At 41.4% G+C, this 48251-nt stretch carries 40 protein-coding genes and 1 other RNA gene (1 of these 41 only partly in view); 25 read left to right on the top strand and 16 right to left on the bottom strand.

Features of this window, described 5'->3' with window-relative positions:
* The first annotated feature begins 518 nt into the window (after positions 1 to 518).
* Positions 519 to 6140, top strand: coding sequence for a PAS domain S-box protein (locus V7K15_RS07130; RefSeq protein ID WP_334904277.1), 5622 nt, complete (start codon positions 519 to 521; stop codon positions 6138 to 6140).
* Positions 6141 to 6403: 263 nt separating this feature from the next.
* On the opposite strand, the gene V7K15_RS07125 is transcribed toward V7K15_RS07130, so the two are convergent.
* Positions 6404 to 7873 (bottom strand): TonB family protein, encoded by a 1470-nt coding sequence (locus V7K15_RS07125; RefSeq protein WP_334904275.1) that lies wholly within the window; start codon positions 7871 to 7873, stop codon positions 6404 to 6406.
* A gap of 367 nt (positions 7874 to 8240) precedes the next feature.
* Here V7K15_RS07125 and V7K15_RS07120 point away from each other — a divergent pair, with 367 nt between their 5' ends.
* The 5 genes from V7K15_RS07120 (at position 8241) to V7K15_RS07100 (ending at position 14682) form a co-directional block, all read left to right on the top strand.
* Positions 8241 to 8426, top strand: a complete 186-nt coding sequence (locus V7K15_RS07120; RefSeq protein WP_334834192.1) for a hypothetical protein — start codon at positions 8241 to 8243, stop codon at positions 8424 to 8426.
* A 289-nt stretch (positions 8427 to 8715) separates the two neighbouring features.
* Positions 8716 to 10608, top strand: a complete 1893-nt coding sequence (locus tag V7K15_RS07115; RefSeq protein WP_334904273.1) for a lipoxygenase family protein — start codon at positions 8716 to 8718, stop codon at positions 10606 to 10608.
* Between the two features lie 112 nt (positions 10609 to 10720).
* A complete protein-coding gene (locus V7K15_RS07110; protein WP_334904271.1) occupies positions 10721 to 12070 on the top strand; it encodes a cytochrome P450 in 1350 nt (449 codons plus the stop codon).
* A gap of 195 nt (positions 12071 to 12265) precedes the next feature.
* Positions 12266 to 12868, top strand: a complete 603-nt coding sequence (locus tag V7K15_RS07105; RefSeq protein WP_334904298.1) for a hypothetical protein — start codon at positions 12266 to 12268, stop codon at positions 12866 to 12868.
* A gap of 140 nt (positions 12869 to 13008) precedes the next feature.
* Positions 13009 to 14682 carry an alpha/beta hydrolase gene (locus V7K15_RS07100; RefSeq protein WP_334904269.1) on the top strand — a complete coding sequence of 558 codons (1674 nt, stop codon included), beginning with the start codon at positions 13009 to 13011 and terminating at the stop codon, positions 14680 to 14682.
* A 394-nt stretch (positions 14683 to 15076) separates the two neighbouring features.
* Here V7K15_RS07100 and V7K15_RS07095 read toward each other — a convergent pair whose 3' ends face one another.
* Positions 15077 to 16771: a peroxidase family protein gene (locus V7K15_RS07095; protein ID WP_334904267.1), complete on the bottom strand. Its 1695-nt coding sequence runs from the start codon at positions 16769 to 16771 to the stop codon at positions 15077 to 15079.
* Between the two features lie 666 nt (positions 16772 to 17437).
* Here V7K15_RS07095 and V7K15_RS07090 point away from each other — a divergent pair.
* A complete protein-coding gene (locus V7K15_RS07090; protein ID WP_334904295.1) occupies positions 17438 to 17731 on the top strand; it encodes a hypothetical protein in 294 nt (97 codons plus the stop codon).
* An 81-nt stretch (positions 17732 to 17812) separates the two neighbouring features.
* Here V7K15_RS07090 and V7K15_RS07085 read toward each other — a convergent pair whose 3' ends face one another.
* Positions 17813 to 17968 carry a hypothetical protein gene (locus V7K15_RS07085; protein WP_334904265.1) on the bottom strand — a complete coding sequence of 52 codons (156 nt, stop codon included), beginning with the start codon at positions 17966 to 17968 and terminating at the stop codon, positions 17813 to 17815.
* A gap of 470 nt (positions 17969 to 18438) precedes the next feature.
* On the opposite strand from V7K15_RS07085, the gene V7K15_RS07080 reads away from it, so the two are divergent.
* Both V7K15_RS07080 and V7K15_RS07075 read left to right on the top strand, forming a co-directional pair.
* Complete coding sequence (locus tag V7K15_RS07080) at positions 18439 to 18924, top strand: molybdenum cofactor biosynthesis protein MoaE (protein WP_292793087.1); 486 nt, start codon at positions 18439 to 18441, stop codon at positions 18922 to 18924.
* A 335-nt stretch (positions 18925 to 19259) separates the two neighbouring features.
* Entirely contained in the window at positions 19260 to 19580 is a 321-nt protein-coding gene (locus V7K15_RS07075; protein ID WP_334904263.1) for a hypothetical protein, read from the top strand.
* A gap of 13 nt (positions 19581 to 19593) precedes the next feature.
* On the opposite strand, the gene V7K15_RS07070 is transcribed toward V7K15_RS07075, so the two are convergent.
* The 5 genes from V7K15_RS07070 to V7K15_RS07050 form a co-directional block, all read right to left on the bottom strand.
* Entirely contained in the window at positions 19594 to 19917 is a 324-nt protein-coding gene (locus V7K15_RS07070; protein ID WP_334904261.1) for a DUF2103 domain-containing protein, read from the bottom strand.
* A gap of 6 nt (positions 19918 to 19923) precedes the next feature.
* On the bottom strand, positions 19924 to 20250 hold the full coding sequence (clpS, locus tag V7K15_RS07065) for an ATP-dependent Clp protease adapter ClpS (protein ID WP_334904259.1): 327 nt from the start codon (positions 20248 to 20250) through the stop codon (positions 19924 to 19926).
* A 120-nt stretch (positions 20251 to 20370) separates the two neighbouring features.
* Entirely contained in the window at positions 20371 to 22425 is a 2055-nt protein-coding gene (locus tag V7K15_RS07060; RefSeq protein ID WP_334904257.1) for an FAD-dependent oxidoreductase, read from the bottom strand.
* Between the two features lie 213 nt (positions 22426 to 22638).
* Complete coding sequence (locus tag V7K15_RS07055; protein ID WP_334904255.1) at positions 22639 to 25611, bottom strand: RNaseH domain-containing protein; 2973 nt, start codon at positions 25609 to 25611, stop codon at positions 22639 to 22641.
* A gap of 24 nt (positions 25612 to 25635) precedes the next feature.
* Positions 25636 to 26748 carry a hypothetical protein gene (locus tag V7K15_RS07050; protein WP_334904253.1) on the bottom strand — a complete coding sequence of 371 codons (1113 nt, stop codon included), beginning with the start codon at positions 26746 to 26748 and terminating at the stop codon, positions 25636 to 25638.
* A 174-nt stretch (positions 26749 to 26922) separates the two neighbouring features.
* Between V7K15_RS07050 and V7K15_RS07045 the strand changes: the two genes are divergently transcribed.
* Genes V7K15_RS07045 through V7K15_RS07035 form a run of 3 tightly spaced genes read left to right on the top strand, consistent with a single transcriptional unit; the run spans position 26923 to position 30393 of the window.
* Positions 26923 to 29634: a helicase-related protein gene (locus tag V7K15_RS07045; protein WP_334904251.1), complete on the top strand. Its 2712-nt coding sequence runs from the start codon at positions 26923 to 26925 to the stop codon at positions 29632 to 29634.
* Positions 29635 to 29672: 38 nt separating this feature from the next.
* On the top strand, positions 29673 to 29843 hold the full coding sequence (locus V7K15_RS07040; RefSeq protein ID WP_334904248.1) for a hypothetical protein: 171 nt from the start codon (positions 29673 to 29675) through the stop codon (positions 29841 to 29843).
* A 4-nt stretch (positions 29844 to 29847) separates the two neighbouring features.
* Positions 29848 to 30393 carry an ImmA/IrrE family metallo-endopeptidase gene (locus V7K15_RS07035; protein WP_334904247.1) on the top strand — a complete coding sequence of 182 codons (546 nt, stop codon included), beginning with the start codon at positions 29848 to 29850 and terminating at the stop codon, positions 30391 to 30393.
* A 162-nt stretch (positions 30394 to 30555) separates the two neighbouring features.
* Here the strand turns inward: V7K15_RS07035 and V7K15_RS07030 are convergent, their stop codons facing one another.
* A complete protein-coding gene (locus V7K15_RS07030; protein WP_334904246.1) occupies positions 30556 to 30879 on the bottom strand; it encodes a hypothetical protein in 324 nt (107 codons plus the stop codon).
* A 647-nt stretch (positions 30880 to 31526) separates the two neighbouring features.
* Here V7K15_RS07030 and V7K15_RS07025 point away from each other — a divergent pair.
* The 3 genes from V7K15_RS07025 to V7K15_RS07015 all read left to right on the top strand — a co-directional run bounded on the left by V7K15_RS07025 (position 31527) and on the right by V7K15_RS07015 (position 33560).
* Positions 31527 to 31679, top strand: coding sequence for a lmo0937 family membrane protein (locus V7K15_RS07025; protein WP_334791890.1), 153 nt, complete (start codon positions 31527 to 31529; stop codon positions 31677 to 31679).
* 238 nt (positions 31680 to 31917) lie between these two features.
* On the top strand, positions 31918 to 32409 hold the full coding sequence (locus V7K15_RS07020) for a pentapeptide repeat-containing protein (RefSeq protein WP_292793061.1): 492 nt from the start codon (positions 31918 to 31920) through the stop codon (positions 32407 to 32409).
* Complete coding sequence (locus V7K15_RS07015; protein ID WP_334904293.1) at positions 32406 to 33560, top strand: 5-(carboxyamino)imidazole ribonucleotide synthase; 1155 nt, start codon at positions 32406 to 32408, stop codon at positions 33558 to 33560. The genes V7K15_RS07020 and V7K15_RS07015 overlap by 4 nt, the downstream gene beginning before the upstream one ends.
* Positions 33561 to 33772: 212 nt before the next feature.
* Here the strand turns inward: V7K15_RS07015 and V7K15_RS07010 are convergent, their stop codons facing one another.
* Both V7K15_RS07010 and V7K15_RS07005 read right to left on the bottom strand, forming a co-directional pair.
* Entirely contained in the window at positions 33773 to 34216 is a 444-nt protein-coding gene (locus V7K15_RS07010) for a type II toxin-antitoxin system PemK/MazF family toxin (RefSeq protein WP_334904243.1), read from the bottom strand.
* A complete protein-coding gene (locus V7K15_RS07005; protein WP_334904241.1) occupies positions 34210 to 34452 on the bottom strand; it encodes an AbrB/MazE/SpoVT family DNA-binding domain-containing protein in 243 nt (80 codons plus the stop codon). Before V7K15_RS07005 ends, V7K15_RS07010 begins: the two co-directional genes overlap by 7 nt.
* A gap of 236 nt (positions 34453 to 34688) precedes the next feature.
* Here V7K15_RS07005 and ssrS point away from each other — a divergent pair.
* The 7 genes from ssrS (at position 34689) to V7K15_RS06970 (ending at position 42823) form a co-directional block, all read left to right on the top strand.
* A non-coding RNA gene (gene ssrS, locus V7K15_RS07000) (6S RNA) lies at positions 34689 to 34871 on the top strand.
* A 259-nt stretch (positions 34872 to 35130) separates the two neighbouring features.
* Positions 35131 to 36372: a M16 family metallopeptidase gene (locus tag V7K15_RS06995; RefSeq protein WP_334904291.1), complete on the top strand. Its 1242-nt coding sequence runs from the start codon at positions 35131 to 35133 to the stop codon at positions 36370 to 36372.
* 59 nt (positions 36373 to 36431) lie between these two features.
* Positions 36432 to 37703, top strand: coding sequence for a M16 family metallopeptidase (locus tag V7K15_RS06990; RefSeq protein ID WP_334904289.1), 1272 nt, complete (start codon positions 36432 to 36434; stop codon positions 37701 to 37703).
* A gap of 493 nt (positions 37704 to 38196) precedes the next feature.
* The gene (locus V7K15_RS06985) at positions 38197 to 38346 is read left to right on the top strand and encodes a hypothetical protein (protein ID WP_334904239.1); all 150 of its coding nucleotides are present in this window, start codon (positions 38197 to 38199) and stop codon (positions 38344 to 38346) included.
* Positions 38347 to 38349: 3 nt separating this feature from the next.
* Positions 38350 to 40272, top strand: a complete 1923-nt coding sequence (locus V7K15_RS06980; protein ID WP_334904237.1) for a bluetail domain-containing putative surface protein — start codon at positions 38350 to 38352, stop codon at positions 40270 to 40272.
* 480 nt (positions 40273 to 40752) lie between these two features.
* Positions 40753 to 41796 (top strand): peptidoglycan-binding protein, encoded by a 1044-nt coding sequence (locus V7K15_RS06975; protein WP_334904235.1) that lies wholly within the window; start codon positions 40753 to 40755, stop codon positions 41794 to 41796.
* Between the two features lie 673 nt (positions 41797 to 42469).
* A complete protein-coding gene (locus V7K15_RS06970) occupies positions 42470 to 42823 on the top strand; it encodes a phage holin family protein (RefSeq protein WP_334904233.1) in 354 nt (117 codons plus the stop codon).
* 4 nt (positions 42824 to 42827) lie between these two features.
* Here the strand turns inward: V7K15_RS06970 and V7K15_RS06965 are convergent, their stop codons facing one another.
* The 3 genes from V7K15_RS06965 to argS all read right to left on the bottom strand — a co-directional run bounded on the left by V7K15_RS06965 (position 42828) and on the right by argS (position 45791).
* Positions 42828 to 43292, bottom strand: a complete 465-nt coding sequence (locus tag V7K15_RS06965) for a cobalamin biosynthesis protein (protein ID WP_334904287.1) — start codon at positions 43290 to 43292, stop codon at positions 42828 to 42830.
* 40 nt (positions 43293 to 43332) lie between these two features.
* Positions 43333 to 43893: a Uma2 family endonuclease gene (locus V7K15_RS06960; RefSeq protein ID WP_334904231.1), complete on the bottom strand. Its 561-nt coding sequence runs from the start codon at positions 43891 to 43893 to the stop codon at positions 43333 to 43335.
* Positions 43894 to 44027: 134 nt separating this feature from the next.
* Positions 44028 to 45791, bottom strand: a complete 1764-nt coding sequence (gene argS, locus V7K15_RS06955) for an arginine--tRNA ligase (RefSeq protein ID WP_334904228.1) — start codon at positions 45789 to 45791, stop codon at positions 44028 to 44030.
* Positions 45792 to 46013: 222 nt separating this feature from the next.
* Here argS and V7K15_RS06950 point away from each other — a divergent pair, with 222 nt between their 5' ends.
* The 3 genes from V7K15_RS06950 to V7K15_RS06940 are packed head-to-tail and all read left to right on the top strand — an operon-like array spanning position 46014 to position 46679.
* On the top strand, positions 46014 to 46238 hold the full coding sequence (locus V7K15_RS06950) for a type II toxin-antitoxin system HicB family antitoxin (protein WP_334904226.1): 225 nt from the start codon (positions 46014 to 46016) through the stop codon (positions 46236 to 46238).
* A gap of 53 nt (positions 46239 to 46291) precedes the next feature.
* Complete coding sequence (locus tag V7K15_RS06945) at positions 46292 to 46477, top strand: type II toxin-antitoxin system HicA family toxin (RefSeq protein ID WP_334904225.1); 186 nt, start codon at positions 46292 to 46294, stop codon at positions 46475 to 46477.
* Positions 46455 to 46679, top strand: coding sequence for a type II toxin-antitoxin system HicB family antitoxin (locus tag V7K15_RS06940; protein ID WP_334904223.1), 225 nt, complete (start codon positions 46455 to 46457; stop codon positions 46677 to 46679). Before V7K15_RS06945 ends, V7K15_RS06940 begins: the two co-directional genes overlap by 23 nt.
* 86 nt (positions 46680 to 46765) lie before the next feature.
* Here V7K15_RS06940 and V7K15_RS06935 read toward each other — a convergent pair whose 3' ends face one another.
* Together V7K15_RS06935 and murD are read right to left on the bottom strand one after the other, a co-directional pair.
* Positions 46766 to 47179: a PAN domain-containing protein gene (locus V7K15_RS06935; RefSeq protein ID WP_334904221.1), complete on the bottom strand. Its 414-nt coding sequence runs from the start codon at positions 47177 to 47179 to the stop codon at positions 46766 to 46768.
* A gap of 342 nt (positions 47180 to 47521) precedes the next feature.
* Positions 47522 to 48251 carry the end of a UDP-N-acetylmuramoyl-L-alanine--D-glutamate ligase gene (gene murD / locus V7K15_RS06930; RefSeq protein WP_334904219.1) on the bottom strand. 758 nt of this gene lie beyond the right edge of the window, so 730 of the gene's 1488 nt are visible here — the last part of the coding sequence; its start codon lies off the right edge, out of view; it ends in the stop codon at positions 47522 to 47524.

Raw genomic sequence — 48251 nt, 5'->3', positions numbered from 1 at the left:
CAATCGAATATGCTGCCATCTCTAAATAATCTGTTTTTTTACATCTTTAAAGTTTACAATCTTTGTGGCTGGTTTGATATCAAATTGCTGTAACTGTAAATTGACAACACTCAGTCCTGAGTGCTGAATGCTGAGTAATTCATAATACTACTAAGCACTTATGTACTTGGTACAAGCCCCGCCCACAAGGGGCTGAATCTTTTTACTGAGAGAAGGTTGATACCCCACCCCTTGTGGGTGGTCTTTTAACTCAGCACTCAGCACTCGAAACTCAGCACTCTTCATTTGTGTTTACACCGTAGCCCTAATAGGGGAGGGGCTGCTCTTGAGATATCACGCAGGAATCACAACTAATTTAGCCAGTTGTCCTGCTTCATCTGCAACTTTTCCCTACACCCAGCGTTGCAGTATGGTGGTATAAGACGAGAATTTTATTTACGATCTTGTAACAGAGTTTTGCTTTCTGATTTCATGTTCAGCTTGATTTAATAATTTATTATTGTAACTTAGTAACTGATATGAATGCTCAAAAAATAAAAATTTTATTAGTTGATGATCAGCTAGATAATTTACATTTTTTATCAGAGATCCTTCAACACCAAGGTTATCAGGTGCAAAATGCCATTTCTGGACAATTAGCAATCAATACGGCGCTGGCTTCTCCCCCTGATTTGATTTTGCTAGACGTTCTCATGTCAGATATGGATGGTTATGAAGTTTGTCAACATTTGAAAGCTAACTATAAAACTCAAGAGATTCCGATAATTTTTTTCGGTGTTTTAGATGAATTATCTGAAAAAATAAATGTCTTTGATTTAGGCGATATTGACTATATTATTCAACCATTCCAAACTAAAGAAGTTTTATTACGCATCCAAAATCAACTCACTATCCAAAGGCTAAAAAAACAGTTAAAAGAACAAAATACCCAACTGCAAGAGGAGATTCAAGAGCGTCAACGGGTTGCTGTTGAGTTAAATCTTCGGAACAAACAAATAGAAGAGATTCTCAAAGAAATTCCTGTTACGATTGGCAAAGCCTCTTGTAGAGAAGTTAACAGCAGCGAACGCTACGCCAAAGCTGCGCCCAAGAATAGTGAAAGTCAGTATCGCCACCTAGTAGAGACATCCCAGGATATGATCTGGTCGGTGGATATTGATGGACTAATTACCTTTGTCAACCCGGTAGTCAAGCAGATTTATGGCTACGAACCCCAGGAAATGATCGGGCGTACCTTGACTGATTTCATCTCGCCTACACAAGTTGCTGAAGATAAAGTAGCCTTTGAGCGGGTTTTTCAGGGAAAGCCGATCTTCCAGCATGAAACTACCTGTGTAGCTAAAGATGGTACTTTACTTTATCTGATGTTTAATGCGATCGCTTTAAATAACCAACAAGGTCTGGTTATAGGCATGACAGGCACTGCTAGTAATATTACACAGCGTCGAGAAGTAGAAAAATTACTCCAAGAAAGCACGATTAAACTCCGCAATCATAACCTGGTGTTAACCCAACTGGCACAAAATCAGACGCTTTATCAGGGTGACTTGAAAGCAGCTTTGAGTAAAATCACAGAAACAGCTGTCAAAAATATTGGGGTGGAACGAACCAGTATCTGGCTGGATGACGAAACAGGCACCAAAATCGAATGTTTTGACCTATTTGAAGCCAGTTGTAATCAACATAGCGCCGGACTTTCCTTGGTAGCGGCAGACTATCCAGCTTATTTTGCAGCTTTGCAGCAAGACCAACCAATCGCCGCAGATGATGCCCATACCGATCCCAGAACTAGAGAATTTTCGGCATTTTACTCAAGATTAAACATTACTTCTATACTCAATACACCCATTAGGCTGGAGGGCAAAACCGTAGGAGTTTTATGTCTAGAGGCAGTGGGAATTACTCATCACTGGACGCTAGAAGACCAAAATTTTGCTCGCTCTCTGGGTAATTTAACATCCTTGGTGTTGGAGGCAAAAGAACGCAAACGCGCAGAAGCGGCGCAACGGGCTTCTGAAGAAAAGTTAGCATCAGCTTTTCGGTCATCTCCTGATCCAATCGCCTTAATTACTGTTAGCAACAAACGCTATGTCGAAGTTAATGACAGCTTTTGTCGGTTTTTTGGTTATTTCCGTTCTCAGGTGATTGATCGCACCCATCAAGAATTGAATATTTGGGCGAATCCAGAAGAATATAATCTTCTCGCTCAAATGCTGCAACAAACAAAAGCCATCCGCAACTACGAAGTTGATGTCTGCACTTCAACTGGAGAAATCAGGACGACACTCTTTAGTGCAGAAATGATCGAGATTGATGGGCAATGGTACGTACTGGGCACAGGGAAAGACATTACTGAACGCAAGCAGGCAGAAAATGAAAGCCGTTTGCTACTGTTGACAACCCAAGCGATCGCTCGCGCTCGTGATGTCAACAGTGCTTTAGCAGTGGTCTTGCGCTTAATTTGTCACACCATTGGCTGGGATTTTGGGGAAGCATGGATACCTAATGAAGATCGTACTGTTTTGGAACACAGTCTGGCGTGGTACGGTGAAGAGAGCAGTTTAGCAGAATTCTGCCGCCAAAGCCAAACTATGAAATTTGCTTTGGGATTGGGACTACCAGGAAGAGTTTGGCAAAGCCAGGAACCCGAATGGATAGAAGATGTTTCTCAAGTTACACAGCCAGTTTTTTTGCGTAGGCCTAGCCCGCCGCAGGCATCGCCACAAGCAGCAAAGGTAGGATTAAAAGCTAGTTTTGGTGTTCCCATACTGGCTGGAAACCAAGTATTAGCTGTTTTAGTGTTTTTTAAACGTAGTTCAGTATTGGTAGATAGACGTTTGCTCTTGCTAGTCAGTGCTGTTGCGGCTCAGTTAGGTGGGTTGATTGAGCGCAAAACCCTAGAACAAGAACTAGCACTTAGAGAAGCTCGCCTGAATGCCTTTTTTAGCAGTGCCCCCGTCGGCATGAACATTGTAGATAACCAACTGCGGTTTGTGCAAATCAACCAATTACTGGCGGAGATTAATGGACTACCTCAACAAGATCATCTTGGCAAGACCATCCATGAAATCTTACCCCACATTGCCCCCCGAATGGAACCAATCTATCAACAGGTGCTGTTGACTGGTCAACCCATTCTCAATCAAGAATTAAGCGCCGCATCAATTAAACAACCAGATATTATCCGCCACTTCTTAGCTTCTTATTTTCCGATTCCTGGTGAGGACGATCGCCCCTCTGGTATCGGCACTGTTTTAGTAGAAATTAGCTATCGCAAACGTGTCGAACAAGAATTACGTTTAGCCAACGAACGCCTACAATATCTGCTCACCTCTAGCCCTGTAGTCATTTATAGCAGCAAAACATCAGAAGATTTTAGTACTACTTTTATCAGTGACAACATTCAAGCAATGGTGGGCTACGAAGCGCGGGAATTTATCGAGGATTCCAGTTTCTGGCTTCAGCATGTCCACCCACAAGATATTGAACTTATCTCTGAAAAATTTAACAAGCTTGTTGAGCAGGAGTACATCTCCTACGAATATCGGTGGTTGCACGCTGACGGAACTTATCACTGGTTTTACGAAAAGATGAGGTTAATCCGAGACGAAGCTGATTACCCTATAGAATGCGTTGGTTATTGGGCAGACATTAACGATCGCAAATTGGCAGAATTAGCTTTGCAATCAGGTCAACAGCGATATCAACTTTTAGCAGAAGCCTCACCAGCTTGTATATTTCACGCAGATATAGATGGCAATATCTTATATTTTAATCAACGCTGGAGTGAGATTACTGGATGCAGTTTAGAAGAGTCTCTCTTAACAGGTTGGGTAAATGCTGTACATCCAGACGACCGCGAGCAACTATTGTTGGCATGGAATCAAGCAATAGCTACGGTAAGAATGTATAAGTACGAACATCGCTTTATGCGTGATGATAGTACGGTTGTCTGGGTAATTGCTCAAGCCTTGCCAGAATTTGGCGATGATGGAGAAATTCAAGGTTACATCGGTACAATTACAGATATTACCGAGAGAAAATTGGCTGAAGAAGCCTTGCGTGAGAGTGCAGAACGAGAAAGAGCGATCGCCCAAGTGATTCAAAGGATGCGGCAAACACTGGATTTAGAGACGATATTTGCGGCTACAACCCAAGAATTACGGCAAGTACTCAATTGCGATCGGGTTGTTGTCTATCGTTTTAATCCCCACTGGAGTGGCGAATTTGTCTCCGAGTCGGTGAGTAATGGTTGGATTTCTTTAATAGAAGAACACAACAATGACTCGAATCTCACAGAAGGTGTCTTACAAGACGGCCGTTGCCTAGCAAAAATTTTGGATAGCGTGAATAACCAGCTAGAAAATCCTGATCTGCAAGCAATTCCAGGTGCAACTTTCCTCTGTGTCCCAGACATTTACAATGCTGGGTTTCATCCAATTTATATTAACCTCTTAGAGCGCTTTCAGGCTAAAGCCTACATTATTGTTCCTATTTTCTATGGTAGTCAGCTTTGGGGATTACTAGCGAGTTATCAAAATTCCGCTTGCCGGCAATGGAAAGCAGAAGAAGTCAACATCGTAGTTCAAATTGGCAATCAATTGGGTGTTGCTTTACAGCAGGCACAATTGCTGGCGCAAACCCAAAGGCAGTCACAAGCATTGCAAGATGCTGTGATCATTGCTGATGCTGCCAACCGCGCCAAAAGCGAATTCCTCGCCAACATGAGCCACGAACTGCGTACCCCACTCAACGCCATCCTCGGTTTTACCCAAATCATGAGCCATGATCATGCTTTATCGACTGAACATCAGCAAAATCTAACAATCATCAATCGTGCAGGCGAACATCTCCTTAACTTAATCAACGACATTTTGGAAATGTCTAAAATCGAAGCCGGCAGAATAACCTTAAATCTCAACAGTTTTGACTTAATTCGCCTCTTGGAAAACCTCGAAGAGATGTTACGCTTCCGTGCCATCTCCAAAGGATTAGAATTAGTCTTTGAATATAAATCTTACCTCCCCCAGTACGTCAAAGCTGACGAAAGTAAACTACGTCAAGTGTTGCTTAACCTCTTAGGAAATGCAATCAAATTTACCGATACTGGGAGGGTGACGCTACGGATGGGGATGGAGCACGGGGAGAAACTTCTCCCTAATCTCTTCTTCGAGGTACAAGACACTGGCCGCGGTATTGCCTCACAAGAAATTGACTTGCTATTTGAAGCTTTTGGGCAAACTGAAACCGGAAGGAAATCGCAACAGGGAACAGGACTAGGTTTAGCAATTAGCCGCAAATACGTACAACTAATGGGGGGAGATATTAGCGTCTCCAGCATTATTGGCAAGGGAAGTAAATTTAGATTTAATATTCAAATTAGTCTAGCCGCAGCCAGCGAAATCCAGATTAAACAAACTAGATGCCAAGTTATGAGTTTAGCGCCCGCTCAAAGCGAATACCGCATTTTAGTGGTTGATGACTCCATAGACAGCCGTTTAGTGCTAATGAAAATTCTGACATCTATCGGTTTTGCAGTCCAGGAAGCAACAAATGGTAGTGAAGCGATCGCACTTTGGCAGAAATGGCAACCACACCTAATTTTAATGGATATGCGGATGCCGATTATGGACGGCTATGAAGCCACAAAAGTTATTAAAACTAGAGAAAGGGAGTATGAAGAAAACATTTTGCCGAGTCACCGTACTATTATTATTGCCTTAACTGCTAATGCCTTTGAGGAACAGCGAGAGGCAATGATCAAAGCGGGTTGTGATGATTATATTAACAAGCCTTTCCGCGAGGAACTATTACTAGAAAAATTGAGCGAATATTTAGGAGTTCAATATATTTATCAAGAAGAAAGCTATCAGATAGCAAACGCAAAGCAACAGGAAATAGAATCAATGTTAACGCTTACAGATTTAGTGACTCTATTATCTCAAATGTCGCCTGAATGGGTGAAACAGGTGTACACTGCCGCAGCCCAATGCAGTGATGATCTGATTTTAGAATTGATTGAGCAAATTCCTTCTGAAAATACTGCACTGCGAAATTTTATCAATAATTTAGCTCATGATTTTCAGTTTGAGAAAATTATGGAATTGACGAGTCTTACAGGAGTATTATTTAGTGAATAAAAATTGGATATTGGGTAGCAATGCTTCTATCACAACTCCTAAAATATTTGTCTCTATAGTTGATATAGCAATCCTATTTGATTTGTGAGAATTGCCAGCCGCAGATCCCCCACTTCTTTGAGAAATCGGGGATTTTGTTTCTCACGAATGATTCAGTAGGGCTATAGTTGTTCCCAGAGTTTGATTGCATTTATTATTGATCATAAAAGTGGCATCTTTTTGAGTGGAATGAATATTATTTTGAATTAATTGCTTGGCTGTTGTTAACCACCATCCCCCGATAAATTTAGCTGCCCATAGACATTGATATTAAATGTAAATTGAATATCGATGTGGTTGCTCGTATATCCTGTGGGCAAAGGTGCAAAAGGTGCAGCTCGCTGTATAGCGTTGAGCGCCGCTTTATCAGTGAGGCTGAATCCAGAAGTTTGTGCGAGTTGGAGATTGCTTAGTTGCCCGGAACGGTTAACAGTGAAATTAAGCACTGTTCGCCGGGAAGACTGGCTCACTTCTGGTAGCCACTGCTGCTTGACTCGTTGCTGAAGTTGGTTTAAGTAAGAGGTGATATCTATATTTTGACTGCTGGCATCAATACCAGAAGTCGCTTGGCGATCGCGGTTAGAATTAGGTAAGCCTGCCAGATAATCACCGCTAAAATTCCGACTAGATACACCCAGAGTACCACCCAGCAAGCTTGCTGCACCTGTTTTCACAGATGACTGAGCCTGAGACGGTGTTCGCCCACTTAATCTAGTTCCCGACTGGACTAAGTTCTTAGGTTTGGGTACTGGTGATGTAATAGCAGGTGCGATCGCTGTTTTTCGCGGTAGAGCTAACGGTGATGTAATATTAGGCACTACTGCTATTTTTTTCGGTTTGGCTACTAGTGGTATAGTTGCAGGTGCGATCGCTGTTTTTCGCGGCAGGGCTAACGGTGGTGTAATATTAGGCACTACTACTATTTTTTTCGGCTTGGGTTCTGGTGATGTAATAGCAGGTGCGATCGCTGTTGGCTGTGGTTTGGCTACTAGTGGTATAGGTGCAGGTGCGATCGCTGTTTTTCGCGGCAGGGCTAACGGTGGTGTAATATTAGGCACTACTACTATTTTTTTCGGCTTGGGTTCTGGTGATGTAATAGCAGGTGCGATCGCTGTTGACTGTGGTTTGGGTTCTGGTGGTATAGTTTCAGGTGCGATCGGTGTTGGCTGTGGTTTGGGTTCTGGTATAGGTGCAGGTGTGATCGCTGTTGACTGTGGTTTGGGTTCTGGTATAGGTGCAGGTGCGATCGCTGTGGGCTGTGGTTTGGCTACTAGTGGTATAGATGCAGGTGCGATCGCTGTTGGCTGTGGTTTGGCTACTAGTGGTATAGATGCAGGTGCGATCGCTGTGGGCTGTGGTTTGGCTACTAGTGGTATAGATGCAGGTGCGATCGCTGTGGGCTGTGGTTTGGGCTGTTGATGAGATAAATTTGGTGATTTCGCTTTTTGCTGCCTTGGTTCTGGCTGGAATACCTTTGCTGGAGATAAGGCTGTTAAGTCAAAAGGACTCTTGCTAGAAGCTTTATGTGCATCTAAATTAGCTGACTTCACAGCAGAAACAGGTTTTTTCGGTAAAGCTTTACCACCTGCAATTGAATCTTTAGTAGCCCGGAATAAGGTTTTTTGGGGTATCTGTGTTTCATTGGGATAAACTTCAACTACCTCAATTGGAATCTCTTGTTTAGGCTCAGGCATAAAAGCTCTGAGCCAATATTTGCTTCCAATCAGTAAAGTAGAGTGTAGGAGGATGGAAATAACTAGACCTTGGAGCATCTGCCTTGGGTGCACGCTCCGATAGCGCTGAAATTCATGAGAAAAAGCCATATTATTGCGCTTTCGCGTGATAGATAACAGCCTCAACAGTCTATTTACAGGGTACAAGCTTCTGTACCTTCGGGTCGGAGCAATACCCTGCGGCAAGCTAAAGCTACATGAATTGCCCCTACTAGTTCAGCACTCAGCAGTCAGCACTCCTGAAAACATCAGTAAGTGTGTGTTGTCTGTCTCAAGTATTAATGTGGATATAGGCACAGTACAATAACTTGCATTATAGGAACTACTGATGAACCGCTCGAAAATAATTGCCATTCTTACAGGTGCGATTTCGATCATTTTAGCGATCGCCTACCTTATCCTAGTTCAACTGCTGGACTATCGGGATATGAAACCCGCTCCCATCAGCCAATTTGACCAAGCGCCTGCGATTATCTCTGATTATTGGCAGATTGACAAAATTGCCAAAGTGTAGATTAGATTTAGAAACGTGGATGTCTCTAGCTTCCCTCTCCTTATAAAGGAGAGGGATTGAGGGTGAGGTAAGCCAGGGACATAAATTGTATGTTATTTAACTCTTATTCCTTAGCAACACGCGGTCGGGGCAGATGCGCTTACCCTGTGTTCAAAAGTCGAGTGTTTCTATAAAATTTCTTTGAGAAAAATCAAAATTTTAAACTTGATTGCGATAATACGTTTAGCTAACTCAAACCTGTTTATCCTAAGAGTGTTAAAGTTCTCCGTACTACAAGCGAGTAGGGTCAATGACTGCTTCATCACCAGATAATTCGCTCAGTTCCTCAAGCACTTATACTCTATACATAGCTAGGCAAGAGTATCAATATAACTACACCCATATTCCATCTATTGCGATGGTGGATCAGCTTTCTGTTGCAGAAGAGTTCGCCACTAACTGGTATTTTTTATTAGCGCAGCAGTTACGAGTTGTTTTTGTCAATACCCTGATTGTCAACCGAGGCAATCAGGGTTCCAAATCGATTCGTGATGATGTCGAAAAGTTTATTTTAGAAGCCTTGCTCAAAGGAGCAATCCCAGTCCGAATCAGTATTCTGGCGAGAATCCTGCAAATTATCCCCCAGTTTTTACTTAAAGGGATATCCAAGGATGTTAGAGAACTCGACGATCTTTTCTTTCATATTCTTAAAGAAAACGGACTTGTGATCCTTAGAGATACTTTAAATCGAGTAATTACGCTTCTATATGAAGGACAGCCCACAGGACATGCAACCAGTCTCAAGGACTACGAAAATTTGTTTCCGGTGATTGGTGTACCAGCGATCGCCAAAACTTACCAGGAAGATGAAGTATTTGCCTACATGCGAGTAGCTGGCTACAATCCCGTGATGATCGAGCGAGTAACCACTCCAGGCGATCGCTTCCCAGTCACAGACGAGCATTACCAAGCAGTAATGGGAACTGACGATTCATTAGCAGCAGCAGGACTTGAAGGAAGGCTCTACTTAGCTGACTATAAAATTTTAGACGGCGCGATCAACGGTACATACCCGAATGAGCAAAAATATGTCTATGCTCCCCTAGCACTGTTTGCCTTACCCAAAGGCTCAGATCCCACCCGTCTATTGCGTGCGATCGCCATTCAATGCGGTCAAACCCCAGGATCAGATTATCCCATTATTACCCCTAACTCCGGTAAATACCCTTGGCTATTTGCCAAAACAATAGTCCAAATAGCAGATGCCAACTTCCACGAAGCGATTACTCATTTAGGGAGAACTCACCTCTTGGTTGGTGCTTTTGCGATCGCAACCTATCGACAACTGCCGCTTACCCATCCTCTAAGAATTCTGCTGCACCCGCATTTTGACAGCACCTTAGCAATTAACGATACCGCCCAACGGATTCTGATTGCTCCAGGCGGTGGTGTCGATAGATTACTCTCAGCATCAATCGATAACGCTCGCGTTTTAGCAGTGCTAGGGTTGCAAAGCTATGGTTTCAATAGTGCCATCTTACCCAACCAATTCCAACAGCGCGGTGTGGATGATCCCAACCTATTGCCTATTTATCCTTACCGCGATGATGCACTATTAGTCTGGGATGCTATTACTAAATGGGTTTCAGACTACCTGAACCTTTATTACATCACAGATGAAGACATTCAGAAAGACACAGCCCTGCAAGCTTGGGCAGCCGAAATCTCAGCTTATGATGGTGGTCGCATCCGCGATTTTGGCGAAGATGGTTGCATTAAAACACGGAATTACCTAATTGATGCCACTACACTGATTATTTTCACTGCCAGCGCCCAACACGCAGCCGTTAACTTTCCCCAAAAAGATTTGATGAGTTATGCCGCAGCCATACCAACGGCAGGTTATTTACCAGCATCAACTCTCAAAAGAGAAGTTACCGAGCAAGACTACCTCAATTTGCTCCCCCCCTTAGATCAGGCGCAACGGCAATACAACATACTCAGCTTATTGGGGTCTTTATACTACAACAAGCTGGGCGAATATCAGCAAGGATACTTTACAGACCAGAAAGTAAAACCATTCTTACAGGCATTCCAGAATAATCTTCAGCAGGTAGAAGATACCATCAAGCAACGTAATTTGCACCGTCCATCTTATGAATATCTGCTTCCTTCTAAAATTCCTCAGAGCATCAATATCTAAATTGGGGACTGAGGGAGCTGAGGGAGATGAGGAGGAAAATAATAATTTTTAGCTCTTGACTTAGGACTCTCAATGCCCAATGCCCAATGCCCAATGCCCCAAAATAAATATTATGACACTTAAAGATAAAGTCCTCAAAGGTCACGATCGCCAGCTATGGCTTGCACCTATACTAGCCAAAGTAGGTTATGACACTGCGATCGGCAAGCTTCTACGCTTGATTTTCTATTACATGGATGCTTTAATTATCCTCAACTCATGGCGGGACTTTCTCTACATCCGTAAGGACAATATTGGAGACAAGTATTTTGCAGTAGACCAAGCAATTATGCATTCTTCTCACGCCCAGGTGAGCGAACTAATGCAAACCCAACCCCAACTGCGAGGAAATGATTTAGGCATCATCAGAATATTAGCTCCTAGCTACCTACTCGATAATCCTCTGAGCTTGGGGACAAACGGTAACGAACACACAGGACTCCGTACTGTGTTCTTACAAGCCTTACCAGAACCGTCAGAGCAGATAGACTTTTTAGGCTATCTAGTTGAGCAAAACCTGTTAGAGGCTGCTAGACAGGGCAAATTACACATCGGCAACGATTTGCCAAAGATCATGCTGTCGATTTTGCACCAACTGGTTTTTCAGATATCTTTATCTGAAGAAGAAATCACAGCATCAAGTAATTACATTAAAGGTATGCCTCTGGCATCCTTGCCAAATTTTATAAGCAAGTATCTGCTGGGAATATTAACAGCGCCAAAAATTCGCCATCGTCAGCATTTAACCAAGAAATATCAACAATCTACCAAGTGGGCATCTTACTTTGAAACAGGCGCTCAGTATCAGTTGAACGAACACCAAATAGCTAATAGCCTTTTCGATATGATTCATCTTGCCGGTACTGCTGGCACGAGTGGGCTTTTGGGATCTGTTATTGGTGTTTTATGCTTGGATAATGCCCTCAGAAATGATGTATTGTCAGAAGTCAATGCAGTTTGGAATGGCAAGGAGAGTTTAGACTCAGATGCTCTAGATCAGTCAACACTTCTCAATCAAGTGATTCTGGAAACGGCTCGTCTCTATCCACCTGTGCGATTTGTTAGCCAACTCACCACTGAAGCGGGTGAAGTTGAGATTGCAGAACAAAAATGTCCATTCCAAAAAGGTACTCGCTTGCTTGGCTCTATTTTTACAGCTAATCGGGATGTCAATAGATACCAAAATCCAGATGATTTTGACGTAACACGGAATTTTTCCGATATCTTATCTTGGAACGGCGAAGGGCATGATCGAGCCTGTCCTGGTAAATCCTTATCAATTGGCTTTATCAAGATTTTCTGTTTACATCTGTTCAACAACTATCAATGGGACTCAATTACAGAAGTCAAGTGGGATTTTGAAAAAGTGACTGCCGTTACTCCTAATAGTTTAGTGTTACAAGGTTTTGCTCTACGACTGTGAATAGTCAGTGCTAAGTTATGAGTTGGTAATTGTTATGGCTTTTTGAGTCTGTCTTAGTACAGAATTTCATAAGTTCATAGCGAATTAAAATTGGCAAAACTTAGCGCCCCTCTGCGCTTCCCTCAGCGTTCCTCTGCGTTTAAAAAAGCTACGAATTTCGGAAATGCTGTACTTAGTTACGAATTACAAATTAGTATGACGGAATTAATCGAGAAAAAACAACTCAATAATATTGCAACCTGGATGATTCCAATCAAACAAACAAACTTGCCATCTGTCCTTAAAGGTGTGTTTTTTTTGGATGGCAACCCACTGCCAGATACTTGCATCACTATGTACAATTTAGAATGGGATACACACAACAGAGCTTTGCTATTACCAGTCTTTGCACCGTTGCAGTGGACTTTTCATAAATCGATTCCTGGTTGGATATTACTACGTTTAGTTCAATGGTTTGAGGTAAGTTACAAAATTCAGTTTGAAGATGAAACTTTGCAGCAAGCTCAAATTATACCTATTTTACTGGGAATACCAATTTCAACATCAATTGTAAATTTTACAATGTCCCAAGACAAAAATTCTCTCAATGGAGATATTTGGCACAGAAAAAACTTTTGGTTCGGCGGACTTTCTCGCGCTGGTGAGTATACTCTCCGTAGGGTTGTTGATGAAGATGGTCATTATACTCAGGCTTTTAACGATATGCTTCCCAGAGTTCCAAATGAGTGTTTAGTAATTGGAATAAACTCAAAAGACAACGCCTCTAGTAATATTAGTAACAGCCAATTGGTCAGGTAAAAGAATCCAGCAGTAATCCCAACAGTGATATCTCAATTTGCTTCTTGTCTCATAAAATCCTTTGATTTCTTACCTTCGGAATGTGAGCATATGCAGTCCCTAAGCGATATACTTAACCTAAGTTGTCAAGGAAAATAGACATGACTAACTCTCCTGATAAGAAGAATCTGGCAGATAATCAACCGTATAAAATTTACGAATTTAACAAAAATAATCAAGAAACAATCTCTGGTTATTTAGTAGTTAGTACTGCAAAACTCAATGTTGAGACAGAAGAATCTAACAACTACTTATCAAAAGTTATTAATCAAAACTTTTTTAATATCAATGATGGACAAGCTGAACCTTCAGCCCAAAAGATGATTGAAAAAATTGCTGAAAGTTTGCAATCAAGCCCTGAACCAGAAATTATTATAAATATTCATGGATATAGTTCTACACCATCTGATACAGAGATTGGCTGCAAAAAGATTTATGATTATGTTAATACACATATTCAGCAACCAAATAAGTATATTTTTGTAGGATATAGATGGCCTTCTGAAAATCCCATAAAAACAGATGAATCTGGTTCTTTTGGGCAAAAGCTAATGAACGCACTATATTCTCTACCAACTTTACTAGCTATCAATTTAGTTGTAGGACTAACAATTAGTATATGGTCTACCATAGTTTTGTTGTTCCTAAATATTTTGAGTAATAGTGCTGTCCACTTTTTCACCGTGTTGTTAATTTTGTCTGGCATTGTATCTTCAATTATTTTGACATTAATTATTCTCAGAATATCTACTTATTTTCGTGATACCTATAGAGCGGTTAATTATGGTGTAATAGACTTAGTTGAATTTATCAGACAGCTTGATGCTAGAGTAAAATTATCACATAATAAACGCATTAAGCTATCATTTATTAGTCATAGTATGGGGTGTTTTGTAGTTACAGATATAATTCGTATCCTCTCTGATGTTTTTGACGTTGAATCTATTAATAAAGAACCTAATTCAGATATTGGTAATGTATTTTCATTAGGCAGACTTGTGCTAGTCGCACCTGATGTTCCTGTAGAAACTATCTTGCCAGGACGAGCTAATTTTCTTCGTTCTTCTTTACGTCGGTGTGAAGAAGCTTATATCTTTTGTAATGAGGGAGACTTAGCGTTACGAATTACCTCCACTGCTGCAAATTACTTTAGTTTCCCGGCGCGAACTCGTATTAGTGGCTATAGGCTTGGTAATATCACAGTTAAGCATTTCAACAACAAAAATGATACAGTTGGTCAGACACCCAGATATGGAGTTGTTAATTTTCAGAAACAAGACTATGAGAAAGATTACACACTCGATAAACCTTATAACTATTTAGAAATTCGTTCTTCTAGTAGCGAACATAGAAAACTTGAAGAGATAACTGAAATTTCCGAAAAGGAGGTTCAGCCAGCAGATTTATTTACATATTTTGACTGTACAGATTATAAAGATGATCGGAGTGTTCAGATAGGAATTGTTAGTTCTGCCCTCCAACAGCCAGCGATAAATTTTGGGAATTACATTTTACTAACTTTGGCATTTATTCGGAAGTCTATTAATAATAGAGATCCTCAAGGTGTTGATACCCACACTGGCTATTTTCAAGGTGGTTTTAGTCAAAAAGCTATCTACGAATTAGCTTTTTTAGGATTTCAGGGATTTTTAAAATCTTTATCAATTGAGGGAGATGAAGAAGCTCAAATTCGCGCTTTTTCTCAAAAATGCCAGGAGAAGCAAATTCAAGTCATTCTTGCACCGCAAATTTATCAACAAAAGACTCAACATTAGACACTCTCATAACGTGAGTTCAACGAACCTCTCTCTGCCTTGAATTAAAGTTCAAGTCTGTCCCTCTCCGACTCGGTGAGGGACAGTTTTGCATAGTAAAACCTCTTATATTAGAGGTCTTTTGATTTCTTCAATCCGCACACTCGTGACTTCCAGTCATGAGTTAGGTGCTCTATATTAAGTGTGACTTTGTGTTAAAATTGAAAGGTATTTAGCAAATTCAAGAAATTGCCAGCCATCCAAAAAGCATTTAAGATTACCGTCTCCTTAATTACCCTGACGCTCGTTTGAATCAAACCATCTGCAAAGGTATTCAGCAATTACTGTATGTATGAATTGATTTGCCAGAACAAGATAACAATAAGATACTCAGGGGGCAAACCCCCTAACATCTTCAGACAGATTCCTTTGCTTGCAAGATCAATTCTGGTACGCCAAAATCACCATCGGGGTTAAAAGTACCGTCCTTAGTGCGGCGGAATTCAGGGATTGGTTTCCAACCTGGATACTGACGCAGATAAGAGTGACTGTCTCCGAAAAGTAGCCCCACGAATACCTCACCGACGATACGCCCCCCTACTGGGCCGAGTCGGGTGGGAATGTCGTTGATTTCCTTCTCACTTAGTCCCCCCTGCTGCGCTGCCTTTTGTATCTCTAGTTGTGCCTCTGCCAAAATGTAATACCAGAGTGGCGCTCGGTTACGAAACTCTGGAGAGATGCTGGTGAGTAGAGGATTATTCGCAGCATCCCCAGCCGTCGCCTTACCGACGCGTAGGTGATCATCGGGGATAACAGGTAGACGCAAATGTTTTGCCACAGCCTGTCCAGAGGGCAAGCCCAAACGTAGCCCGCGCAGCAAGTTGCGTGCTGCCAGCGAATGCTCAACTGTCGCAACACTATTTGGAAGTGTACCAAGCGGATTCACCAGTGAAGTATCGAGTTTGTAACTAGGCTGAACGCGCTTTGGAGTCAGTTGTTCTTGTTGATTTAGCGGGATAATATCGAAAAATAGTGTCCAGTCTACTGCCCTACCCTCCTCAATGGTGCGAAAACCAGTAAGTGTTTCGCTCACGTCACCATCAGGACTGGGAAAGATTATCCGTCGTCCTGGGTTTTCCTTAGTGCCTGGGTCGTTGGTATTCAATCGATAAATCGGACGAATAATCGAGTGTCCAAAGCGATAGGCTGCTGCCGAAAACTCGACAGGAATGAAAGGCTCTTTCTTCCACTTAAAAACCTTAAGATTTGGCTCAAACTCAGTGAATTCCCTATTTTCCTTCTCTTGCTTTAGCTCAGGCAGGATCTCAAACAGGATGTCCCAACCGATAATTCTGGGGAGGAAATCGTGCAGAATCACCCATTGATAGTGCCAGCGCACCTCCTGTTGAGCATTCTCGAAAGAGGGTAGATGTCCATCGCGCTGAGTCAGGAAATCAACGATTCGGTTATGAAAGCGCAGTACGGTGGAATGGAGCTGTGAAACAATAGTGTTTTCGTCATTGCGAGGGTCGCCAATCAAAGCACGGGCAGGTTCGCCGGAGTTGGGGGTATTGCGTGGTAAATCTCTGGTGTTTGGATCAAAAGCGCTCCCAGAAAGTTTTTTCCCTAAAAGCAGGTGCAAACCATCATCCGCATATAAATAGGGTTGATCATCTGGGCCACGTCCATAGACGCTATCAAGGTCGAAGCGCGGTGTACGAAAATCAATCAAAGCCTCTGGATCATTTTTTACCTGAAGGCTACTTGCCGGATCAAAAGTTAGATCGTGGTCGATAAATTGACCAAGGTAGGTATATCCAGATGGAATTCCGGGGCGATCAGAAGTTCCGATGTTCTCCTCATCATCCTGCTTGGTTTCTGGGGTTTGCTGATCTTCGTGGGGCGCAGTAATTTTTTCAGCAAGAGCATGGAGTGCTTGTACGGAAAAATTAGCCGCAGGAAGTGTGCGAAATATCCGTCCAAAGCGTCCCTCAAACAGGGAAGAATGGGGTGGAAATTCCCCGCCTCGTATCCCCGTGCCATGAGGGCGATACCCAGGTTTCCCCCCCCTTGTCGGGATGTTAGACGTGACTTTTTCCTCGTTACTCATAACATATTTCTCCTAGAAGATAGTTTTCGTGATGGTATTGAGTGGTTTTAAGAAAATAAGATGCCAACCCCTATATACACAGACTAAAATTGCCTCTGCAAGTGGAAATAGTAGGTTCAATTTTGTCGTTATACTACTACGGTGTATCAGACAAGAGATGTCGTGCCCAAGACATGTTTAGTTTTGAACTTTGGTAGTGCCCAAGAATAAGCAAAAGTATTATCAACAAGGGCAGAGAGCTATCAGGCTTATTTTATCAGGTTATTAGCTGTTTTTATCGCCCCGTCAGGCTCTGAATATACATCGGAGTTTGAACAGGAACTTATGCAAATTTCAAAAATATTTTTTACACCTAAACGCTCAGGGGGTGCTGAAATAGTTTTAAACCCTTTATTTACAAACATTTGCGCTAAAAAACTCTCCACCAAAATTTTCAATTGAGAGCATGGCAGATATATTGGCGGATTTAGTGTGAGTATGCCTCTCGATATACTCATATATGAATATGCTTTATCGCTCTCATCTCAGCAATTAGATGGTTGTAAAGAGATTTATCTGAGTGTTTTAATAATATTAAAAGATTACTTATATGTCAGCCTATTCTTAATAGGCAACCCAGTAATTTTTGTAAATTAATAATTTCTACCTAAGTGGCAATTTCAAATGATGCAAAATACATTAGTTGATAAAACCTTCCGTGACAGCGATGGCAAAATAGTTTTAGCTCAGATGCCAAATCTACCACTTATTGTTTGGATAGTAACCAGTTTACTAGCTCTAATTTTTACGAATGGTAAAATAAATACAGTGTTAGAAGTACTGGCAAATGGCTCCTTGTTTACTTGGGCTTGGCTGGAATTATTTCAAGGCGTCAATTATTTTCGCAGAGCGTTAGGTCTTGCCGTATTAATTGGTCTTATCGTGTTAAAAATTAATAGTGATAACGGACTAACTAATTAAACAAAATTATTTATATATCTTCGGCGATAACTTTCATAATCGTCTGACTATTCATCTCATAGTCATCGAGATAGATAACTTTCACCGAATTTTAGATTTTAAATTTTCGACTTCGGCATGAACATTCACGTCGAAGTCTAAAATTGTATAACTGTAAGCTGCGATCGCACCGAACACATTTTGCAAGTTAAGTTTTAAAGTAGAGATGCTTATCAGTAGGGGCACAGGAATGCTCATTGGTGTCAACTTAAGAAAAAATCTGCTTTGAGAAGACGTTTTGCCCTCATCCCCTAACCCCGAATCCCAATTTGGGAGAAGGGGAACTAGAGAATTTGCTCCCCTCTATCAAAATTGGTCGAGGGGCTGGGGGTGAGGGTCAAACCTCGAAAGCTTGCCAAGCCTAACTTCTACGTTAAGTTGACACCAATGAGCTTTTTGTGTGTCCCTACTTAGGCGTAGACGAGGATACTTGGGAAGATTTACATTTAATTATACTAATCTCCTTTAAGAAGGATGATCGAGAATTTTGGTTATTTTAAATAAATTTTAGAAGATTTACACCCTGATAATTTTTTTTAACAGATAAAATTACTTACAATCAAAAAATCCTTGTTTTGCCCAAAAGCATTAGCAAGAGCAACTAAATATACACCAGCAGCCTTTTGTTCAGAGACAATAGAAAAAGCCCACATTATACCAACGCAGTTATGACGACTACACTTGCTTCTGCTGTTAAACCAAGAGCCGAAGATAGTTTTGCCATTAGCTTTGCACCACTATCTCTTGAAGAAATCTATGCGAAGTCTGACGATCCAGCCAACGGTGCTGTAGTTATGATGAGTGGCGTGGTTCGCAATCAAACTGATGGTAAACCTGTAATTGCTCTAGAGTATCAAGCTTACGAACCTATGGCATTGCAGATATTTTATCAAATTGCTGCTGATATTCGCTTATCTATGTCTGATGTGAATCGGGTAGTGATTCATCATCGCACCGGACGTTTGCAAGTTGGAGAAATTAGCGTTTTAGTAGCAGTGGGTTGTCCTCATCGGAGTGAGGCGTTTGAAGCTTGCCAGTATGCTATTGATACTCTCAAACACAATGCTCCTATTTGGAAGAAAGAACATTGGGAAGATGGTTCTAGCAGCTGGGTGAGTATTGGTGCTTGTGAAACATTGGGAGAAAATTGTTAAGATTTATGAGCTATTGTCTTTAAACAATTGCAATCTCTTGAACAGGCAGTTATTCATCCAGCAATTAGCAAACGATGATTTGTGCTGCGCTAGTTGCTGGATGACAGTTCTTAAACCAAAATCTAAACCAATTAATAATCTCTAATTATCAAACGCCTGCTTAACAGAAATACTTAATTTTTATTAAAAATATCTCGATTTGCAAAACAACAATTTTTGTTGCATTTGTTTACCTAAACTGCATGACTCTATTGAGGTTTGTAAATATTTTGTATTCTTGCAAGGAATATTACTTTAGACTGAATTTTAACTGAAAAATATGAGGATAAACACAAATGCATTCGTTAAATATATTTTGTCACGAATTTGTAGTTGCTGTTTCCTTTGTAGCTTGCATTATTGGACTGGTGTTATTATGGGACAGTAAGCAGCAAAAAAATGATGTGGAAGAAACAGAGCGGATTCTGTTTAGAATGAGCTTTACTTACTGGCTAGTTTATTGTGTAGCCTTTGGCATAGAGAAAATAGTTTTACCAGACTGGGAATTTGTAGTCATGAGTTTGAGAATAACTACAGCTCTGTCATATTTCTTAACTTTTTCTTGTATTGTTAGTCTGCCACTACACAAATTTGCAGTACATCGTGTTGAGGAATAGTCATCAGCCATGATTAAGATTTCATTGCGATCGCTAATGCCGTTTCCAGTTCCATCTGCGGCAAAGGTGTTAAAATAAACACCTCTTGTACCGTCTTCCCCTGCCGTGCAATTACTTTATAGCCGCCGCGAATCGGTACTGAGACACGCAGTTGCATTTTTGGACAATGACCTCTTGCCCGCCCAATCACCCCGGGCGTCACGGTTTGGATGCCATCGTGCCGACAAAGACGTTCTAAAATTGGGATGAGACCAGAAAGGTGTGTTGAGTGATTCCAAACCAGTCTAGCAGCTTTTTGCGAAGCCGCTCGGAGGGGATCTACGGTGGGTTTGCCCATGATGTATTAAGCTGCTTCTAGAGGTGCCATTGTCAAACCTGCTCGGCGCAGCTGCTGGTGATAAAGTTCCGCAGGTTCTTGGGGACCAACCCAGACGATCGCTTGACCTTCATAGTGTACCTGATTAGTCAAATCCCAGGCGCGATCGCCAGTCATCCCCGGAATATATTTCATCAAACATTCAGCCACATATGGGAATGTATTAAAATCATCATTTAATACAATCACTTTGTAATTCGGATACGGCTTGCTGGTAACTTGACTAGACCGTTCGGGAGCTATAGTGGGTGCTGTGGCCATCCCGTAAATATCGGCTGAAAGTGTCGTAACCATAGAACAATTGGTCAAGATAATTTTACAAATATTAAATAACTAGTTTAGTCTATTGTCTGGACAGTAGGGAGTGGGGAGATGAGGGAGAAATAACCAATGCCCCATGCCCCATGCAATGCCCTATTTCCAATTATCCCAGTTTTCGTTAAAAATAGATGTATCTGGGAAAGCGGTAGGATTACCATTTTGTTGCAAAAGCCGTTTGAGTGCTTCTAGTTGTAGCTCTTGTTTGGGTAAGTCATCGATTAGTTGATAGGGTGCGATCGCATTTTTGATAGCAAAACTAGCAACTGTTCCCGCAGCAGCGCCAGATGACCATTCAAAGGAATGTACCCGATAGGCAGCAGCAGCAATATGACTAGTAGCAATACTTTTACCTCCTACCAGCAAATTGTCAATTTTCTGAGGAATCATCGCCCTCAGAGCAATTTGGAAGGGATAAGCTTGACCAGCACCAAGCCTTTCGCCTGGATGTTCTGTGTTACCAGGGGCTTCTGGGGGACTATTCACCATGCAAGGATGGAAATCTATAGCGTAGTGACCAATACCCACAGCGTCGGGAAAGATGGTAGAACGAGTCCGTCGCATTGCCTTGTCTGGTGAAATTTTACCGTCAATTACTGATACTGCTTCCAAACCTGCAAGGGCTGCTCGTAGCCTACGATACATATCTGCTGGCAGAGTCTTGGAGTAATACTCATCATTATAATTTCGGCGAGAAATATCAATTTCCCCAATACTAAAGCCTCCGGGTTGTCCCCAACTGGGGCGGCCAATAATCCGCCGTCCTTCACGCATATAAGGATATTTCGATAAGCCATGCACTGTCCCCATCGGCGAATTTAGCCCTGACAACAAGCGATTATTGGCTTGCTGCTGCTTTATACCCTCGCCCAGTTGGGAATCTGTAATCCCAGCTACCAACCAGTAATAGAAAGATAGGGCATTTTCCTCAGCTTTGCGGAGGGTTTCTGTCCGCAGTCCCCCCATCCAGCCCCCTGGTTTTAACTGCCCAGTAGCTTGTAACTGTTGGCGACTGTAAATTAGGTTATCGTTAGCTGTTCCGGGGCGGTAGTCGTTACCCCAAGTCCAGTTTTGCATTGAGATGTCCCCTGGTGTTGGAGCAGTAAAATTTACACCCCCGAATTTTGCCGGTTTGCCTTTGTTTGGACTCCAAATGCGACGATAGGTAAAAACCAAATCAAAGTTAGCCAGTCGCGTTAATTCATAGCTGAAATATGGCGCGTATTCTATATAAAATGGGGGCATCGTCTGCGGTTGTGCTTCCTTGGTTGCCTCCATTGCAAAGGTATAGGTAAAACCTTGAGGGCAATAAGGGTCGTTGTTGGTGCTGGAAGCAGAAGGTTCTAGATAGGAACGGGCATCAATGCCTAATCGGTAGGGAACATCAGCAAGGGCGATAATTTCTCCAGTTTCGCTGGTGTCTACGACGTACCATTTAGGAGCATCCCCTTTCGTTGCCTTGGGGATAAAACGGAGAATAGTTTTAGTAAACCGAGATGAGTTTTCGTAGCTATAGGCATCTTCAATACTTTGAGATAAAGTAAAAGTATTAAGAGGTGGTGCGCCTTTTGGTGGTTGATGTTGGATTGCGATCGCACTATTAATTATTTTGCCATCAGCAGCGATTTCCAAATCTTTAATTACTGTGTTAGGAAACCATTGCAACTTCCCTTTGCCCTGGTTTTCGGCATCTTTGAGCATCTGAGTCAAAATGGTGTGAGCATCGCGGGGAAGAAAGCAAGATTCACTTACCCAACAGTCACCGGGATTAAGTTTACCGTATTTGCGCTCAATCCGGTTTCGCAATTCTAGGTAGCCGCGAGAATAGAATTTGAGAGCTCGCTGAGTTGGGCGTTCGTCTAACGCAGATGTCCCTTGAGCAGAAATTTGTCCTCCCAGCCAGTCAGTAATTTCCGTGAGGCAAACCGTTCGTCCTGCTAGCAACCCCTCGTAAGCTGTGGCGACGCCAGATAGTCCACCACCTACAACTAAAATCTCGCAATTAACACTTTTATCTGGGGTTCTTGGTGGTGTGGCGTTCGCCTTTGGCGTTGGCGCAGCCATCACCCAATCAAATGCAACTAAGCTAGATATTAAATTGAGACTAATCACCGATGTCAAGCTATAAGCTACTTTGTATCTGCGCTTCATGGTTAAAAAAATCACTCCAAATCCTGTGTCACCTTGTAAAAGGTAGCATCCGGGAAATGATCATCACAAGTTTATCAGAGTAAATATATTTAAATACAATTTTTATACCTAAATTACTCAGTATGTAAGCTAAATTTACCCTGAAGTTATTAAAGCTGAGTTAAAAGTGCTGATTGCTGAGTACTTTTTTCCTCATCTATGAGAAATATTGATTCAGACTTCTACACCAAGGATGCATAAATGATCTTTTATTAGTTGTTTGCCTAAATGCATTGGATATGGTGAATGAATATTACCCATAGACCACGCTGGTGAGATTCGTAAGTAGTGTGGCACTCGGCAAAGTGATTTTAGGCTTTCTTCTGTTTTTTGGAAATCTGAACGAATGAAGAAGGGAAGCATTTCTAACATCTGCTGGTGCTTGAATGCAATATTTACACCGGATTCCTCATCTTGAGAATCGAGCATATAGAGTTCGCGTGCTGTTGAGGTATCTTGGGCTTTTTGTGTTTTCGGTAATCTTCCAATAGAGAAGTAATGGAACAACTCAGGTACAGAGGTATCATAAAAACCACTTAAGTTAATTAAATCTCGTGCTGGAGAATTATCATTCCAAGCTTGTCGATTGGTGATGTATTGAGTTGTCTCATCGCCAGTGCGGAAGCGAATTATTTCAAGCAAGTTTCTAAGTTTGTTATGGTCACGACGATATACACAAGTATGACCTGGAACGTGTTGGAAGTCTAAGACGTCACGCTTTGCAAGGAGATTTTCATTTTTTAGTTGGAACCAAGCTTGACCTCCATTTTCCTCACCACGCTCGTTACGCCATACATCCGCTTCAATTAAGACAAGAGTAGGCTGTTCGCCCACTTGCGTTAGTACATCCGCCGCAAATTTTGCAAGGTTTATTCCCTTTAACTGAACTGTTTTAAGATAATTGCGATCGCGTCGTGCTTGCGAGAAAATTTGCCCTATTTCAATCCCCGCCTGTGCGTAAGGAATCCAATTGTTACTATTAGGAAATAACACATCAACTGCACCCGTTGCCCGTAGACGAACAGCCAAGGCATAGTGAATATTATGTTGACCTTGAGTGGTTTTTCGGCGACAAAGCGCAATTACATCTAGGTTTTTGGCGATTTCTTTGGCTATTCCTGCTCGTTCGTAGACTTCTGAAGGTATTCCATAAAGCGCCCCAATCTGGCGTAGCGTCACATCCAGTACAGTATTTAGAATACGTCCTTCTGTCTTCTTGCTATAAGATGGCGATGTGTCTGTGTTTTCATCTTCTTTGTCAGATGATTTTGGTTTAACAGTTTGCACCATTTGAGAACCAATATTTTCTAGCACACAAGCTTCACGAACTGCTCTATAAATACTTTGTTTAGGATGAACTTCCTTCTTTTTGCTTTGTCCAATCTCAATAATTGCAAAGCAGTAAGGTTTAGTAGTAGGGTCAATTGAAGCAATAACCTTCTGCTTCAAAAAGTCCCGGAATGTATCGAGTTTCATTTGATGCTGCTTGCGGATCTGTTTATCAAACTCCTGACCATCTTTAGGTGCATATCCTGCTGTGTCGAGGGGCTTCAAAAGATTTGGATCATCAATCCACACAGGTGATACTTTGATATGCTCTGGAAAATCTTCTCCTTCATTAAGCAGGAAAGCATCACGCAACTTTTGGATAGTTACATCATAGGTATCTCGTTCGCGCCACAGAAGATAAAAATGTATAGGTTTTCCTTCCAACGCTCGTTCAATAGCATCAGTAATTATCGTTTGTTTTTCTTTACGACGTTTATCTACCCGTTGCTTAATTTGTTCTTGACTCAGCTTTTCTTTTTGTTGTTTTGTGAATGTTAGAGGCTTAGAGATATCTTCGTAATCGCGCATTGCCAAGGGTGTTTTTTGACCAGATGGAGCAGGAATATCACACTGCATTGGATCATCTGGTATCAAAACACCATTTAGAAGATTTAATACTTGAGCAACGATATCGCCGCGTTCCTGCAAACTAAATCCTGGCTTAATGCTGTGTCCTCTTTTATGCTTTTCGTGTTCATACTTATATCCTTCAGTATGAACTAAATAATATTCATCTTTATTCCAGTCGGAATTATTCTCTAAATTTCCGTATGTAGCAGGATTACCAAGAATGTTTTCGGTTCTTTCTAGTGCACGCGCTTTGAATGCAGCTAGTAGATTGGGTAATTGTAATTTCCACGGCTTACTATCTTCTCTTGCACTGTTATCAATGGTAAGGCGTATCAGCGTTGAATCTACTTCATAACCAGATAAACGTTCCTCGTTCATCCCTATCAGTACAGAAATATCACGACCATAATTAGTTTCGATTAATGGTTCATGAGCATATCTTTGACAACTTAAATCCAAAAAAATCCACGGTTTAAGCTTACCGTTTTGATTAAATCGTCCAGTTTGAGTCTGAACGCGAAAATCTAAGCGATAGACAAAATAACCTTCCCTTTCTTTGCCATAGTCATCTGTGTACAGTGCCACAAATGGTTGACTGACTATGAATAGCCCAGTGCGGCCTGAGCCATTCCCTTGTACCTTTCGCCAATGGATTTCTTGCTCTCTCTTACCGGAGCGAATGACACAGATTTTTCCATGTAGCAATGTTGCCAAGAAACTAGGAATTGCTTGGAATCCAAGTCCTTTTTCGGCGTTTATATCTTGAATAAGGTTTTCTGGGGTGATAGGTTGCCAATTCCAATTAGTAGGAATTATTGCCATGTTTTCACGGAAGCGATCGCAAACACTATTTACCTGATCTGCTTTACCCTTACCATAAAATTCCTTTGTCCACTCCTGCGCCCAAATAATCACTAACTCATGTATTTGTTCAGGTGTTGGAACTCGCAACGCATTTTCGGCTGTTCCTACAGCCAAAGCTCGATAATCGCCTGTATTAAAGTATTCAAAACCATGCGTCAATGTTGATGCAGAGGCAAGCAATCCATTGTTGAACTGTCGATATGGTATCCAAACTTTTTTATTACGATTAGACGATAAAACTTCTTCCATACTATTACGAAATTTATCAACAATTTCTGTGAATGGAAATGAAAGTAGTTCAATTTTTAAACCTGCGAGTGCATCTGTTGTAAGATTCATTCTGGCAGGTAAGAGAAGAGGAGGTCGCACGTCTTTTTTAGGCATTATGAATTTATTAATACAACAAAGTTACCAATGCAGGTCTTCGATTTGTTCCAGTGCATCGGCAAGGGGCTTGTAAAGTGTATTTCCCACTGTGTTTCTCTCGCTGGCGTAGTCGCAGATTCGTAAAATCATGGCAACAAGAAGACTTGTCTGTTCTGTATCCAGTTCAGAGAGTTCTGGATCAGCTTTCCTCGCAGCACTCTTGGGTGCCCAAGCTGCATCGACAAAATAACCACGAAATGGAACACCTCCACGCAAGAGACGACCAACGGCTTGAATAACTAACCCAACAGTAGTTGCAGCAAGGTCGAATCGGGGAAAAGCGAGTAATTCCTCATTATCACGTAGGGTTTTATAGTAGGAACGTTGCTCAACTGATCGCCAATAACGTGCCGCTAGTTGGCGCACCTTTTCAGCGCGTTGTACAATTCCGTCTCCTTGCTGCCATGCTATAAAGTCTGCTTTATCCGCCCAGTCTAAAGCGCGACGGTTCATTTCTTGAGCGATCGCTTGTGTATCATGTGGATGTGGATATGGTCGAGTCAAAAAGTAAACAGCACCAAACGCGGCTTTACCGTTGGCATTCAAAATATTAAAATTACGCCCGACCGCATTCATAGGAGCAACAAGAATCTTTCCGTTAGTTTGCCCAAAAGTTTCAATATCTGCACGGTTAAGCGTACCCTTATCAGGTGATTTGACAAGTTTTCCTGGCTCATCATCCCAGTCAACATCTATATTGTCAGGGACTAGGTGATAAACTGAGTCCTGCATACTTGAGGAGCAATTGCAAATTTCCTTTGCTGCCCAACGAGCTTGATCGTATGAGTTGACAAGTAACAAAAGACGATCGCGATCGCTCCAGTGGTTATCTAAATCATTCTCGCCAAGACGCTTTAATTCCCTAAGTTCTTGCTCTAAATGCCCTGTACCGTTAGTACCAACGAGCGATCGCGCTATTTCCTGAAACAAGCCCATTTTCTGCCGTTCGGGACTACCAGAAATGCGGAGGGGTTTGTTCTTTTGGTCAAATTGGGGAAGAAATTTGAAATTACTTTGAGCTATCGCATCTCTCGCTCCCTGTTCTGGCATTAAAACACCTTGCGGCTTGCCAACGTGAAAACAGGCGAATCTCAAAAGTAGAACTTTCCAGAAATAGTCTGCAAATTAGAACCACTTAAATTCGTTAATAACTGGCAAAAAGTAACATAACTAACCAAATATAGTTCAAATGTATTATTCTATATAGTTTAAATGTACTATTATTTAATCTGCCTTCAATCTAAGCCATCTTTATATAAGTACCGAGTTATGACTGATTCTCTGCCAAGATCCTGGTTTGCTCCCAAGATAATCTATGAACAAATCCAATACTACTTCCCAATGTGTCAATCAAAAATTCGTATTGCATCTGGCTATTTTACTATAAACGGTTGGGATCTTATTCGAGATGTTGTAAAAGGAAAATATGTTGATCTGTTGGTTGGAATTAACGAACGAACTAAAAGACAAGACGAAGGATACGCACAGCGTCTTTTGATCCAAGAAATCACGAAAGATTTAGCAACAGCATCATCAGCAGGTAATCGCCGTCAAGCTGTAGCAGATTTGGTTGAGAAAATTCGGAGAGGTGAATTTCGGCTCGTGGATGCACGTGCTATGAAGCATCATGCAAAACTTTACTTGGTTGACTGCAAGGTTGCCATCGTAACTTCAGCAAATTTAACTAAACATGGGTTGATAGAACAGGTTGAAGATGGAGATCGACTTACTCAGAAACAAGAAGTTATAAAACTTGTCAATAAATTTGATGGATATTTTGCCGAAGCAGTAGATTTAACTCAGAGACTACTTAAAGCTCTCGAAGATTGGTTAAAACTTGCTTCTCCCTGGGATATTTACCTCAAAACCTTGCTTGCTTTTGAGGATCTAGAAATTGATAACAAGTATACTCCGCCAACGAATTATCAAAGAGCAATGATTGCTGAAGCTTTACAGAAAATAAGCGATCACAGCGGAGTTATGTTGGTTGCCTCAACAGGGCTTGGAAAGACTGTTGTTGCTACTCATATCGCCTTGAAACTTTTTAGAGCAGATGAAATTCTACATGTACTGATTATTGGGCCAAAATTAGTAAAAAGGCAATGGCAGTCTGAATTTCTTGATGCGGGTGTCCCTCAGACTTATATTGGCTGTCAAGCTTTAGATAAAGAAGATCCAAGCTATGATCGTAATCTTGATCAGTTTATCGAAATCGAAGAAAAAATAAATAAGCAATGGCTGATTATTATTGATGAATGCCATCTATTCAGAAATTGCCATGATAGTGCAGAAGGCCCTAGAAGGCGCTCATTCCAAAGATTGATTTCCCGAATTAAAAAAAGTGGCTGTAAAGTCTTACTTCTCACTGGCTCACCTTACTCTAAAGATATTAGGAATCTCAATCACCAACTTCTGCTTCTACCTCACACTGCGGAAATTGAAACTTTGTCGGATAAACAAAATAATAAAAATTTCAATTGGCATACAGATAGTATAAAAGGATTTATTAACTTGCCTGTTGTATCTCAATTAACTACACCTTATGTTGCACAACAGTATGGACAGAAGCTAGAGACTGGTATATTAATTGAGTTTGGACAGCAAAAGCGATATATTCCGCTTGTCAAGTTATATCGAGTTAATTTCCATTTATTCATGGAAAGTGAAATTTCTCAAGTTTTTATCGATGGTTGCTTTACTGTTAAAGATCCTCCAGAATCACGCAAGTTTATAGAAACGCAAGCAGAAGTTGCGTGGTTCAGTTCACCGTGGGCACTTCGTGAAATTATCAAAAAAGTTATTAACACTCCAGGCAAGCCAAACTTATCATATGAATTTGAGTTTAAAATGTCTCAATTTCAGCGCCGTGAAATACTACAGCCGCTTCTAAGTCGATTAGATAAAATGCAGTTTACTGAGGATTATAAGCTTGCATCTCTATGTAACATCCTTCAAGAAATTCACTCTAGTAATAAAAAAGTTATCATTTTTTGTGAGCGTCGTGCGACAGTGGCTTATCTAGTGAAAGCCATTAATATCTTATTTGACCATCTGCGAGTATTTGGCACAATTAAGTACACAATTAAGCAACAAAAAGGTCAATACGTACCTATGAGCGATCGAGATATTTTTCAGGCAATTAAAAAGTTTGCTCCAGTTGCAAACCGAGCCGAAGCAAAGTACGAAGAGACTTACGAAGTTTTTATTTCAACTGATGCTCATGGTGTTGGTATTAACCTACAAGATGCACCTGTAGTTATCAATTACGATCTAGCTTGGACAGCAATTGAGCCTACACAAAGAGCAGGGCGTGTTCTAAGACCCTGGATTGAACCGCGTACTGTGGAGCTTTACACTTTTGTTCCACCGCTAGAAGGTGATGCTTTACGAGATTTAGGTATTGCAAAACGTTACAGTAACCTGACAAATCGCCACAGTCAATCTCAAGAAATTATGGAGCTTCCTGTTCTATCTATAAATGAGAAAGAAGAAGTTAATTTTTTCAATAATACATCCAAAGTCACAATTCAATCGGGTCTACTTGACTTAGAGGCTTTAGTCGAGGACAATGTATCACCATTTTATCACCATGCATCTAAGCTATATAATAACCGCGACTACGCTCGTAATATTCGTGACGATATTATTAGTGCAAAAATTTATTCGGGTCTAACAATTTTGATTTACGTTTTATTTAAATACAAGGATGAATACAAATGGACTTTTTACAATCCTAAGTCAAAAAGCTTGCAGAATAAATCGCGTAATCAATTACTTGATTTACTTCAATGTCAGGAAAATACTGAGCTTGCCCTCGTCAATGCTGATGAAATTGAAGAACTTAGCTATGCCTGTATAAAAGAGTGGTGTAAACAAAATGATGCTGATTTAGATGATGTTGTCAGAGAATGTGCAATGTATCTTAAGCCAGCACGTAAGTCTAATAATTATGATGATTTTGAAAGTTTAGCTAGATACTAGTCCATTATATCTACTGGCTAGAAGTGCCACCTGCGGAGTTGTTTAGAACCTCACAAGAGGATCAACTGGATACACCTGAAAAGATCGCTATTCAATTACGAGCTGATAAAAACCTTGATCCGGCGATCGCCAATGCTTTAGCATCTTTAGTTAAAGCAGCGTATCGCGATCTGTCTAAAAATGATGGCGAATTGAAGCAAGATCCCTAAAGATATGTCATTAATCCAAAGACTATCGCCGGAATTTAGACAACGCTGTGAAGCGATCGCGACTGAACAACGAAGCTTGCTTGGAGTGCGATCGTTTGAGCCATTACCGGCAGACACTCTAGCAGCCAAACTAGGAGCAACACTTTTTACACCCGATCAGCTTCCAAATTTAGAGCCAGAGCAAGTAGCAGTATTACTTGCTAGCGATGGGTGGTCAGGAGCAATTATAAGCGATCGCCCGCTCTGGATTGTATACAACCCTCGTCATGCACCTGCACGGCATGAATCAAATCTGATGCATGAAATAGCTCATTTGTTGCTGAATCATAAGCCTGTTGGCTTTGATCCTGTAACCGGACTACCAAAACGCAAACAAAACAACGAAGATGAAGCAACTTATTTGGGGGGATGCCTTCAAATTCCTAAACGTGGTTTACTATGGGCGACACAACGAAAGATGCTATTACCTCAAATCGCAGCACAATTTGGTGCTAGTGAAGCAATGGTGAAGTTTCGCAGCAATGTAACTGAGGTGTCTGTCAAATGCTAATGTTTTACAATATCTGCTCTGCCAACAAACAGAATTCATTAATGAGTAACTAATAATCTTTAGCTGAAACTGTGGTGATTTCCTCTCTTTTTCTAAAATTAAAAACTGCTCTTGCTAAAAGTAGACAAGAGCAGTTTTTAATAGCAAAGCCAAAATAAGAATTTAGGCATCTTCAAGTTCAAATTGAGCCACCGTAACGGCGTTAAAAGCGAAAGCCAAAACTAATGGCATCGGAGACTGGAAGCCAAAGGTAAAAATAACAGCTAGGATTGTGCAAATTACTGCGGACATCGACCACAATCGTTCTTCAAAAGTCAATCCCTTTTCGGCTTTAATTAATCTCAGAACATGACCTGGAATTGGTTCCGGCATTACCCCACCCGGAGGGAAAGCCCAGAAGTTATTACGTCGCTCGACAAATAAATCTGTCCAACCATTTTCTTGGCACCATGCCTCAATCCATTGAAGTGAGTAATGATTCATCATCGGGTTTCGGAGTTGAGTTTGTGTAAGGTGTGTACTGGGTGAATATAAACTCTTAGAGATTCCTCAAGAACTAACTAATCGCTATAAAATTAACGCTAATTATCCAACTTTTAAGCTTTGTTAAGCACTTGAGACGCATATAATTACGCTCAAACCTTGCTTTCATTAATTAAAAGATTAACAGGTGATCGGGGCTGTTTACTTTGAAATACAATAAACTTTACTTAAAAAATTGAAAGTCAAGAATTGTAAACAATTCAGTAAGTATTACTGCTCGATAAAACTCTTTATATCCGAAAATTTAAATCTAAAAATGAAGAATTGTGAACAAATCAACAAGCGTAGGCGTAATCCATGTAGAGATTGCTTCATCCGGCTAAACCATTTCTTTAGAGTTAGGAATTTCAAGTTTTACCTTTATCAACAGCAATAGGTTTTGCTAAAGCTTTTGGAATTTAGCCTTTACCCCAAAACCAATAGCCAGACTATGAGGAAGTAGTTTACGCTTACCCGAAAAGTATTGCCCCAGACTGCGTGTAGTTGCGTAAGTCCTATTTATATACCTCTCTGAGGATAAATAGAATTAAAGTGAAGCTAGGAGTAAAATATATGAGCAAATAAAAACTTACTGGACTCAGAGCAAATATATGTTCAATATACTTTGGGGTATTGTTGTTGTACTGATTGCTTTTTGGGGATTAGGACTGGCACTTCATATTGCTGGAAATTTAATTCATGCAGTGTTGCTTTTAGCCATTGGACTTGCTATCTATAATTTTTTCAAAGGGCGTGATGTCTGAAATATAGTGATTCCCGACGTGGTGAGGTACATTTTCAAAGTTACTAACCCTTGGTAAAAAAGATTTGAGTGTACCTCAGTTGCTTAAAAAACGCTATATATTGATTGAGTGCGATCGCTCCTATATTGTCGCTCTCTAACTAAACGTCTGCAAGTCTCAATTAAGATAAACCAGTCTTGCTAATATTCAAATGCGGTAAGCTTAAATGCAGTGACTAGACACCAAATTGGCTCTCAATATGTTTTGGCGACAAGGGTTGGCATTCCTTCTAGGAATTATTATCTGGTGCGTGGCTGCTCCCGCACTGGCAGTAGACTGGACTCATCCACTGTCATTTAGTAATGCAGAGTTGTCAAGACGTGATTTTTCTGGTGAAAGTTTGCAAGCTGCGGAGTTTTCTAACGCCAATATGGAACTGGCTAACTTTGCAAACGCTGACTTGCGGGGAGCAGTCATGAGCGCTTCGGTGATGACAAAAGCAAATCTCCACGGAGCGGATTTAACGAATGCAATGGTTGATCAGGTAAACTTGACTAAGGCAGATTTGAGCGATGCAGTTTTCAAAGAAGCTCTTTTGCTCCGCGCTATATTTAATGATGTGAATATAGACGGGGCAGATTTTACAGATGCAATTTTGGATAGGGTGCAAATCAAAGAACTGTGTCTAAAAGCCAGTGGTGTGAATTCCAAAACAGGCGTGCAAACTCGTGATTCTCTAGGATGTCAATGAAGCGTGTTGGTGTAATTGGTGGCGGACAACTTGCCTGGATGATGGCGGATGCAGCACAGAAGCTAGGATTAGAATTGGTAATACAAACTCCTAGTGAAAATGATCCTGCGGTATCAATTGCCCAGGAAATCGTTTTCGCGTCGGTAGATGACGCCAGTGCGACAGAAATATTAGCTAAAAAATGCGATGTCATCACCTTTGAAAACGAATTTGTTAACCTCGATGCTTTATCTGTTTTAGCACAGCAAGGTGTTTGTTTCCGTCCACGATTAGAAGCCTTAGCTCCTCTTTTAGATAAATATCACCAACGCTCCTATTTAAGCGACTTGGGCTTACCAGTTCCTCAATTTTTCGCCCTTGACCAGACGGAAAATCTCAAATCAAAAATAGAATATCTAGGTTTTCCATTAGTCCTGAAATCCCGACGGCACGGTTATGATGGTCAGGGTACTTTCATAATTACCGATTTTGCTACTTTAGAGCAAAAGCTAAGTTATGAAACCACAACAAAAACTTTAAATCAATCACTTTTCTTGTTAGAAGAATTTGTCCCTTTTGAAAGAGAACTAGCAATAATTGCAGCGCGTTCTGTAGAGGGAGAAATTGTAACTTACCCAGTAGTAGAAACCCAACAAGAACAACAAGTGTGTCGGCGGGTGATTGCGCCAGCCGAGATTACGCCTAATCAAGTAGCAGAAATACAAGCGATCGCACATACTCTATTAAATAGCCTAGAAGTAGTCGGAATTTTGGGAATTGAGCTATTTCTCAGTACTGATGGCAAAGTCCTGGTAAATGAAATTGCCCCCCGTACTCACAATTCTGGGCATTTTTCCCTTGACGCCTGTGAAACCTCTCAGTTTGAGCAACACCTGAGAGCCGTTTGTGGTTTACCTTTGGGAAATGTGGCTTTGCAGTATGCTGGCGCTGTGATGGTCAACCTCCTGGGGTATGAAAATTCTCACAGCGACTACCAAAGCCAGCGTCAACAAATAGCAGAGATTCCCCAGGCGCACGTTCACTGGTATGGGAAGACAGAATCACGTCTTGGGCGAAAGTTAGGACATGTCACCGTTTTGCTAGATAATCAAAATAGAAAATCGGCAAGTGCGATCGCTTACACAATAGAATCTATCTGGTATCCCAGGTAAATTGCTCACAAACCGGAGCATCGGAACTTTTGCAAATATTGGTGTAATATGATGTCCGCGCAATTAAGCATAATACCCGGAACCCCATCCCGCAAAAGCTGCGCTTTAGCTCCCCTCCGCGCCGGCGGGGTGGGGTTCTTTATGGGTAATTTGGCGGACATGATGTAATTATGGGAAGATAGTCAAGCTGCGTAGTATCGCACTTTTTACAGTTATAAAATTAATGTTTCAAGCCTTGCTTGCACTTCTTCAATTAAATCTTGTGTAACTTTTTCAACAAATGTTACTTTTCTAGCTTTCCAATCTAATGTTTTAATCTGGTCAGCTAACACAACTCCCTGTGTTTTCATTCCTTGAACAAGAGGAACTTCAAAACGGAGTCCCTTGGTTTTGCTAGTAATTGGACACGCTAAAACTAAGGAAGCGATTCGATTGTATTTAATTGGAGACATTACAAGAACAGGGCGGTAGCCAATCTGCTCACGCCCAAGTTGTTCTAGTTCATTATTTAATGTTCTAGCAATGTCATCAAATGATATTCCTGACCCTCTGAGGATAAATGCACGCTGAATCGAATCCCCCGTAAATTGTTGTGTGGCTCCGAATTCTAATTTGACAATATCTCCCCGGTCAGGAAAGTATGAATTAACTACCAATCTTCATTCCCCACAGCGTTTCCAGTTTCAAACTCCGAATGGAAATTATTAGGAGTCATACCTTCAAGTAACTCATCAAGCGTATATTTTTTTCTTTTTCGCGGTGTAATTACAATACTGTCGCCTGAGACAGTAAAAGTTATATCAGTTCCTTCTGTTACATGAACTTGTTCAGCTACTGCTCTTGGAATCCGAATAGCTAAACTGTTTCCCCATTTAGCAACAACTGCTGTCATAGCTATCTCCAAATGTTTTGTTAGAGATACACACGCTTAACTCTGAGAAGGCAGAACTAACGCTCTTACTAATTTTTGTCGGATGTATATACTTTGAATATACATATTTAATTAGCGGGTGTCAACATCCCGTTTGTAAGTCACTTCCAAACGGGGTAGAAGGGAAAAGTGAGATGCTTCCTGAGAAACTTTCGATATTGGACACACAACATCTTTTTGAAAGCTATAATGAGGGAGTTGCACTACGACGTTGGTGACTGCCATCAAGTTTTTTGATCTATGCCTTTAAAGACAAGGGAGCCAAACAGTTCTCGTGGCAGTAAACCGGGCATGTACCCGGAAACTTTAAACGAGAAATTTAGTTCCCACCTGGTTAAACCAGGTCATAAACTTAGGTAAAACGGCGTTGCGGTGAACTTAAAATTATTAGCTCCCAAAGTCAGTTAGAAATCGGGAGCTTTGATTATTTAAATCAGAAGTAGGTGTGTTATGCAATAGGCTAACGCACCTTGAATTGTGCGTAACACACTCTAGATTAAAAGTTAGGAATAGCTGCTGATAAAAACAAAATCTGTATAACTTGATTCTAAATTAGGTATCGTTCAGAGTTAAAATAACAAAATTATCTAAAATTGTGGTTAAAACTACAAAAAATTGTTACAACAACTAACTAATACCGTGTTTCCAGCCTCGGTCTTCCGACTAGAGAGTGGTTTAACGTTTATTCATCAAGAAATTCCCACTACCCCTGTAGTTGTGGCGGATGTTTGGGTACGTGCTGGAGCAAGTCTAGAGCCAGAACCGTGGTTTGGCATGGCGCACTTTTTAGAACACATGATTTTTAAAGGTACGGCGACGCTACCCCCTGGAATGTTCGATTACAAAGTTGAAAACCGAGGTGGCGTGACTAATGCGGCGACAAGCTATGATTATGCTCATTATTCCCTGACCACAGCTGCCCCTGATTTAAAAGATACTCTGCCCTACTTGGGAGAACTACTGCTGAATGCGGCAATTCCAGAAGATGAATTTAGCTGCGAACGGGACGTGGTGCTAGAGGAAATTCGCTCTTGTCATGATGATTCCGACTGGATAGGATTCCAAACTCTGATTCAAAGCATCTACCAGCGTCACCCTTACGGACGTTCGGTGCTAGGTACTGAGCAAGAACTGATGCAGCAATCGCCAGAAGCAATGCGTTGTTTTCACCGTACTCACTATCAGGCGGAAAACATGACGGTGGTAATTGCCGGGGGTATAGGCCAGCAACCAGCTTGGGAAATGGTAAATCATTCATTTGCTGATTTTGCCGAACGCTCGAATTGTCCGCAGTTTGAGAAAGTAGCCAAGCCAGTAATAACAGGAATTCAGCGTCAAGAACTGCGTTTACCACGCATCGAGCAAGCGCGATTATTGATGGCGTGGCTTGTACCAGGGGTAGAGGAAATCCGCACTAGCTATGGTTTAGATATGTTGTCGGTGTTATTGGCAGAAGGGCGGACTTCGCGTTTAGTGCGCGATTTGCGAGAAGATTTGCAATTGGTACAGGGAATTTGCAGTAGTTTTTCTCTACAACGGGAATCAAGTTTATTTACAATTACTGCGTGGTTGGAACCAGAAAATTTGGAGAAAGTTGAGTCCTTAATTTGCGCTCATTTGGATGATTTGCAGACTAGAGGAATTAGTGAACAGGAACTTGCCCGTACACGCAGGCTGCTGTGTAATGAGTATGCGTTTTCTACGGAAACGCCAAATCAGCTAACGGGGCTTTATGGATACTACAATACGATCGCCCAAGCTGAATTAGCTGTGACATATCCCCAGCAGATTCAGTCTTTTGATCCCCAAGAACTGCAAAAATTAGCTAAACAGTATCTCTCGCCGCAAAATTATGCGGTTACTGTACTTAAACCGTGTTAGTTATTGGGCATTAGGCATGGGGCATTAGTTTTTGATAAATGACAAAGGACAAAGGACAAATGACAACCTTGCTGCAAAAATCGCCTATCCATCGCACCGTATTGAACAATGGCATTGTCGTGTTGGTGGCAGAAAATCCGGCTGCGGACATTATTGCAGCGCGAATCTTTATGCGTGCCGGTAGTTGTCACGAAAACCGGGAGCAAGCAGGGTTGGCACATTTGCTATCAGCAGTGATGACAAAGGGATGCGATGGACTTTCTAGTTTGGAAATTGCCGAAATTGTTGAGTCTGTAGGAGCGAGTTTGAGTACAGATGCCAGTACTGATTATTTTTTGCTATCTCTGAAAACGGTAACATCCGATTTTGCGGAAATTTTAACATTGGCAGGGCGGATTTTGCGATCGCCGACTTTTCCCGAAGCGGAAGTGGAACTAGAACGGCGTTTAGCACTCCAAGATATTCGTTCCCAAAAAGAGCAACCGTTCAATGTCGCCTTTGAACAAATGCGGCAGGTAATGTACCAAAATCATCCCTATTCTATGTCAGTGCTGGGAGATGAAACCACGATGAGCCGCTTAACTCGTGCGGATTTAGTGGAATATCACCAAACTTATTTTCGTCCAGATAATCTAGTAATTAGTATTGCTGGTAGAGTCACAGCCACAGATGCAGTGGCGTTGGTAGAAGAAGTTTTTGGTGATTGGCAAGGTACAGCCCAAGCACTGCCAATACTAAATTTACCTGAAATTAGGGTGGAACCGCAGGTAAGGTTGAAGCCAGTCCAGACACAACAATCAATTGTGATGCTCGGTTATTTGGGAACATCGGTAAGTTCTGTTGACTACGCCCCACTCAAGTTGCTATGTACCTACTTGGGAAATGGGCTTTCTAGTCGGTTGTTTGTGGAATTGCGAGAAAAACGAGGTTTAGCTTACGAAGTATCCGCCTTTTACTCCACAAGGCTATTTCCAGCATCATTTGTGGTTTACATGGGTACAGCACCGGAGAATACTAGCATTGCCCTAGAGGGACTGCGTACAGAGGTAGATTTATTGTGTACCACGGAAGTATCCGAAAGCGCCCTGCAAGCTGCTAAAAATAAGATTCTGGGGCAGTACGCCTTGGGTAAACAAACAAACGGGCAAATCGCTCAAATATACGGCTGGTATGAGATTTTGGGCTTAGGAATTGATTTTGATACAAAGTTTCAAGAATTGATTGCGGCGGTGAGTGCCAAAGATGCGATCGCCGCAGCTTGCAAGTATTTAAAATCACCTTATTTATCTTTAGTTGGTCAAGAAGAAGCAATTAATCGAGCGATCGGATAGTCTTGCTCTCTAAGGTGCGATCGTAACTGCAAAGCTGTACTTAGTACAGTTTTGCCTAAAAACGTAGCGTTTTTAATGCAGGGAAATGCGTTGGCATTGCAGAGAAATGCATTGGCATTGTATCGAGAGGCATTGGCATTGCAGAACATTGCATCTCAATGCATTGGCATTGCAGGGTATTGCCAAATTTAATTCGCTACGAATTAATGAAATGCTGTATTTAGTAGCATTGGAGTATACTACTTTAATTTAGAAAATTTAACTTTTGACGCATTGTTTCAAAGTATGTCGTGTCTAGAAACAAATCTTTATCTTATTTTCCATAAATAAATTCTTGGCGTCAGACCTATTGGTTTTTCTCTTTATGAGTGCCTTTTAACTTTTTACTTTTGCCTTGTTCGGTGAATTCAAACCCTTGGATTTTCCCCTTAACCAAAAATATTGCAGTTATACTACTTTCATATTTCATTATCCAGCAAAGGAACACAAGTTTATGAACTCAACCACAACTTATACTTACGATGCTGGTGGCGACTTAATAGCTGAGAAGATAGACAACAACAGTGATGGGACAATAGACTCAGTTATTACCTACCGCTATAACCCGACACACATTATCGGTGACTATAGGACTCATATCTGATTTTTGAACAAGATTTCAGATAAAACCCTGATAAAACAGGCTTTTCAGTCTCAGTATGTTTTCAGAAATCAAATCCGAGTCCTATATAACAGCGAGAGCATAGTTGATTTTGTCTCAACCATTACTTATGATGCCAACGGCAACAAGACATTTTCTAGCAATGACGACAACGGCAATGGTATGCCTGATTATATCCAAACTTATACTTATGATGCCAACGGCAAGTTGACATATTATAGCCGTGACGACAACGGCGACGGCATAGTTGATCATATCGAAACTTATACTTATGATGCCAACGGCAACAAGACATCCTTTACTAGTGACAACAACGGCGACGGCATACCTAATGATATCTACACTTATACTTATGATGCCAAGGGCAACCAGACATCCTATAGCTTTGACGACAACGGCGACGGTATACCTAGTTTTATCTACACTTATACTTATGATGCCAACGGCAACCTCATATCCTCTAGGGAGGACTACGGCGGCAGTATACCTAATCGTATCTACACTTATGCTTATGATGCCAAGGGCAACAAGATATCCTTTACGAGTGACGAAAATGGCGACGGCATAGTTGATGCTATCCAAACTTATACTTATGATGCTAACGGCAACCAGACATCCTTGAGCGAGGACACCAACGGCGACGGCATGGTTGATGCTATCCAAACTTCTACTTATACTTATGATGCCAACGGCAACAAAACATCATTTGCCCGTGATGACAAGGGCGACGGCATAGCTAATTATATCGAAACTTATACTTATAATGCCAAAGGCAACAAGACATCCTTTACCCGTGATGACAACGGCGACGGTATGCCTGATGACATCGAAACTTACACTTATGATGCTAACGGCAACCAGACATCCCTTACCAGTGACAACAACGGCGACGGCATAGTTGATTTTGTCGAAACCACTACTTATGATGCCAACGGCAGGTTTACATCAGATAGCAATTACGACGACGGCAACAGCATACCTTATTATGTCGAAACCTGGACTTATGGACGTGCATCCGCCAGCTATGACCTCAACAATGATGGTGTAATTGATGCGGTTGGCATTTACAGCTACGATTTGAGTGGCAAGTTGACCTCACAGAAGATTGACAATAATCATGATGGCATCTTTGATCAAGTGACTGCTTACAGCTATGATGCTAACAACAGACTAACTGCACAGGTAGCCGACAAAAATAATAATGGCATCGCTGACGAGATTACCACTTACAACTACGATGCCAATGGCAAACTGACTTCAGCAGATATTGACAGCAACACTGATGGCACTACCGATGCCGTTGCTACTTATCTGTATGATACCAATGGTCAGTTAACCAGCAAGACCACCATAGAAGGAAATGTGCGAAAAATTACTTTAAATGGTGGTAACGGTGCAGATAAACTTACTGGTGGGGCTGGTAATGATGAAATTTCTGGCAAAAACGGCAACGATAAACTGTTTGGATTAGCTGGAAATGACAAACTAGCTGGTGGTAACGGTAATGACATCCTTAATGGTGGCGCTGGGCGTGATATCCTAACAGGCGATCATGACGCTGATAAATTTGTGTTCAACAATCTGAGTGATTCGCTGCTGTCTGGCTTTGATAGAATAACTGACTTGAAAATTTGTCAAGATAAAATTGATGGGCTATATGCAGTTAGCGCTGCTAAATTAGTTCACCTTGGCACTGTTGCAAGTCTAAATCTCTCAGATGTACAACAGATATTGACTGCAACTGCTTTTGTGGCTAAAGGTGCGGCAACTTTTACCCTTGGTACAGGCAATCATCAGCAGACTTTTCTGGCACTCAACGATAATACTAATGGATTCTCTGCGCTCACAGATGCCGTAATTGAGATTACCGACTACAAAGGCAACTTGACTAACTTAGCGATTGTTTAACTTGACGTTGCTGACCAAAACTAGGGTGTGGGGCATAGGGAATTAAAGTAGCAGGTAGTTCTCTCACTCAACCAACTCCCCATTCCAATCGCTATAGCCCATGAGGACTTGTGTTGACGAACGCAATTAGACCCCAAGGATATTGGATTATTGCGTAGGCATAGCCCGTCGTACATTGGTGTCAACTTAACGTAGAAGTTAGGCTTGGCAAGCTTTCGAGGTTTGACCCTCTCCCAAAATTGGGAGAGGGGAGCAAATTACCTAGTTCCCCTTCTCCTAAGTTGGGATTCGGGGTTAGGGGATGAGGGCAAAACGTCTTCTCAAAGCAGATTTTTTCTTAAGTTGACATGTATGCCCGTCGTACCCCTACGGGGAAGCAAGCTATGCGTAGCGTCTCGCAGAGAAGACATCGTAAATGCAGCTGTTTTTTAGACCAAGCGGCTGTACTATTAGCATGAGAATATTCTGGGAGTAAATTCCATGCAAGGCAGCCTGAGAGCAAGTATTTTGAGTTACTTAAAATTACTAGATCCAACTGGAAATCGCTGTAGGATGGAAAAACGGCAAAAAGGTTGGTGGACAAAAAGCTCTAAATCTTTATCAGCTATTGAAATACTCTTGTTCTCCGCCACGCCTCTCTTGATTGCCTCAACAGCTGTAGTATCAATAGCTGCACCACAAAAAATTGCCCAAGTAAATCCTGGAGATAACATCAACCGCCCTACCCTGAAAGTTGGTAGTCAAGGCGAACGCGTGTCTGAACTTCAAGCCGCTTTAAAACTTTTGGGTTATTACTCTGGTGCCGTAGATGGTGTATATAGTGAGAATACCGCCAGTGCTGTTTCCCGGTTTAAACAAGCAGCTGGCTTAAATCCAGATGGCGTTGTAGATGCCAGCACTTGGCAACGACTTTTCCCGAATCAACCGGTAGCATCAACCGTCCCTTCATCCCAGCCAGGAGTTAACTCAGCTACAAATTTTCCTGTTCCAACCCAGCGTAGCAACGTCACCAAGGTTACAAATCCTAACCCCAACCCCCCACAAGCTGTAACACAAGTTCCAACCAGCCCTCAACCAAAACCTCCTACCCGAAAAAAAGCTGTAACACAAGTTGCGACTAGCCCTAAGCCAAAACCTACTACCCGAAAAAAAGCTGTAACACAAGTTGCGAACACCCCTGAGCCAAAACCTGCTACCCCAAGAAAAGCTACAACTTCAAGTACACAGAAAACACCAAATCGTACTACATCAACTACTCGAACTCAGTCAAACACAACTACTAATCGAACCCCTGGTATTCAATACACCTCAGAAGGATTGCCAATTTTGCGTATAGGGTTACGTGGTTCTGAAGTTGTCAAGTTGCAAGAACAACTGAAAAAGCTTGGTTTCTTGAAAGGCGATGCTGATGGAGACTTTGGCGTAACAACCGAGGAAGCTGTGAAAGCTGCACAAAAGCGCTATGGTTTAGAAGCTGACGGTGTAGTTGGTGGCTCTACCTGGGAGGTTCTTTTGCGGCGTTAGTCATACATAGGGAGCAAAGACTTTAGTCATTATTTTCTAAGCACTAAAGTCCTTACTACAAACCCTTCATTACTAGCTTTACAAAGTCAGGATTTACACAAACAATAGCCCAAACCATGATTTTTAGGTAGGGGCAATACCCTGCGGGTTCGCGTAGCGTTCCGTAGGAAAGCTAAAGCTACATGAATTGCTCCTACAGTATGTAGTTTTGCGTAAGTCCTAAAAGTAATAGGGGTTTTATGCTTCAGACCATTTTTTATAAATTTAATGCCGTACATCCCAATACGGTTCGGTTAAGGCTAAAACTCTTTATTCAAAGTCAATTTTTTAACCTAGACGCGTAGTAGCTGGCCGCAGGGATCTGGAGGATACAAAGAGAAGAAATGCTTAACTGAACTGTATTGGGTTATAAGCCCCCCTTTTTTAGGGGGTTGAGGATATCTGGAAAATATTAAAACGTTAACTAAGCCGTATTGCGGTACATACTGCAATACGATAAAGATATACCTATTAGAAGTATCTCTGTATGCGATCGCTAAAAATTACATTGTTTTTGGGCTGATCAGAGAGTACGGCAACTTTAGGAGCTAGATACAACTACGCTTGATGGTGTTACAGATTACAACTGGCAATAGTCAAATTAATTAAACTGCTAATTCCTCTAAAAAAACTTATGCAACACTTTTTATTAACTTGGCTTGGTAGTGCGGTGGCGTTATTTCTTACTGCTAATATCGTTCCGGGATTCTTTATCAAGAATTTTCTGACTGCCTTGGTCGCGGCTCTTGTTGTTGGTTTGGTTAATGCATTTATTAGACCAATTTTGCAGATTTTGACCTTTCCGATTACCTTACTCACCTTTGGTTTATTTACATTAGTGATCAACGCCTTAACCCTTTGGCTGGCAAGCGCCCTAACTCCTGGTTATGGTTTTGAGATTCGGGGCTTTTTACCTGCTTTGTTAGGTTCAATTGTGCTAGCAATTGTTTCTAGCATAATTAACTATTTTTTGAGAGTTGTTGACTAAAAAATTAGTAAATTATAATAGTAATATTTGAAGCTTGGGCAACAGCTAGTGTTACCGCTCCTGGTTGCCCTTGTAAATGAAAAATTTGTTTAGGAACTAAGAACCTCACCCGCAATTCCTCTATGCTTGTAAAGGGGAAAACAGTCAACGATGTGAGTTGAGAGGCTGCAAGCATAGCAGCCGCCTCTGCTACGCTAGGTGTACCTACTTTGTGGTCAGTAATTGTGGCAGGGTTGGGGACACAGACAGAACGAAGGATTTGGGCAGAAAAGGTTTTTAAGGTGAAATTCCGTAGGCGACAAAGTTCTAGTAAACCAACTTCCGAGGCTTTAGTGTCAATGGTAGCAATCCCTGCGATCGCACTTGGAAAAAGTTGATTTTCTCGAAATATTTCTTCAATTGCCCGATCAATCAACTGCCATGAGGTTCCCCGTTTACAACCGATTCCTACCCATAAAACTTGTTGCACTTGGTCTATTTCCTGATTTAATTCGTCAGAGTTTGGTTTACTAGAACAGCCAACCAAATAAATTTCCTACTGTCAACCTCAACTCACTGGCAAAATCTGGCACAGGGAGTAAAGCTTCTAATTCATCCAACATGACTGGCTGTTGATTGCGGATGTAGACAAATACCGTTTGTTCTTCAGGATCAATCAGCCAACCCATTTGGGTTTCATAATTCAGGGAATGTAAAATATTTTTTGTAACTTTCGTTTGTCTTTGGTCAGGCGATAGAATCTCGATAGTCCAATCGGGAGATGCTTTGAAGACGTTGGCAACTTGGCCATTTTCATCACGAGGAATTCTTTGCCAAGTAAACACAGAAACATCTGGCACTATTGACTTTCCACCAAAAGTACACCGCAGTTCTGGATACGCTCGTGCAATTCGCTTGGGCTTCACCGTTAAGTTAACAGTAATAATCAGCTCACCTTGAATTGTACTGTGCTTTCCCTGTGCCATTGGTTTTTGAATAATTTCACCATCGATGTATTCACTAGCAGGCTTGGTTTCTGGTAGGATCAGAAACTCTGCCAAAGTTATGTTTTTTGATGATGTCCGTACCATTTGCGATCGCCTCCAAGTCCAAAAATTATAATTAACGAACCGCCAAGACGCAAAGGACACCAAGAATAAATTAACTTAACTCCTACTCTGCGTACCTTTGCGTTACCTCAGCGTACCTTTGCGTAAAAAAAATATTACATCCTCTCCAACACCTGAATTCCCAACAAAGATAGTCCCAACTTCAGAGTTCTAGCAGTCAAATCACACAGAATCAAGCGAGATGTTCGCTGCGGTTCCTCCGCCTCCAACACCTGAACTCCTTGATTGCGGTCATAAAACTGATTAAACTTTTTACTCAATTCATACAAATATTCACATAACCGATTGGGTAGCAAGTCTTGCTCTACACTACTAATAACTTCATCCAGTTGAAGTAAATATTTTGCCAGCGCTAATTCTGTGTCATGTTCCAACAGAACGGCATGGTTTCCTAACTCCTTAAAGTTAATATCACCCTTGCGGCTAATCCCCTGAATCCTGGCATAAGCATACAGCATATAGGGCGCAGTATTACCTTTGAAATCCAGCATTTTGTCGTAGCTGAAGATATAGCTACTAGTGCGATTTTGGCTTAAGTCTGCATACTTAACTGCACTGATTCCAACTATCCTAGCAACTTCATTAATAAATTCTTCAGTTTCTTGGCGTTCTTCTTCTTGTAATCTAGCTTTTAGATCAGCATGGGCACGAGAAACAGCTTCATCTAATAAATCCCGCAACCGGACAGTATCCCCAGAACGAGTTTTGAATTTCTTACCATCTTCTCCTAACACCAACCCAAAGGGAATATGCAATAATTCCACATCATCAGGAATCCATCCAGCTTTACCTGCTACCTGGAAAAATTGGGCAAAATGGTTTGCTTGTCCAGCATCGGTTACATAAATTATCCGCTTTGCTTCATCCTGCTGAATCCGGTAGCGGAGGGATGCTAAATCTGTAGTGGCGTAGTTATAACCGCCATCTGATTTCTGCACAATTAAAGGCAAAGGTTCACCTTCTCGATTTGTAAACCCTTCCAAGAAAACGCATTTTGCCCCCTGATTTTCTACGAGTAAACCAGATTTATCTAAATCTTCCACAACGCCAGATAGTAAAGGGTTATAGAAAGATTCTCCGCGTTCGATTACTTGGACATCCAGCAAGTCATAAATTATTTGAAACTCGCACCGCGATTGTTCGCATAGCAGTTTCCAAGCATGGATTGTATCCTCTGCACCTGCTTGTAATCTGACGACTTCTTGCCGTGCTGTCTCTTGAAAAGCTGCATCTGTATCAAATCGCAGTTTGGCTTTGCGGTAAAAAGAGACTAAATCACCAATATCTAAAGCATTAGCGGTGGTAAGCGCTTCTGGGTAGACTTCCCGGAGATAGGCGATTAACATTCCAAACTGCGTACCCCAATCACCCACATGATTTAACCGCAGTACATCGTGTCCTTGGAATTCTAAAATCCGGGCGATCGCATCACCAATAATCGTAGAACGCAAGTGTCCGACGTGCATTTCTTTGGCAATATTCGGACTAGAAAAATCCACAATTTCTTTTCTTGGCGTTTTTGCGGCTGGAACTCCCAGTCTGGGATCAGCTTGAATCGCGTTGAGTTGTGCTTCTAAGTATGCCGTTTTCAATTTCAGATTGATAAATCCTGGCCCAGCGATTTCCGGCGGTTCGCAGATTTCGGATACATCTAGTTTATCAACGATCGCAGCTGCGATCGCTCTTGGTTGCAATCCTAACTTTTTACTCAGGGATAAAGCCACATTCGCCTGATAATCACCAAATTTAGGATTGCTAGCAGAAACCAAAATTGGATCTACTCCAGCGAAGTCAGCGCCAAAAGCCGCAACTATTGCCTGTTCAAGCTGAACTTTTAGTTTTTCTTGTGTAGCGTTCATATATAAATTTTATCTGTCAGAAGGAAAATGTAGCTCTGCAAAAGCTTGATTATTCACTTTAGCATTTCATTTTGAGCCACTCGATTCATGAGAAATATTTTTGTCCATCTACTTAGCAATGTTCAAACCCAATACTATAACAGTATCTGGTAAGCCAAATATGGATGTGTCAATTGGTACTCTTAAAAATATCTGAAGACAAGCTCAATTGGAGAAAGAGTAATGCGTTATACAGTTGTGATTGAAAAGGGAGAAACTAGCTACGGCGCTTATGTCCCTGATTTACCAGGTTGTGTAGCTGTGGGTGAAACTTTAGAAGAAGTTAAGCAGATGATTACAGAAGCTATTGAATTTCATATAGAAGGAATGCTAGAAGATGGTTTACCTATTCCTAAACCTACAAGCATCGCTCATGAGGTTGAAGTTGCAAACTACATCAAAATATAATTACAGGAAATCACTAAATTAGTACTAAATAATCCTCCTATAGCGGTTCTCAATTGCATGGAAGTTGGTATCTTGATAGAACTAAAGGTAGCCATCGACAGTTCAAGCATCAGGGTAAACCAGGTTTAGTTACAGTTCCAGGTAAATTGTCTGACGACTTAGCCCTGGTACTCTCAGTAGTATTTGGAGGCAAGCACAGTTATAAGGAGAACGGCAATGCATTACGTAGTGGTGATTGAAAAAGCGGATAGTAATTACTCTGCTTATGTCCCTGATTTACTAGGTTGTGTAACTACAGGTGCAACCTTAGAAGAAGTCAAGCAAATGATTGCAGAAGCTATTGAATTTCATCTAGAAGGAATGCTAGAGGATGGTTTACTTATTCCTAAACCTACAAGCATCGCTCATGAGGTTGAAGTTGCAAAATACAGCAAAACATAATTATAGTAAACCACTAAATTAGCTCTAAACAATCCTTCTAGAATATTGAAGTCTATCTGATGATGCGATCGCACCGCACTTTTAGCTTACAATTTCACACCGGATACACAGCAGCTATCTGGTGTTGATGCTGGTGCTACAGATTTTAAATAACAAACAGCACTAGCACCTTGTACTCCTGGTCGAACATAGGTATAAGCACTACACCTGTTATCATTAATACAAAACTGCTGGCAATCTGAAGCGGATGCTGAAGTCGGAAAACCTGTGTAATCGCTACCTCCTCTATTTCTACCAAATTCAGCGGTTACGACATAACGTGGAATAGTGGTTGAGAGTGGAGCTACTTGAGCTGTGGCAGGTTGAGCCAATGGTATTAAGTTTACAGCCGTACTAAAACCTAAAATCAGTAAAAGTGCCAACCCAAAAAATATAATATTTCTTGGGAAAACAAAATTTTTCTTTGCATATTGCCAAGCTGCAACCATTTTTAATTTCATAAATCTCTCCTTACTACATAGTAGATATGTCCAGAAATTAAATATGCGTCAGAAAAAATCTTTGTAGAGTCGTTACATGGAACATCTCTACATTCTTTTTCACCAAATCTCTAGTATTAAACCAATTCGCAATGACGCTCTTACGTCGCTAACGCAATTAGATTTTTTTAATGGGTATTTTAATTAGGCATCAAAAAGTGCTGCCTGTAGAGCCAGGGGAATTAACCCTCCTAACTTTGTTAATATCTGCTAGTTAGAATATAGTTATTTGCTACCAAATACAAAAATTGTTAATAATTTTACATAATTAATTCACTACCTAGCCTGTACCTACACAGTAAATTAATTAGGCTGGGAGAATGAAAGAATCGAGTTGTATTGCAGCTTCCCTCCTCCCGCCCAATCAAGGCACAACTGACGGAAACGATCGCCCCGCACCTCAAAATTCGGGTACTGATCGAAACTCGCGCAAGCCGGAGATAACAACACTACACGCGCTTGATACTCCTTAGCTAATTCCGCCGCTCTAGGGACTGCCCTTTCCATAGTTTCCACAATCTGGTAAGAATAATAACCAACCTCTTGGAGACGTTTAGCAAATGCGGGTGCAGCAGAGCCAATCAATAACACAGCAGCAGCTTTGGTTTGAATTTGTGCTAGCCAAGCAGTATCATCACCTGCTTTAGCTTCTCCACCAGCAATTAAAATGGCTGGATTGTTCACAGATGCTAAACCAACTTCAGCAGCATCATAGTTAGTGGCTTTGCTATCGTTAATGAAATCAATACCTTCCCAAGTGCAGATATGCTCCAAACGATGAGCAACGCCAGGAAATTCACTTATTGCAAGTGCGATCGCATCGCGATTAATTCCTGCTAATCTTGCTGTTGCTACTGCCATCAAGAGATTTTGCTCATTATGTTCTCCAACCATCCGCAAAGTAGATACTTTCACAATCGGTTCTGGTACAGAGGTTGCAGTCAATTTTTCCACAACCCAGTCGTCTTCGATGTAAAAACCTTTTTCGCTAATCAGGAAATCTTTTCCTTTGACACTTGTCCAATAAGCATCA

Origin of the sequence: Nostoc sp. (assembly GCF_036919815.1) — a bacterium.
GTDB lineage: Bacteria > Cyanobacteriota > Cyanobacteriia > Cyanobacteriales > Nostocaceae > Nostoc.
This window is presented reverse-complemented; position numbering and strand designations above follow the sequence as displayed.

Coding starts and splice junctions, on each gene's coding strand:
- V7K15_RS07130 (WP_334904277.1), top strand. CDS start 519: ATGAATGCTCAAAAAATAAAAATTTTATTAGTTGATGATCAGCTAGAT.
- V7K15_RS07125 (WP_334904275.1), bottom strand. CDS start 7,873: ATGCCTGAGCCTAAACAAGAGATTCCAATTGAGGTAGTTGAAGTTTAT.
- V7K15_RS07120 (WP_334834192.1), top strand. CDS start 8,241: ATGAACCGCTCGAAAATAATTGCCATTCTTACAGGTGCGATTTCGATC.
- V7K15_RS07115 (WP_334904273.1), top strand. CDS start 8,716: ATGACTGCTTCATCACCAGATAATTCGCTCAGTTCCTCAAGCACTTAT.
- V7K15_RS07110 (WP_334904271.1), top strand. CDS start 10,721: ATGACACTTAAAGATAAAGTCCTCAAAGGTCACGATCGCCAGCTATGG.
- V7K15_RS07105 (WP_334904298.1), top strand. CDS start 12,266: ATGACGGAATTAATCGAGAAAAAACAACTCAATAATATTGCAACCTGG.
- V7K15_RS07100 (WP_334904269.1), top strand. CDS start 13,009: ATGACTAACTCTCCTGATAAGAAGAATCTGGCAGATAATCAACCGTAT.
- V7K15_RS07095 (WP_334904267.1), bottom strand. CDS start 16,771: ATGAGTAACGAGGAAAAAGTCACGTCTAACATCCCGACAAGGGGGGGG.
- V7K15_RS07090 (WP_334904295.1), top strand. CDS start 17,438: ATGCAAAATACATTAGTTGATAAAACCTTCCGTGACAGCGATGGCAAA.
- V7K15_RS07085 (WP_334904265.1), bottom strand. CDS start 17,968: ATGAGCATTCCTGTGCCCCTACTGATAAGCATCTCTACTTTAAAACTT.
- V7K15_RS07080 (WP_292793087.1), top strand. CDS start 18,439: ATGACGACTACACTTGCTTCTGCTGTTAAACCAAGAGCCGAAGATAGT.
- V7K15_RS07075 (WP_334904263.1), top strand. CDS start 19,260: ATGCATTCGTTAAATATATTTTGTCACGAATTTGTAGTTGCTGTTTCC.
- V7K15_RS07070 (WP_334904261.1), bottom strand. CDS start 19,917: ATGGGCAAACCCACCGTAGATCCCCTCCGAGCGGCTTCGCAAAAAGCT.
- clpS (WP_334904259.1), bottom strand. CDS start 20,250: ATGGTTACGACACTTTCAGCCGATATTTACGGGATGGCCACAGCACCC.
- V7K15_RS07060 (WP_334904257.1), bottom strand. CDS start 22,425: ATGAAGCGCAGATACAAAGTAGCTTATAGCTTGACATCGGTGATTAGT.
- V7K15_RS07055 (WP_334904255.1), bottom strand. CDS start 25,611: ATGCCTAAAAAAGACGTGCGACCTCCTCTTCTCTTACCTGCCAGAATG.
- V7K15_RS07045 (WP_334904251.1), top strand. CDS start 26,923: ATGACTGATTCTCTGCCAAGATCCTGGTTTGCTCCCAAGATAATCTAT.
- V7K15_RS07035 (WP_334904247.1), top strand. CDS start 29,848: ATGTCATTAATCCAAAGACTATCGCCGGAATTTAGACAACGCTGTGAA.
- V7K15_RS07030 (WP_334904246.1), bottom strand. CDS start 30,879: ATGATGAATCATTACTCACTTCAATGGATTGAGGCATGGTGCCAAGAA.
- V7K15_RS07025 (WP_334791890.1), top strand. CDS start 31,527: ATGTTCAATATACTTTGGGGTATTGTTGTTGTACTGATTGCTTTTTGG.
- V7K15_RS07020 (WP_292793061.1), top strand. CDS start 31,918: ATGTTTTGGCGACAAGGGTTGGCATTCCTTCTAGGAATTATTATCTGG.
- V7K15_RS07015 (WP_334904293.1), top strand. CDS start 32,406: ATGAAGCGTGTTGGTGTAATTGGTGGCGGACAACTTGCCTGGATGATG.
- V7K15_RS07005 (WP_334904241.1), bottom strand. CDS start 34,452: ATGACAGCAGTTGTTGCTAAATGGGGAAACAGTTTAGCTATTCGGATT.
- V7K15_RS06990 (WP_334904289.1), top strand. CDS start 36,432: ATGACAACCTTGCTGCAAAAATCGCCTATCCATCGCACCGTATTGAAC.
- V7K15_RS06985 (WP_334904239.1), top strand. CDS start 38,197: ATGAACTCAACCACAACTTATACTTACGATGCTGGTGGCGACTTAATA.
- V7K15_RS06975 (WP_334904235.1), top strand. CDS start 40,753: ATGCAAGGCAGCCTGAGAGCAAGTATTTTGAGTTACTTAAAATTACTA.
- V7K15_RS06970 (WP_334904233.1), top strand. CDS start 42,470: ATGCAACACTTTTTATTAACTTGGCTTGGTAGTGCGGTGGCGTTATTT.
- V7K15_RS06960 (WP_334904231.1), bottom strand. CDS start 43,893: ATGGTACGGACATCATCAAAAAACATAACTTTGGCAGAGTTTCTGATC.
- argS (WP_334904228.1), bottom strand. CDS start 45,791: ATGAACGCTACACAAGAAAAACTAAAAGTTCAGCTTGAACAGGCAATA.
- V7K15_RS06950 (WP_334904226.1), top strand. CDS start 46,014: ATGCGTTATACAGTTGTGATTGAAAAGGGAGAAACTAGCTACGGCGCT.
- V7K15_RS06940 (WP_334904223.1), top strand. CDS start 46,455: ATGCATTACGTAGTGGTGATTGAAAAAGCGGATAGTAATTACTCTGCT.
- V7K15_RS06935 (WP_334904221.1), bottom strand. CDS start 47,179: ATGAAATTAAAAATGGTTGCAGCTTGGCAATATGCAAAGAAAAATTTT.